This is a genomic window from Nitrospirae bacterium YQR-1, from assembly GCA_039908095.1.
Lineage (GTDB): Bacteria > Nitrospirota > Thermodesulfovibrionia > Thermodesulfovibrionales > Magnetobacteriaceae > Magnetomonas.
This window is the reverse complement of sequence record JAMOBJ010000022.1, coordinates 1-55,058: the sequence shown is the minus strand read 5'-3', so window position 1 is coordinate 55,058 and position 55,058 is coordinate 1. Positions and strand designations below refer to the sequence as shown.

Here is a 55,058-nt window from a genome sequence, read left to right as displayed (position 1 = left end):
TCTGTTGCCCTCCTTGTTGGTCATGGCTACTATTTTAACCAATGAGGCTATCTTTCATGTTTCTATCATAGTATCTCATAAGTGGCCACAACCCCGGAAATTATATCTTTAAGCCTATGCGGTCCGTCCTGTGGCAGTGTATATGGCTGTTTTAAAAAGATGATATGCTCAGTGGTAATCATATTGGGAGCAGCTTTGAGAGCGGCGTTTTTGGCAACGCTCTTTAGCTCTGTGATGTTGCCAGGCCATGTGTGGTTATCAAGAGCTCTGTAGGCCTCATTGGAAACAACGGGAACGTCTATTTTAAGGTCCTTGCAAGTATCCGCTAAAAAGTGGTCAAACAACAGTTTAATGTCACCCTCTCTTTCTTTTAGCGTTGGAGCCGGCAGAAAGAAATCACCAAGGCGATACAGCAGGTCCTCAAGTGTGGAATTACTGCTTATAACGCTTTTAATATCATTGTTAACTGACGTAACAAGGCGGACATTTAAACTTTCCGGTTTATCGCCGCCAACAGGCATGTACTTGTGGCTATCCACGGCGGTAAGGAGTTTTTCCAGCAGCCAGTGGGGCAGATTTAAGATGTCGTTAACAAACAGGGTTCCGTTGTTTACCTGACTCAAAAGGCCTGCTTTTGCAGTCTCATTTTCATATTGAACATGCCCGAATAAAAAGATTTCCATATCAGACGGTGCTATTGCCCTTGTGTTAAACTCTGCAAAAGCGCTGTCTGTACGTTCACTCAGCTGATGCACCATCATTGCCATCAGAGTCTTACCACAGCCGGCAAGGCCATGGATTAATACCTTGTAGCCGGTTTTTGCAACAGATTTTAAGTCATTAAAAATAGAAATCATTTTGTCGTTGCGTGTAAGGAATGCTAAAGAGCTGTAGTTAAGCTGATAAGATACAACCTCTCCATATGTCTTCTGCTTTAAGCTTAACTTTGAGGGAGATTCTGAAACTGATTGGTTATACTGTCCTTCTGTGGATTTTTTCCTGCCTCTTTTTGATTTTGCCGGGTTTAACTCATTAGTTTTCTCTTTCTTGTCCATAAACGAACAAAGCTCCATTTTAGTTAGATTTTTTAAAACATTGACAGATAATATCCCTTTTCTAATACATACATTGTTTTTTTAAGCAACGGCACCTCGTAAAATGTCACTTTACATTGCCTTTGTAATATATCACAAAAAACTTAGTAAAGCAATACATGCAACCCGAAATCCGATATTGAAAATCCGGTACACAGCTCTATCGCTAATACCAAGTAGCAGTCGGAAGTAAACACAGGCGGCTGGGAGAAAGCGACGCTTCCCCGGATTCCCCTTTGGGGAGACGCCCAGGGGCTTTTGACGAAGCCAACGAAGTTAGACGATTGAATGCAACTTGGTATAACGCTTCAGAATATCAATGTGAAAGAAGCCTTACTATTGCAGCTATCACTGCAGCCTGGGCTACCAGCATGGCTGCTACCCATTTAATTACATCAGTTATGCGGTCATTTATTTTCTCAACGTCATATTTTAATTCACTGACATTGGTTTTAAGTGATGCGATTTCACCTGAAAGCTTCTCATCAAGCTTTGCTATTTCGCCTGAAAACTTCTCATCAAGCCTCGCTATTTCGCTGGTAAGCCTTGTTTCCACTAACAACAAACCAGCCTCAGTAGCCAAACCTTTTTTAGACTCTATATCTATTTTGTTGATAACTTCAATAAAGGCATCGGTTCCGTCATCGCCTAATTTCTCTCTTAACGGTCTTGGTATTGTTATTACTGTCATAATTTCAGGATACCATAAAAATAAAATATTTGCAACACGCCGCACCCTTTATACCAATAAAGCCCGTCTTCTACGTTGATTGTTTATAACTGTTTTGCCGATTTCCCGCAATACTTTATTCATTAACACTACAATATTTCAAGTTCTCTCGGTAGTGTAGTTAATGTTTTACCATTATTTGCACCAACACATACCATGTCCTCGATTCTAACGCCGCCCAGGCCGCTTATGTATATCCCCGGCTCTATCGTAAAGACCATCCCCTGCCGTAAGTTAGTCTCAATACCGTAGCTTCTGATGTAGGGGGCCTCATGGACGTCAAGCCCTACACCGTGACCGGTTGAATGCCCAAAGCAGCCGCCATATCCCGCTTTTCCAATAAAGTCCCTTGCTAAAGCATCTGTCTCAGCGGCAGTCATGCCCGGAGCTACTCCGTTTCGGCCCGCCTCATTTGCCCCATGTACCGTCTCATATATTTCACACTTCTTTGATATATCCCCGCCTCTTAATAAAAAAGTCCTCGTCATATCCGAACAATACCCCTCACACTCACCTCCCCAGTCTATCAGCACTAAATCCCCCGCCTCCAGTGTTTTATCCGTGGGTTTAGCATGTACTACCGCTGAGTTGGCACCCGAGGCCACTATCGTGTCAAAGGGCAATTTACGGACTCCGGCTTTTTTCAGATTCTCCTCAAGCCTCAGTGCGATTTCACGCTCAGAAACCCCAACCCTTATGTACGGCCGCACCTCTTTAAAGGCACACTCCGCTCTCTCTATAGCCCTGGCAATTAAGTCCACCTCTGATTCATCCTTTTGTACACGCAGCTCCTCCACCACATCCTGCATCGGGCTGACCTCACAGTCCTTCTTAAACTGCCGATATTGCCTGAACGTGGCCATATCCTCAAAGAAAAAATCCTGTAACCCTAACTTTTCCTTCATAAAACCGGTTATGAAGTTGATACTGTCGTTTTCGGTTATTATAACTTCTGCACCCGACACCTCAGCCTCGCTTTGCTCTTTATACCGGAAATCTGTAAAAAAGAAATCCCCCTGCCGGCTTATCAGCAAAAAACCACTTGAGCCGCTAAAACCCGTAAGATACCGGATGTTTGCAAGAGTAACCACAAGGAGAGCTCCAACATTGCGCTGCCGCAGTGTTTCCTTTAACCGCCCTATGCGCCCTGCATTAGCTGTAAGCAGGTCCGACACTTACCCCCCTCATTTTTTCCTTTAAACGGCCTTTCAAAAAATCAAGCTTTCTGATTAATGCGTTTTCATCTTTATCCAACAACCTGGCGGATGTCCGTAAATTGTCCAGATTCTGCTTTATTTCAGTATTGTTGGGAAACCTTTCGTGCAGTTGATTATATGCCTTTATCGCTGAGAGAAACCTCTCGGTAAGTATATAGTTTTCTATCATTTCGATTTCATCTTTAATCAGAAGCTCCTGCTCCTGAGCTGACATGTCTTCCATGCCAACCAGGCTGTGCTGCTCCACAGTGTCGGAAATCTTATCAATCTCTCCACCTCCGTATATGCCTGCCGCCGCTATGAGCTCTGTTATGTCTGAACTAAAACCAGCAGTGCCGCCGGCATTTTCACTATCCGGCCCGTCCAGGATAAGTTCCTTCATATCTGAATCAAAATCATAAGCAATATCTGCTTGCTCATCACCAGGTATGTCTGAGATAAGGGCTTTCATTTCCGAGTCCGAGATGATGGTAATATCCGGGCTTTCAAGGTCTGAGGCATCCGGCTTTGCAGGGTGCACGGAACTATCCCTGATAATGTTGACACCCGGACTAATCTGCAACAAATCGGCAACGTCAGAGTCGCTTAACTCAGCTTCATCCCCAGAAATATAGTCATCCTCGGTCAGCTCTATAATGTCATTTTTACCTTCTGAGTGCAAGCCGGCTGAGACGTCTTTCACAGCATCTGCACTGTCAACATCCCCCAGATATACAAGCGGTTGGAGACCATAGCCGTTAACAATGCCGGCAACAGACGGTTCTGCAAAAGGATCCCACAATTGTCTTTCCTGTTCATCTTGTAGTAGATTGGATTGTGCACTATCTTTTGCAATTATTGTCTCGGTATCTTCTTCCTCTTCTGAAACAGGCTCATTTGGGCTTAAAATAAAGCTGCCGTCATCAATAAAATCCCCTGCTGCATTTGCTGTTGTATCATCTGTAGAATCCCAGCGGTGTTCACTTAACTGTATTTCATCGCCTGAATCACTTAAGAGCTCCTCAGTAATATCATCTAATACCATTTCCGGCTCTGTTGGGGCAATATCCGGCGTTACATCCCCCTCAAGTGATGCCGCTATCATTTCCTCTATATCCTCAAGTTTTTCAGTATGCTCAATTTCATCGCCTGAATCACTTAAGAGCTCCTCTGTAATATCATCTAATACCACTTCCGGCTCTGTTGGGGCAATGTCGGCAAGGACTTCTGCCGCAATAGCCGCAGTTGCCGTATCGTCCATTTCGTTATATTTTTCAATGTGCTGTGCTTCCGTGCCGAAATCTGACAGTTCATCAGGCTGGTTTTGCTCTGAAAGCGTCTCCGGTGTCTCATCATCACTAATTAATGCCTCAAGCTCGGCATCACTTAACGGTTCGGTATCAGTTTGCAAGGACGCCGGCTTATCATTCCCGGTGAGAGCCTTGATTGACTCTGTAGCTACGGTGTCACCGGGATTTAGGATAAGAACCATTTTATGAGACATTATGGCTTTGCCGATTTGCCCTGTTTGTTCGTAAAGGGTGGCAAGTTTTCGTTGGGAGAGGATGTTATTTGGTATTACATTTATTACCCTTTCAAACTCCTCTATGGCACTTTCAGTGTATCCGTTTTCCATATATATTTTGCCAAGGCTTACGTGTGCACTCATATAGTCAGGATGTTTTTTTACGCAGTACTTCAGAATTGTAACAGCCTCAGCCATATCATATTTTTTAAATTCCTCGGCAAGGGGAACAAGGAGCTTGTAATCGTCTCCCATAAATATCTTTTCCTTTTTTTTAAGAAGATGTCTTTCTATTTTGCCCATTTTTAAGGATTCCTGTTATTGAGTATAGCGTCAAGAATTTTTTCTGCACATTGTTCTTTTTTCATCTTTGGATAGTTAAGAATCCGCTCCTCCGTCACTATGGAGATAATGTTGGTGTCAACATCAAAGCCGGCGCCCTCCTCGGTAACATCATTAAAAACGATGAGGTCTATTCCTTTTTTAATGAGTTTCTCTTTGGCCCTTTGCACGTTTGCACCGGTCTCTGCAGCAAATCCCGCAATAAACGGCGTTTTCCCACCCTCTGCAGACACAACACGTTCTGAAGCGATTTTTGCCAGGATATCATCGGTTTTGGTAAGGGTTAAAGTAAATCCGTCTTGTCTGCTTATTTTCCCAGAGCTAAATGTATCCGGCTTAAAATCGGAAACGGCGGCGGCTTTTACCACTATGTGGGCGTTTTTATACTCAGCAAGCACTGCTGTTTCCATCTCATGGGAGGTTTCCACATTAATAACCCTCCCTGCAGTAAAAGGGGGAAGTGAAACAGGGCCGCTGATTAATGTCACCACAGCGCCACGCATTGCCGCCTCATATGCCAAAGCATAGCCCATTTTACCCGATGACCGGTTAGTTATAAATCTTACAGGGTCTATATACTCTCTGGTGGGGCCGGCTGTAACCAGCACCCTCATTCCCGTCATATCTTTTGGGCGGGAGAGCTGACTCATAACAATTGATACGATAGTATCTATATCGGCCATTTTGCCCACACCGGTATCGCCGCAAGCAAGTGAGCCGCTCATAGGCGGTATCTCAATAACTCCCGTGCTTTTTAGAAACTCCAGCCGACGCTTGAATATCGGGTTTTCATACATTTTTGAGTTCATTGCAGGGGCTATGGCACTGTGCCCGCTGTAGGCCGTAAACATAGTACTAAGGAGGTTGTCGGCAAGCGGCAGGGCATACTTGGTTATGGTGTTTAAAGAGGCGGGAGCAGTTAAAAAAAAAGCGGCATCCCTGCAAAGCTCTATGTGTGACATAGGCTCTGCAAAGGTATCACAAAGAACCGGATTTCCGGAGACAACCTCAAGGCTAAGAGGTGAGACAAAACGCGCCGCCGACTCTGTCAGCACAACACGTACACCTATTGAGGCAGCCTTAAAGGCACGCACAAGCTCCGGCGCCTTATACGCCGCAATACTACCCGTTACGCCTAAGATAATATAGCGGCTCTCTGCACTATTACTCGTCCTCGTATGGCCTATCCCCATCTGAAAACAAGCTCTCTATATCTACTGAAGGCACCTTGCCGATCTCCTCCTTTTCCGTAAGGTAGAACTTGAGGTCTTTTTCGAGTTCCGACAGGTCCTCCTGCTCGGTCTCCCTGCGCTTTTCCTCAAGGAAGCGTTTATAATCAAGCCGTTTGGCTTCCTCATTTGCCTGCTTAGCCTCATCACCCGTTATGAACTCAAGTATGTAGTGCAGAGACTCCTCAAGAGCTATCGTGGTTATTCGTTTGGCTTTGGTTGATATTCGGGGTTTACCCTTGTGGGACAATTCCTTTGCTCTCTGCGCTACAATATTGACAAGCCTGAAGCGCCCGTCTATCTTAGAATCATCAAGCTCAATGGGTAATGATATTAAGTCCATACTTATCTCTCCTCCTCTTTAATGTATGCCAAAATTGTTTTCAAGCCATTGGTAGTCAAGGCCGTCAGCCCTTAGACGGTTTGATATTATTACCGATTTCAGTTGACTTAAAGTCAGGTCAAAAACATCATTTACAATAACATAATCATAAAAAACGCATTCCTTTATCTCCTCCCTTGCCACACGGAGCCTTCTGAGGATATCCTCCTCGGAGTCCTTATTTCTTCCCCGCAGCCGCTTCTCAAGGATTTCCAGAGAGGGCGGTAAGATGAAGATAAAAACGGCGTCTATGTGTTTGGCCTTAATCTGTCTTACACCCTGAGTGTCTATATCAAGCAGTACATCGCAGCCGGTGGAGAGTATATCGTCTATTCTTTTTATAGAAGTGCCGTAGTAGTTGCCAAAGACCTCCGCCCACTCTATAAACATCCCCGCGGCAAGCATGTTTTTAAATTCATCCACTGTTGTAAACGTATAATCTGTGTCTTGTACCTCACCTGCCCTGGGTTTACGGGTTGTGAAGGATACGGATTCCTTTAGCTCCGCCACTTGGCTTAACAATGATGAACACAGCGTGGTCTTTCCTGTCCCCGACGGCGCAGAGAGTATATAAAGCCGTCCTTTATTTGCTTTTGGTCGCATTACCCGCCTGCCGGATTTTATTCAATGTTCTGAACCTGCTCACGAAGTTTTTCTATCTCCAGTTTCAGAGCCACCGCCTGTGCTCCTATGTCATAGTGCCCCGCCTTTGAGGATATCGTATTAGCCTCCCTGCTCAGTTCCTGTAATATAAAATCAAGTCCTTTACCTATTTTATCATTATTTAACAGAGTTTTGTTAAATTGTTTCAGATGGCTTTCCACACGCTCAATCTCCTCCGAAATGTCCATCTTGTCCGAGATGATTGCAACCTCCTGAAGCAACCGGTTTTCATCTATTGCCGAGCCCTTTAGCAGCTCATTGAGTTTGATACGAAGTTTTTCAAAAACCGCCGGCATAGCGGCCCCCTGACACTGTCTGATTTCTCTGATTGTTCTTTCCAGAATATTAAGGCGGCTTTGGACAATATTAAACAGGTATTGTCCCTCCCGGCCTCTCATATCCATAAGGCCGGAGAGTGCCTCACGGAAGGTCTCTTCCAAAGTATCCTCCTGCGGGTCCTCATCTTCCTTTATCACGGAATCTTTAAAAGACAGCACCGTGGCAATGTCAACATCACCGCTGAGTTTAAACTCTTCCCGCAGCTCATTTAACATATTCACAAGAGCACCGACAAACTCCCTGTTAACCATTATCCTTGTGCCTGAAGCCTGTACAGATGTGCTGATATAGACATCAACACGTCCACGGCTTAAGTGTTCTTTAAGAATGTTTCTTAACTTTATTTCATGTTTAAGCATAGTGGCCGGAGCTTTTATAGAAATATCAAGATAACGGTGATTGACCGAGCGGATTTCCACTTTAAGATTATCCCTCTGGGCGCAGCCGTAGCCGGTCATGCTGTGTATCACAACCGCTCTCCACCGTCACTGTTTGCAAAAGCAATAAGAGCCTCTGTATCATTAATGAGGATTTCTCTCTGAAAGGCGTCCGAGAGTCTTTTACACAGAACCCGTGATGTTTTTAGTTCATTGTCTCCAATGATAGCTACACAAGAGGCATGTAACTTATCGGCTTTTTTAAGATGGCTTTTTAGGGAAAGGGCACCGTCTCCCATCTCTGTGGGAGTTGCCCTTTGGCGTAAGGATTGGCAGAGTACTAAGGCTCTTGTCTGAGCCTCCTTACCCAGCGGGGCAATATAAAAAACCGGACCGGGGTGTTTTTCAGTTACTCCCAGAAGTGAAACAAGCCGTTCCATTCCGATAGCAAAACCCACGGCGGCAGTTGCCGGCCCGCCAAAGTCGGCAACAAGGTTATCATAACGTCCTCCGGCGGCAACCGCTTTCTGAGCGCCCAGGTGCTCGGCGGTTATTTCAAATGCCGTCCTGTTGTAGTAATCCAGCCCCCGCACTATATGGGGGTTTTCCTTATAATCTATATCCATTGCACTAAGCAGCTCTTTAAAGCTTTCGTGGTGGGTCTTGCAATCACTGCACAGGAAGTCGAAAATTACAGGGGCGCCGGCTCTTTGCCCTACACAGCGCTCCACCTTACAGTCAAGCAGTCTCAGTGGGTTTTTTACTATGCGTACCTTGCAGTCATCGCAGAGCATTTCTTTTTCGGAAAAAAACTCAACTATCGCATCCCTGTAAGCAACCCTGCAGCCGGCACATCCGATGGAGTTAATTTCTATTGTGAGGCCGGTTAAGTTTAATTTCTTAAGAATCATGTGTGCCATTGCAACAACCTCGGCATCCATAAGCGGGCCGGAGCTGCCCATAGCCTCAACGCCGATTTGGTAAAACTGCCTGAGCCGTCCCTTTTGAGGCCGCTCATACCGAAACATCGGGCCGTAGTAGTAAAACTTTTGGGGCGGCGGTAAAAGATGCAGGTTGTTTTCAACAAAGCTGCGCACCACCGAGGCAGTGCCCTCAGGGCGCAGGGTTATGCTTCTATCCCCCTTATCGGTAAAGGTGTACATCTCCTTTCCGACAATATCCGTAGTTTCACCAATTGAGCGGATGAACAATTCTGTGTGTTCAATAATGGGTATCTTTATCTCAGTAAACCCAAATAATCTGAAAACCTCCTTTGAGGTTTCCTCAATCCTGTTCCATGTATATATTTCAGGGGGAAGGACGTCTGAGACGCCTTTAAGGGTGCTAAGTTTCGTCACTGTCCTGCCCGAAACTTTGCCGGCGGCTTTCGTCCCACTCCTCGCTCTCTCCCTCACGCTCTTTGTCAAACTCGATTTCTCTCATTATTTTCTCGGACAGCCGGCGGATTTCCTCTTTAAAGTGCCGGCGTATTCCTTTTAAGTCAACAATGTCTTCATGGATTTTAACTACCCGCTCCTGCGCCCTTTTTATTATTTCATCAGCCTTAAGCTCTGCCTCACGGGTTATCAGTTCAGCCTCTTTCCTTGCGTTACTCTTATAAGCCTCTATCATCTGCTGAGCCGTTATGAGGGTTTCCCTCAGTGTTGACTCCATGTTCTTATGTTCTTTAAGCTGGCCCTCTATTATGTGGATTTGTTCCTTTAAAGAGGTATTTTCTCTCAGCAGCTCTTCCATCTCCTCACGCAACACTTCTAAAAAAGCATACACTTCTTCCACATCAAATCCTCTGAATTTGACAGGAAATTGTTTCTGCTGAATATCCAGTGGTGTTATCCTCATCTATCTCTCCTTATGTTTAAGGCTGTACTTTTATAATTATAACAAATAATCGCCCAATCAGTTAAGACTTTTTTAACAGAGCCCTAATATTATATCATTATTATTGTAATGTTTCACCAAATTATGTTTAAGAAGAAAAATTTTTTAGTTGCAAGTGTTATTGATTGTTCATTTTTTAATGTTTTGTTTCCTTTCCGTTTTGTGTGGGTAAGAAAATTAATAAAAGGGTTTAAGATTCATTTTATTTTATACCAAGTTGTAGTCAGAAGTATAACGAGGCGGCAAGGAACAAGCGACGCAGGCGTACTGTTTCGTACGTTGCGGGCTACAGGATTTTCGATATCGGATTTCGGGCCACAATTCGTTATTGATTTTAATAAATTGTTTTGGTACAATATGCAGCTAAAGGTTGCCGGAGTATGGAAGCCGATTTTAAGGAGAGACCAGCCATGGATTATACATATGATCTCTGTATAGTGGGAGGCTTAGGGCACATAGGGCTGCCTATGGGAATTACTATGGCAAAAGCGGGTAAAACCGTTTTGTTGATTGATATAAACCCTGAGGCAATTAAGGCGGTCTCCACCGGCATTGTGCCGTTTATGGAATTAGGTGCTGAGGATTCCCTTAAAGAGGTTCTGAATAAAACTCTTTTTATCTCTGACAGCACCGGCGACATCAAGCTTTGCAGATTTATTATTATTGTGATAGGCACTCCGGTTGATGAGCATCTGAACCCGCAATTTACGATTTTCAAAAAGCTGTTCTTAAACTTAATGGAAAATATAACAGATACTCACCACATAGTACTAAGAAGCACAGTGTATCCCGGCACTACCGAAAGAATCAGGGATTTCTTGTTATCACAGGGCAAGCGGGTCTCTTTGACCTTCTGTCCGGAAAGAATAGCCGAGGGTAAGGCTATGGAGGAGTTAAAGAGCCTTCCTCAGATAATAGGAGCTTTTGACGATAAATCGTTTAATGAAGCACGGGAGCTTTTCGGAGTCCTTACTGAAGACATTTTGCGGTTAACCCCCCTTGAGGCGGAGATGACAAAACTTTTCACAAATGTATGGCGTTACATTCTTTTTTCCATTTCAAACCAGTTTTACCAGATTGCGACACAAAATGATGTTGATTTCTATAAAGTGTATAATGCGGCAGTGCACCATTATCCGAGAATGGCCGGATTTGCAAAGGCCGGATTTGCGGCAGGCCCGTGTCTTTTTAAAGACACTATGCAGTTGGCCGCCTTTAGCAACAATAACTTCTTTCTGGGCCATGCCGCCATGCTTATTAACGAGGGGCTGCCCAATTTTATAGTACAACGCCTCAGGGACAGTTATAACCTCAAAGAAAAACGGGTAGGCATTCTTGGGATGGCCTTTAAGGGCGATATAGATGATGAGAGGGAGTCGCTTTCTTATAAGCTTAAGAAAATCCTTGAGTTTGAGGCTAAAGATGTACTCTGCACCGACCCCTACGTCAGTGATGAGAGACTTGTACCGTTAAATGAATGCATAGAGGCATCTGAAATACTAATACTCGGCGCCCCTCACAGCAACTACAGGGGGCTCTCCATAGACAAAACAAAGGTAGTTATAGACATTTGGAATTTCTTTGGAAAGGGAGGCTATTTCTGATATGAAGATACTAGTTACCGGCTCGGCAGGGTTTGTCGGAGGTTATTTGGTTGAGGAGCTGCTTAATCACGGACATGAGGTTACAGGGATAGATAATTATTCCAAATACGGCAGAGTTCAAAAGAGTTATGACAATAATCCCGCCTACCGGTTTGTAGAGGGTGATGTTAAAGATGTGGATTTAATGAAGGAGCTGGCCTCAGATTGCAATCAGGTGGTGGCAATAGCGGCAATAATCGGGGGCATCTCGATGTTTCACGAGCTTGCTTACGACCTGATAGCTGAAAACGAAAGAATCACGGCATCAACATTTGATGCCGCCCTGTGGGCATTTAAAAACAAGAAACTGCGTAAGATAAATGTCCTTTCCTCTTCAATGGTTTTTGAAAGTACCGGCACTTATCCAACCCCGGAGGGTGAGCAGTTGAAGTGTCCGCCACCGCTTTCCACGTACGGGTTTCAAAAACTTGCCTGTGAGTACTTTGCGAAAGGTGCACATGAGCAGTACGGTTTGCCCTACACAATAATAAGACCCTTTAATGCCGTGGGAATAGGTGAAAAAAGGGCAAAGGTGGAAAAAGAAATTCTTTCGGGAAATGTCCGGCTTGCTATGAGCCACGTTGTTCCTGATCTGGTACAAAAAGTATTAAAGGGACAGAACCCTCTTCATATACTGGGAAGCGGAAATCAAATTCGCCACTACACATATGCAGGCGACCTTGCCAGAGGAATCCGTATCTGTATAGAAAGTGAAAAATCCATAAACGATGACTTTAATATATCCACCGCAGAGTCAACCACGGTAATCGAGCTAGCCGAAATGATCTGGAATAAGATAAACGCCGGTATCCCGTTTAAATACATATCTGATGAGCCGTTTCAGTACGACGTGCAAAAACGTGTGCCAAATGTTGAAAAGGCAAAGCGCATTTTAGGATTTGAGGCGGCAACAACTCTGAGTGAGTCTCTCGATGAGGTGATTCCATGGATAGGTGAGCAGATAAAAATCGGCGGTATTTAAGACTGTTACATGAACTATTAAGATGCAAAAAAACAAGCTGGCTATAATAATACCGGTATTTAATGAGGCGGAAAATATATCAGGGACAGTTTCGGAGATTGAGCGTGAAGTTAAAACCCCCCATGTAATTTACATAGTTTATGACGATGAAAGTGACAACACACTTCCTGTGGTTAAAGAGCTGCTGAAGCAGGGAATGCCGCTTGAGTTGTTAAAGAACCCGAAAAAAGGAGCTTGTGAGGCAATCAAATGGGGATTAAAAACAGCGGGTGGTGACTACAAGCTTGTCACAATGGCGGATATGTCTGACGATTATAGTGATGTTGACGCTATGTGTAAGCTCATGGATGACGGCTATGATCTTGTCTGCGGCAGCAGGTACTGCAGGGGCGGCAAACAAATCGGGGGAGGCTTAATAAAGAAAACCATGTCACGCACCGCAGGGCTTACTCTGAAGATATTTTCGGGAATCCCTACGTATGACGCCACAAACAGTTTTAAGCTCTACCGAAGCGCCATGCTCGATACTTTTGAAATACATAGTGACGGAGGGTTTGAGATCGGGCTTGAGATAATATCAAAGGCACACGCCTCCGGATATAAAATAACCGAGGTTCCAACTACATGGAAGGACAGGGAAAAGGGCCGGTCAAGGTTTAAAATCATACAATGGCTGCCTAAATACCTGAAGTGGTACTATTACGCTCTCAGGCATTGACCTGAGAGTGTGTGCACTAAATAATATGTAATACCAAAACAAGTTGTTGAATTAATTTCTTCTATATCAGTCCCCTCCTGAATTCTGGAACTTGCAAATGGCTCAGACTAATAACAATAGTTTGAAAAGAATTTTTCAGGAAATACAAAAAAAAGATAAATAATTGGTGCAAGGTTTACAAAATATTTTCAAATATTATAATATTTCAGAGTGTGGACGTTAGTTTCCCCGCAATAAGCTCTCAACACGGGCGGGCTGTGCAGGCGGCAGAGGCAGTGCATGTGCACGGCGTGTAAGCATAAGACGGCACCGTGGGCCGGAGCGGTAGAGGAGGTCGGTAGATGGGATATGTTTCGGGGTTAAAATGCCGTGAGTGCGGAAGGGAATATCAGATAGACCCCATATACGTCTGTGAGTTTTGCTTTGGGCCTCTTGAGGCTGTTTACGATTATAAGAAAATAAAAAAAGTACTTGACCGTAAAAAAATACTGCAAAGACCTGCAAACCTATGGCGATACAGAGAGCTTCTGCCCATAGATGGAGACCCGCAGGTCGGGCTTGATTCCGGCTTCACCCCCCTTGTTGAGGCGAGGAATCTGGGTAAGGCACTGGGTATTAAATCCCTTTATATAAAAGATGACACGGTAGTACATCCAACGCTTTCTTTTAAAGACAGAGTCGTAGCCGTGGCTCTGACAAAAGCGAAGGAATTTGGTTTTGACACAGTTGCCTGTGCCTCAACAGGTAACCTTGCCCATTCGGTTTCAGCCCATGGCGCAAAGGCCGGATTTAAACGTTTTATATTCATCCCTGCCTCACTTGAGGCAAGTAAGATTGTCGCCTCACTCGTTTATGAACCTAATCTGGTGGCCGTTGACGGCAACTATGACGACGTTAACAGGCTTTGCAGCGAAATAGCCAATAAGTATAAATGGGCTTTCGTCAACATAAACATAAGGCCGTTTTATGCGGAAGGGTCTAAGACTCTGGGCTTTGAAATCATAGAGCAACTGGGATGGTGCGCTCCCGATAACGTGGTGGTGCCGTGTGCCAGCGGCTCTCTCTTAACAAAGGTATGGAAGAGCTTTAAGGAGTTTCACGAAATAGGAATACTGAAAAAACTGGAGACCCGTGTATTTGCAGCACAAGCCGAGGGTTGCAGCCCTATAGTTACAGCACTGAATAACCACACTGACGCTATCAGGCCGGTTAAACCCAACACTATAGCAAAGTCTTTAGCTATAGGTAATCCGGCTGACGGCTACTATGCCCTGAAGATAACGCAAGAGACACACGGAGGAGGAGCCGGTGTGACTGATCAGGAAATCATAGACGGCATTATGCTTTTAGCTAAAACCGAGGGTATCTTTGCCGAGACAGCCGGAGGTGTGACTGTGGCAGCCACAAAAAAACTCATTGAACAGGGTGTTATCGGGAAAAATGAAACCACCGTAATATGTGTAACAGGTAATGGGTTGAAAACCCAGGAGGCGTTAAACGGCCACATGGGTGAGCCCCATCACATAAAGCCAAATATGAATTCTTTTGAAGAAGTATTGAAAAAAATTCAAAAAACATAAATTAGGAGGTCGTATGGCTGTCAAAGTGAGAATACCCACCCCGCTTCAGAGGCTCACAGAGGGGAAAGAGGTTGTGGAAGCCTCAGCCGGCACTATTATTAGCATAGTAAAGGAACTTGATGCCACATATGCGGGGATAGCCGAGAGGATTTCCGAGGGCAGTAAGATTCGCCGCTTTGTTAACGTATATGTTAATGAGGAGGATATCCGGTTTCTGAGTGCCGAGGAGACTCCGGTTAAGGATGGTGATGAGGTCTCCATAGTGCCTGCAATAGCCGGAGGGTGCTGCCGCGGCCACGGAGCTTAACTATGAAAAGGCGTATAAAATTAACATTTCCCCCGGACCTTATAAAGGAGCCGATTGTTTTTACAGTAGCCAAACGCTTTGATATTACACCAAATATACGGAGGGCAAGGATTACCGAGACCGTGGGTGAAATGGTTCTTGAAATAGATGGTGCGGATGAGCTTATAGAGCAGGCGGTTGCCGCTCTGAGGGAAAAGGGTGTTGAGGTTGAGCTTGTGGAAGGAGACATTTTACAGTAAACTCACGGAGGATAAATGTCATTAGATGCAGACGGAGGTACTATGCCTGTAAAATCAACATGGAATGGACTAATTGAAAAATACAGGGAGTATCTGCCGGTTAGCGGGAAAACACCGGTTATCACACTTAATGAGGGAAACACTCCTCTAATACCGGCAAAAAACCTTTGTAAGAAAATAGGCCTTGAGGCTGATTTGTACTTTAAGTTTGACGGCCTTAATCCAACAGGTTCTTTTAAGGACAGGGGTATGACCGTTGCAATATCCAAAGCCGTGGAAGAGGGCTGCCGTGCCGTCATATGTGCTTCAACGGGCAACACATCCGCCTCCGCCGCAGCCTTTGCAGCAAGGGCAGGCATTAGTGCCATAGTGATTATCCCCGAGGGGAAAATAGCTATGGGCAAACTTGCTCAGGCTATTATTCACGGCTCCGTTGTGCTTCAGATTAAGGGAAACTTTGACGATGCACTCACTATAGTTAAAGACGTGGTTACAAAGTATCCTATAACGCTGGTTAATTCCATAAATCCGTACAGGCTGGAGGGCCAAAAAACTGCGGCTTTTGAGGTTTGCGACCAGATGTCGACAGCCCCCATGTATCACATCTTACCGGTAGGTAATGCAGGCAACATTACCGCCTACTGGAGAGGGTATAAGGAGTATAAAGCATCCGGCAAGATTAATTCTCTGCCCAGGATGATAGGGTTTCAGGCGGCAGGCGCCGCCCCTATAGTGCTGGGTAAGCCCATAGCAAAGCCGGAGACTCTGGCCTCAGCAATAAGGATTGGCAATCCGGCCAGTTGGCGGTATGCAATAGAGGCAAGGGACGAATCAGGCGGTCTCATTGACTCCGTCACGGATGAGGAAATACTGGAGGCATATGCGCTTGTGGCCAAAACAGAGGGAGTGTTCTGTGAACCAGCCTCCGCCGCAACCATTGCAGGAGTTATGAAACTAACCAGAGCAGGGTACTTTGAGCAGGGAGCATCCATCGTCTGCACTCTTACGGGAAACGGTCTTAAAGACCCGGATTCGGTATTTAAAGTGGCAAAAGACCCCCTCAAGGTGTGGTCTGATATGGCCTCTGTTGAGGAATATATTGAAAAGCTGTTATAGAGTTTTAACTTTGGAAATTATATCAATATGAAATATATAGTGCTGATAGGAGACGGGATGGCCGACAGGCCGATAGATTCCCTTGGTGGGCTTACGCCGCTTATGAAAGCGCATACGCCAAATATGGATATGCTTGCCGCAAGGGGTACGGTTGGCGGTGTTCAGACAGTGCCGGAGAGTCTGCCTCCAGGCTCTGATGTGGCTAATTTAAGTATTCTGGGTTATGACCCAAAACTCTACTACACGGGCAGGGCTCCGTTTGAGGCCCTCAGCATGGGCATTGACCTTGACCCGACCGATGTTGCCTACCGCTGTAATCTGGTTACATTAAAAACCGTAGAGGGGCAAATCATCATGGAAGACTACAGCTCCGGACACATAACAACTGAAGAGGGAAAGGCTCTCATTGGGGCGATGGCGGCATCCGTCACCTCTAAAGGGGATATCAAATTTTATCCAGGCATAAGCTACCGTCATCTTATGGTCTGGGAAAACGGACAAACTGACATTAACTGCACACCGCCTCATGATATAACCGGCAAACCGGTAGCAGATTTTTTGCCCTCAGGACAAAACGCCGATGTACTGCACAACCTTATGAATGCCTCGGTTGATATATTAAAGGCGCAAGAGGTAAATAAACGCAGAGTGGAAAACGGTAAAAGACCGGCCACAAGCATATGGCTTTGGGGGCAGGGAAAGCGTCCTGCCGTACCGCTTTTTAAGGAAAAATATAAACTAAACGGAGCGCTCATAAGCGCCGTTGACTTAACAAGAGGAATTGGTGTAGCAGCAGGTTTAAAAATAATCCAGGTGCCCGGTATAACCGGCTATCTGGATACCAATTATGAGGGCAAGGCCGCATACGGAGCTGAGGCTCTTAATGAGACCGACTTTGTTTATATCCACGTAGAGGCCCCGGATGAAGCAGGGCACACCGGGAATCTGGAAGATAAAATCCGTGCAATCGAGGATTTTGATAAATACATAGTTGGCGGTGTGTTGGATAAATTAAAAGACAAATTCGATTACAGGATATTAATAATGCCAGACCATGCAACCCCGATAAGCATAAAAACCCACAGCCGCGAGCCGGTGCCTTTTATTATTTATGACTCTACAAAGAAAATAGCCGGTCCGGTTAAAACCTACGATGAAAATATAACCACAACCCCGGGGACTATGTTTATATCCTCCGGGCACACGCTTATGGATTACTTTATCAACGGTTGTGTGTGCTACATTTAATGGAGGTACTGTAAAACCGATGGTGACACAATGTTAATAGTGCAGAAGTACGGAGGAACATCCGTAAAGAATAAGGAAAGAATCATGGCGGTGGCTGAGCGTGCCGTCAGAACAAAGCGTGAGGGTCATGACGTTGTGTTAATTGTCTCCGCCATGTCAGGGGAAACGGACAGACTGATAAACCTGGCACACGAGATAAACTCAGCCCCCTCAAGCCGTGACATGGACATGCTGCTCTCAAGCGGGGAACGCATAAGCGCCGCTCTGACAGCCATTGCTATAGAGTCACTGGGAGAGAGAGCCGTGTCGCTTTCAGGCAGACAGGTTGGCATTGTCACAACCGGTGAGCATACAAGGGCAAAGATAGAAAAAGTGGAGGCAGTGAGGGTTTTGGTGGCTCTTAAGGAAGGGCGAATACCTGTGATAGCGGGCTTTCAGGGCATTACCGACACAGGAGAGGATGTTACAACCCTGGGCCGCGGCGGCTCCGACCTTAGTGCCGTAGCAGTGGCCGCCGCTGTTAAGGCTGACCTTTGCGAAATATATACCGATGTTGACGGCGTTTATACGACTGACCCTAATGTTGTTAAAAATGCAAGGAAACTGGCCAAAATCTCATATGATGAAATGCTGGAACTGGCAAGCCTTGGCGCTAAGGTACTTCAGACAAGGTCCGTGGAATATGCAAAAAAATATGATGTGCCGGTAGTGGTGCGTTCAAGTTTTAATGAGGTGCCAGGCACTTTAGTAATAAAGGAGGACAGTGAGATGGAAAAGGTAGTGGTCTCCGGTGTGGCCTATGACAAAAACCAGGTTAAACTAACCATATGCGGAGTGCCGGAAAGACCGGGTATTGCTTCCACTCTGTTTACTGAAATAGCTGATGCGGGCATTGTAGTTGACATGATAGTGCAAAATATAAGCATAGACGGTAAATCCGCCGATATCTCTTTCACAGTGCCAAAGACGGACGCTAAAGCGGCAAAGATGTTGACGGAAAAGGTGGCCGGAGAGCTAAACGCTGCAGGGGTAGTGTTAAACGACAATATATCTAAGATTTCCATTATTGGCGCAGGGATGAGAACCCACTCGGGAGCTGCGGCAAAAATGTTTCAAACCCTCTCTTCAAACAATATAAACATCATGATGATAAGCACATCGGAGATAAAAATATCCTGTGTGATAGACGCTAAATACACGGAGCTTGCCGTCAGAGAACTCCACGACGCCTTTGAACTAGCTGGTGTATGAGAGATTCTTAAGGTAAGGACTCTGTATCCTGCAAAGGGAGCGCGCCGCCCTCCCTTTGAATTCCTCCCGCAAGGGAGCTCAGCCCTCTTGACCCCTTACGTCACTCTTACATCATAACCACATTTTCAACAAAATAATGAGCCGTTTGCGTATTGCCATACTGCATGACATATGTGGAAAATGCAGCAATGGCGCTTTTATCAGCAAGCTGTGACATTGTGATTTTTGCCCGTCCGCTTGAAATATAATACTCCGACACGGCATGGACATATTCAATTAACAGATTTCTCATATTGCTTTCGTCCAGCTTCCGGTTTAACTCATCCAACACCTGGGCTGTCACCTCCGTTGAGCCGACAATGAGGGCGATAATCTCTTTTAGTATTTTTATCGACTTTGGATCATAAACGGAAAAGTTAATCTCTTTAAGCTGCAACCCGCTCTCAACTATTTCATTTACCAGTATCCCTTTACAGAGGTCTAAAAACATAAGAAGTCCTTCGGATTTAAATATCTCAAAGCCGGTGTTTATATATTTCTCTATAAAGCACAGCCGTGAAGCTGTGTCTTTGTCCGCTATCAAAATTTCCGTAAAATCGCAACTACCCACGGCAGAGTGCCTCTCTATCCTGTTACACTCGTGCATGTTCCACTTGTCAAAAAAATCCTTACTGAGTCTGGCCTCCTGCTCTCCGGTGCTCCGCCCGCTCTCCTTTATGCTGACAACTCCCAAAGTGCTTAACCTGCCTGTTCTGTAATTTAAATCCCTGCCCTCTGCAATATCTGCATACCCGCAGTACTCTGTGATGGTTTCATCGTCAATAAGTATGAAAGTGCCGGTGTAATCGCCTAAAAGATTACTGGAATTGTCATAGAGATAATGCAGTATAACAGCATCAGTCAGGTCTATCTTACCATTTAAACCAAGGGCGTCAAAGATGCCTAAGTTGAGATTAATAGTTATTGTCCTCAGAGAGTGTTCTCAAAGCAAGTGTAACGGCATTTGCTAAAAATTCGGCGGCAACAATCATAGCGGTTTCATCAAAGTCAAACCGGCTGCTGTGGGCGCAACCGGCATGTTCACTGACACTGCTTTTTGCCCCGTAGCGGACAAAACAGCCCGGGATTTTTTCGGTAAAAAAAGCAAAATCCTCACCGCCCATAGAGGGGTTTGGATACTCCTCAATGTTTTCCCTGCCAACGGTCAACGCTGCAGCGGCTTTTGCTATATCATACATGCCGGGGTCATTGACCACAGATGGATACCCGCTGTGAATGTTTACCTGTATGCCGGCATTGTAAAAAGCCGAAAGACTCTCTGCAAGCAAATGTAACTTATTAAAAATCGTCTCACGAGTTGTACTGTCGATGGTTCTGATTGTGCCGTTAATAACAGCACTTTCCGCTATGGCGTTATTAACCGTGCCCCCTGCAATTTTACCTATAGTGACAACAGCAGGCATCAGGGGGTCAATCATTCTTGAAACTATGGTCTGCATCTGCATAACCATTTGGCAGGCTATCAGCACGGAATCAATCGCCTCCTGTGGTCTTGCCGCATGGCCGCCCCTGCCTGTTATTTCAACGCCAAAGCCGTTTGTAAAAGCCGTGTTTATGCCGGGCTTCATGGCGATCTCTCCGGTTTTGTAGTGCAAATCCAGATGGCCGCCAAAGACGGCGCTTACCCCGTTAAGCACTCCCGCCTCAACCATAGGCTTTGCCCCACCTGTGCCCTCCTCATCCGGTTGAAAAATAAACAGCACATTACCCGACGGAGGGTTTTCTTTTAACAGAGCCGCCGCCCCCAGCGCTATTGCTACATGCCCGTCATGCCCGCAGGCGTGCATTACCCCAGGCACACATGATGCAAACTCAAGTCCGGTTTCCTCAAATACCGGTAAGGCGTCCATGTCGGCTCTAACTGCTACAGTTTTAGCGCCCAGCTGTGTTGAGAGCCTTCCCAGCACACCGGTTATGGCCACACCACCGGTGTAATCAAGCCCCAGCTCCCGCAGCTTACTGCAAATAAGTGCGCTGGTTTCATATTCCTTAAAGCCCAGCTCAGGGGTTCTGTGAATTGTGCGCCTGATTGCCCGCATCCACTCAAACAGCTCTGTGCTTACTTTCATTTTTTTCTCAGCCTGCGTTTCAATGTTTTTAAAAAATATCTGATTTCATCGCTTCTAAACAAAAGTGCCGAACCAAAATAAACCGCCGAGCATATGGCTATAGCAGTAAAGAGAACCCCTGCTTTAATCATAGTGCCCTTTACAGTAAATCCTTCACACGCAGCCGTCAGAAAGTACCCAAACACCCCCATTATAACTGATGCTGCAAGGGTTTTTCCAAATGAAACCGCTATCCCTTTAAAGTCAACATCTGAAAGGCGTCTCTTCAACAAAAAAAACAACATTGAGAAATTAAACACTGAGGCCCCGGCATTTGCCAGTGCAAGCCCTGCATAACTAAAAGGTCCCATTAAAATCACACTCAGCAACACATTAAGACTCAGGGAAAAGGCGGCGGACTTAACCGGAGTTTTAGTATCCTGAAGGGAGTAAAAAGATGAGGTAAGCACCCTGACTCCCACCATTGCCCATATCCCCAGGGAGTAGCAAATGAGTGCCGTTGAGGTTCCTTTTACAGCCTCCCTGCCAAACTGTCCGTGTTCAAATAAAACCGACACTATCGGTCCGGAGAGGGCTATCAGGCCAATCATGGCAGGAACGGTTACGGCAAACAGGAGTTTAAGGGAAAAAGCAAAATCGCCGGCAAGCGCTGTAAAATCTTTTTTCACCGCATGTTCGGAAAGCGCCGGAAGGGCAGCCATGCCCACTGCCACACCAAACACCCCTACCGGAAACTGAATAAGTCTCATTGAATAGTATAAATAGGTTATGCTGCCCACAGGCAGAAACGAGGCCAAAATGGTGCTTATAAAAATGTTTACCTGTGAGACGGCGGTTCCCACTGTTGCCGGTAAGATCAGTTTGCCCATGTGTTTTAACCCGGGATGGTTAAAACCAAAGCTCGGTTTAAGGCTATACCGGCATTTAAAAAATGCCGGCAGCTGCCACAGCAATTGTACTACACCTCCAAGGGTAACACCGATGGCCACCGCCACGGCAGGTGATATTTTGATGGCCGCAAGGACTACAATTGCGGCTATTATTGCTATGTTAAACCAGGCTGAGGCAAGGGCGGGAATAAAAAAAACCTTTTTAGTGTTAAGTGCTCCCATCACAAGGGCGGCAAGACTTACACAGAGTAAAAAGGGAAACATTATCCGTGTAAGCATAACCGTGGCCTTAAACTTTTCCGTATTTTGCAAAAACCCGGGTGCTATGGCAGTCACAATCTGAGGTGCAAAGAAAGTTCCCAGAGCACAGAAAAGACCTATAAATATAATTACAAATGTAAAAGCCTTTCTAACCACCAGGGCGGCTTCAGCGTCTCCTTCCTTAGTCCTGATTTCAGTAAGAACCGGAATCAACCCTGAGGACATGGAGCCCTCGGCAAAGAGTTCACGAAGCAGGTTGGGGATTCTAAAGGCGACAAAAAAGGAGTCGGAAAGGTCTGTAGCTCCAAGCACTCTGGCAACAAGCATATCACGCACAAAGCCCAACACTCTGCTGATTAAGGTAGCCGCCGACATCGAAAATGCACTGCGGGCTATTTTACCTGATGATGAGAGCTCCGTAACTGCTGTTGTAATACCCTTGTCAGAGTGCTCTGGCAAAACCTATTACCGGCTGGAGGGCACTTTGTGTCTGTTGCACTGTTGTACCTGATTTGATGCTGTTAACTGTAAAATCAGCAAGAAGAGCCCTTAGCATATCTATCAGGTTTTCATTGTCCTGTTTCATAGACTCCAGAAAGTTCATATCCGTAAGAGACGGTTTAACGGGGGAGTCCTCCGGCAGACTTTGCTCTATGAGTTTCTTATATGAAAGTATGCTCTGGTTTGTAGCCATCCAGTAAAAAAACACAAAAACAAAATTATTATAGAACTTCATACTTTCCTCATCAAGCTGCAATGTTGACAGAGTTTCAGCTACATCCTCCCTGAGGTCTTTTTTGTATTGCTCCAAAGAGTATTTCACTTTACCCGAAAACACATCAAACGGTGTAAAATCCCAGTCCATAGCTGCTCTAATCTCCTCTTTCCTGTAAGTAGTAAAATTATCGGCTTAAATAGAGTATCTTTATTAAATTTAACATGTCAAGGGATTAATAATATCCCCAAATAAGGAATAATTTCTCTAAATAAGTAATAGAAAAAACAAATACTGATACTGTACAATACCACAGCTTTTAGATAGACATATTTTGGCACAGCAAATGCAAATAAAACACGGATGTTGCCGGGCATTACAGGGCAGCCGGAGAGATACCCTATATTAATATTATTTAGACGAAAGGAGGTGAAAAGGAAATGAAGAAAGCAATAGTGTTAGCACTCATCGTAGTTTTTGCTTTTGCAACAGTAGCAATGGCGGGATATGAAGACAAGTGCGCAAAATGCCACAATGGCAAAACAGCGGGCGACAAGGCAAAAATGTTGGAGAAGTTTAAAACAGCCGATGATTTTGTAAAGGCTGCTCAGGCCTCAGCAAGCCCTATGATGAAGTCTTTTAAAGACAAGGCTGACGAGCTTAAGGCAGCGGCGGCGGAAATGGGACTTAAATAAACAGTGTTAGTTGGCGGACCCTTGCACATGTACACATGAGGGATGACACCCCATCCCTTAGAATATTTGGGGAGTTTGAAAAAACTCCCCATTTTTTTTACGACTTTTACTTATCCCAGCAAGTAATGTATAATAGAGCTTCTTGTTATACATAGTTGCAAGTCGGAAGTAAACTAAGGCGGCTGTGAGAAAGCGGCGCCTACCCTTACAGGGGATTCCCCTTTAGGGGAGAGTACGCCCAGGGGCTTTTGACCAAGCCAACGAAGTTAGACGATTAAATGCAACTTGGCATTAAAAATTGAAGCGCACTGGAGGCCTGATGGAAAAAAGTAATTTCAGTTATTTGCTCAGGCGTCTGTATGAGGAGATTAAATCATCAGACGTGGATGAGGCGTATGAGACGTTTATGCTTATATTGGACCTAGTGTTTATAGATAAAAACGTTCCGAGATTTTTTCAGGAATTGCTTGATAAAAACACACTAAGGATGTTTGATGATATAAGTTTGGTTAAATTTAATCCCAAAACTACAATATGCAAAGAGGGTGACCATGACGACAAGATGTTTATAATAGTCAACGGGAAGGTACGCATATCCAAAAAGAAGGTTAAATCAAAGGGCCCTGTAATTCCTATACCTCCTGTTTTACTAAACCATCTGATTACCTCTATGCTTGCCGGCAGCACTAAGACGTTGTCCACTCTTTCTGTCGGTGATTTTTTTGGTGAGTCGGCGTTGTTTTCAGCAAAGCCTATGGCGGTCAGCGCCATTGCAGAGACTGAGGTAGAGGTTATGGTAATAACCGGTAAATCGCTCCAAAAGGCAATGAGTATAAAGCCTAATCTGCGCTCTTTGCTCAGGGAATATTACGTGTCAAGACTTGATTCCATGTTGGATTCCCTGCAAAAAGAACAGAGTATGGTTCAGTCGTGTGCCTTTGGGGCACTGATGGGGACGGTAATACCTGAAGAAGAAAGTACCTTTTCAGGCACTTCATCGATGTTAAAGGCTGATACAGGGACGGTGATGGATAATTTTCAGGGACAGTACTGTTTTACTCTGACACACAGCAGTCCTGTAGAGACAGGGCTGGAGAAAGTAAAAAAGCTCTATGCCGAGAACCGGAAAGCAGATGCCGCCTTGTTATATCTAACACTCTCACGTCTGTTTTTTGAAGACTTTGCAGCCATTGCCGCCAACTCATTTATCTTAAGAGTATTAAATAATCCTAAAATTAAAAATATAAAATTACTCTCTCCTGTCCTGGATAAAGCTCAGCTCTTATTGCAGATGAAATCCACTGAGACACAAAAAACTGATGAGACCGAATATCACATGAATTTCCTTGCGCTTTTTAATGATTTGCTGCAAAGAAAACTCGATAAGGCAAAACAGTTGAACTATGAGCGGGGCAAAACAATTGTAAAATACGGGGATAAGTCCGACTCCATATTTGTAATCAAAACCGGATCGGTTAAGGTTTATCCTTTGGGGGTTATGTCTGATGGTGAACAACAGCAAAGTAAGGTTATCACTATCGGTAAAGGGGAAATATTCGGGGAGTTTGCCTTTTTTACCAGAAAGCCCCGCTCCGCCACCATTATAGCTGACGAGGATACGTCACTTTATGAGTTAAAGAGGCCCCTTGTTATGGAAATGGTTAAAGAGTATCCTGAAGTCCTTTCATTTTTTCAGAAAACATATCAGACAGGAATCAAGAATCTGATTAAAGAGGCCGATGCCATTAAGGAGTATTACAAGAGTGATCTGTCTTTATAGCTATGGGCTGTGAGTTTTCCGGCGGATGAATTTCTATTAAAAGGGGTTTGGCAGGATGAAGTTAAAAGGTAAAAAAATAGCTTTTTTTAATGCACTTCCTCATCACGGCAGGTTTTTATTTCCGGTAGCGGAGTCGGCTCAGCGAGAAGGTGCAGAGATTTTGTTTTTTACTACCCTGGTTGATTATCCCTATGAGCTTGATGTTTTAAAGAGACATTTCAAGTGCAAATTTCTTGTTGAATATATCACTGAGGAGACTAAAGAGAAAATTACAAAAGCAAACAACCGTCTTCTTAGCGAGTGGATGAAGATTAATTTTACGTGGCATGGGTTTCGCCATTGGTCATTATTTCAACAGCACAGGTCGTTAACCAGAAATGTGGAGGATTATTTCTGTCTTGAGCAATTGATAATAAAGGAAAAACCAGATTTATTTATAACTTTGCATGAGATGAATCCCTGGGGTAAACAAATAGGGCATCTTGCAAAAAATTATGATATTCCATTTATAACCCTGCAGGAGGGTGATTACTACAATCCCATGATTAATTTTACAACCCACTCGGAGTACTCCATGATTAACCTTCTGTGGGGGCCGCATACGAGAAACACTCTTATCGGCCACAACTGCAGCTTTAATAAGCTTGCCATAATCGGCAATACCCACATAGATGAGGCTGTGAAAACATACACGACTCCGTCTTATGTGCGCAGAATAAAGGAGGAGCTGTCTATCCCCAAAGGAAAAAAGATTGTATCATTTCTTTTGAATATTTTCTGGGGGGCAACTGCAGAGAGAGCCGTGTGGGAGTCACTTATTACAGGTTTAAAGGATAGGGGGATATTTTGCATCTTTAAGTGGCACCCCCAGGTGACTTATGCCGCTTATGAGGATATCAAGGCAACAATATTGTCAATAATGCCTGATGCCGCCGTGATTTTCTCCTATGACCCTTATAAGGTGCTTGCCGTATCGGATTATTGTATTGTGATGGGTAAGACCACCCTTGGTGTGGAAGCACTGGCCTTTGGCAAGCCGCTGTTTGACCTCTATAACATAATTGACGGCGAGGAGTATTACAAAAACCTGGGTGTAGCTCAGACAGTATCTCCGGCCGGCAATTGGGAGGCATTGTTTAACACCATGAAAGACGGTGTGCCGGAGCAGATAAAAGAAACTGCCCAAAAGTACGTTGAAAATGTATTTTACCGCCTTGACGGTAAATCAACACACAGGGCGCTGCAGGTTGTTTCTTATATCTTTGAAGTACGTAAGGGTAGAGATGAAAAAAACAAAAAATTCACCACTTTTCAACATCAGTTTATCCCTGAAAAGGTATCCTTCATTGTGCCCTCGGGAAAGGAGCTTTTCCCGCTTCTTGCCTCTGTTAAATCCATAGTGGAAAATACCTCTTTTGCCAACTACGAAATAATCATTGCAGCAAATGATGTTGATATTAAAAACAGCATGGAAGGCGCCTTTGAAGGACTTAAGACGGTTCTAACCGAGTCAAACAATATTGCAGCGCTGTATAATAGCGGAGCAGGGCTAAGTGACGGGGAGTATCTTGTTTTTCTTATGCCCGGGGTGATTTACATAAAAGACGGCTCTTTGGTTAATTGTATTAAAAAGGCGGGCATAGCCGGTTTTTCTCTTTACAACCCTGACCTTACACCTTATAATCTGGGAACAGGCATAGATTTTAATTTCACTCCGTATTCGGTTACAAAGCAGGGGGAGCAGGTGTCCTTTATAAGTTCCATGCTCTTTGGGATAAGCCGCAGGGCGGTGGATACAATAGGAGGGTTTGATGAGGAGATCAGTTATTTTATTGTGGATGCCTGCTTGAGAGCAAATGAGCAGGGTTTTTCTTTTGAATATCTTACGGATTCGCTGGCTCTTGTGCTAAAGAGCCCCTCATTTATAACCCTCACCGACTTACGTTTTGATGCAGGACAGTGGAAAAGCCCCCTGAAATTCTTTGTTAAATGGTATAACAAGCTGCAAAAAAACGACGATTACCTTGAGTTTGCTAAAGAAATGCTAAACGCTTAGGGACATTATTCCAATTCTAATACCAAGTTGTATTCAAAAGTAAACACAGGCGGCAACTTTGTATTAGGTGATATTACTGCTTTGGCGGCGCAGGGGCGTTTGCCCGTTGTTTGGCTATAATCATCTTTTTACATTTATTTAAATCTTCAATAAAACTCTTACCGCTCTGATAACGTTCTTCTGGTTTTTTGCCAAGTGTTTTATTAATAATCTGTGCAATGCAGTTAGGTATTCTTGGGTCTAATTCCTTAACAGATGCGGGTGCGGTGGTTGTAATATTATACATAAGTGTGGCAATGCTGTCGCCCTTAAAGGGTCTGTCACCGGTAAGGAGCTCGTAGAACACAACGCCTAAGGAGAATAAATCCGATCTACCATCCACCTTGCGGCCTGCTATCTGCTCCGGAGACATATAACTGGGAGTTCCCATGACCATTCCGGTCTGTGTGTTTGATGATTGCATAACACGGGCTATACCAAAGTCGGTTACACGTATCTCCTTATTTTCGAGCAGCATTATATTTGCCGGTTTTATATCCCTGTGGACAACACCATATGTGTGGGCATAATCGAGGGCATCGGCAACACCGGCCACTATTCTTAATACCTCACCAAAGGGCAGACGTGTAGCCGGTTGGCAAAAACCTGTGAGGTCCCCCCCGGACAGAAGCTCCATAGCCATATATGCTATGCCGTTGTCATCTCCTACATCATAGATTTTCACAATGTTAGGATGTGAAAGTTTGCCGGCGGCTTCCGCTTCTTTAAAAAACCGCTGCTTTATTTCATCTATCTGATCCTCATCTATCTCCTCGTACTTTAGAGTTTTTATTGCCATATCTCTGTTAATCTTAGGGTCTTTGCCCAGATACACAATCCCCATAGCGCCACGTCCAAGCTCTTTCAAAACCTCATACCGCCCCAGTGTTGGTTTTGTCTCGGCGCTTTCTATCATAAGTGTGGCATCTTTGCGCGTCGAGCCCAGTATGACCGTTTCGCTGGCTGTCTTAAGCCTTTTTATTTTCTCCTCTAAATCCTTATACTCCCCATCTCCCAGAATATGTTCATACACTGCAATAGCCTTATTAAACATCCGCTTTCTCTCAAAATCAAGGCCAAGATTATACAACAGCTCCTTTACCGATTCATCCTCCACCGGAGTCTTTCTGAACTTCTCAAATGCCATGTCCAGCATCCCCTGCCCCTGAAATGACAGTCCCAGCATCTTATTGGTCTCGATACTGTCTGCCGCCATCTCCTCGGTCTTCCGTTCGGTTAACAGAAACCGCTTTGACACTATCACGGCATAGCCGATAAAAAGCAGTATCATGGGATATGATACCTTAAGCCAATACCCATAGTATGAAAATAAAAATATCCCCGCTGCGCTTATTATTATAAATATAGCAATCGTTATCGCTGCACTTAAGCCGGCTCTTACATGGGGAATAACTACAGAAATGAAAATACCAAAAAGTACCAGTAACACTATCTCAAGATATTTAAACCACCCCGGCCTCACTATATGGTTGTTGTTTAGAATATTTTCAACCATATTTGCCGTTATCTCAACAGCAGGGAAATTGCTTTGAACAGGGGTTGATACTAAAGAACCGATACCGGGAGCTACCACACCTATTATCACTATTTTGTCCCTGAAATTGGCAGCGGTAACTTTATCGTTCATGAGATCTAAAAATGAGTAATACGGGAAAGTTTTATATTTTCCATTATAACTGATGAATACCTCGTTTTTGGCATCAATAGGAATTTTAATCTTATTAATCTGAAGTGACTTGCCAACTTTTGCATCCCTGATGTCGTAGTCCATGTATTTAAGGGCTAATTGCAGTGCAAATGATGGAAATAGCCGTTCTTTATAGTAAATAAGTATTGGTTCCTTTCTGACAACACCATCTCCTGAGGTCAGAACATTAATGTGCCCAAGAGCAGTGGCCTTAAAGGCAAACTCCTCAATAGGAGGCAGCACGCTAAGAGCAGAGTGATAGGTGTCCTTAAAGGATGCTTTGAAGGAGTTGGTTTCAAGAAATTCGGGGATTTTACCCTTTGACTCCGCTATGGTCTTCTCTAAGGAGAACATCATCGGCAGTACCACGTTTTTTGCTGCCCCTATGGCGTCGGAAAGAATGCCGTCGTTGTTAAGGTACTGTTCCGCATCAAGAAGGGAATTGTGGATGTCTATAATTTTCTTATCCTCAAGGGCTTTAGGGTCAGCCTCTATTTTTTGTCTTATCTCCCGTATGGCAACCAGGCCATCACTTGATTCACTTTCAGAATACAGCACGCTAAGCCCTGTCACCTTTACCCCATATTCACGGAGTTTAGTAACAGCCTCTGAAATAAAGGTCCTGGGCCACGGCCAGCGCCCCAGTCTCTCTATGCTGTCCTGGTCTATGCCGACTATTATTACCTTAGCGGAGTTTAACTTCTTTTGCCTAAATGTGCTCCTGAAATCGTAGGATTTAAACTCTGCGGCCATGAAAGGACTCCACTCCGTTAGATAAATCACAATGAAGATAAAAGTTATAATAATACCGATTACCCAATCCGGGATTTTAGACGGAGATATTTTAAGCTGCCTGCCCATAATGCACAGTATTATACACAATTTTTATTAACTATATCAAGTACCCGAAAACCGTTACTTATTCCAATTCTAATTCAAAAGTAACCGCAGGCGGCAAGGAATAAGCGACTCCTGTGTTTACTTCTGACTGCAACTTGGCATGAGATACAAAGTAGAGTGGATGGCTTATAGTGTCAGAGATTTGTTATTATATATTAATTAGCAGGCGATGTCCTATTTCCGGCGGCAGATATTTGTTGAAAATGAAGCAATAGTTATGACAACGACAACACTATAATATAAGGATTAGTTCTAATGGTAACAGTAGAGCAGTTTTTCAGAGACAGCATGGACCACGTGTTTCTCGTCTATGGGTTAGCATTTGTAGGTATGGGTATTGCTATATCAGTACAGCCCAAAAGTAATGGGCAGTTTAAGCTGACACAAGTTCTCCGGCTTTTGTCTTTATTTGCTTTACTGCACGGCCTCAACGAGTGGGTTGATATGTTGCTGCTGACACATTCTTATACGGCTTTAAAATTAGCGGGTATTGTTTTATTGGCTTCTTCATTTTGTTTTTTATTTGAGTTTGGCCGAAAGACGCTGAGAATATGTAGAAATGAATCTGTAGCAAAATATTCACAGTATTTGAAATGGTGGTTAATGCCGGTACTGTTGACAATAATCATAATTGTCTCATTTAAATCAGAGGCTCCTATCAAAACTGGAGCTGCATTGTCGAGATACTTTTTAGCTCTTCCAGGTTCTGTGTTAACTGCTGTTGCCTTAAGAATGTACTCTAAAGAGACTGATATAATAAAAAAAGCAAATGTTGAGATATATTTTCTAATTGCTGCAATCTCTTTTGTAATGTATGGTGTTTTAGCAGGAATAATTGTCCCAAAGGGTGCTTTCTTTCCCGCTGACATCCTTAATACCGATAGTTTTTTATCTTATGTCAAAATCCCTGTTCAACTATTCAGAGCTGTTGTTGCCATTGTTATAGCTTTTTCAATGGTAGGTGTAATTAAACTGTTTAATTATGAATCAAGAACAAAGCTGCAAGAAATCATACAGCAATTACGCCGGAAAGAGGAGGAAATAAGCACAATAAACATGAACTTACAAAGGAGAGTTGAGGAGGAGGTTGCTAAAAACCGCGCCATGGACCAGCTAATGTATGAGCAATCCCGCCATCTGTCAATGGCTGAATTACTTGTGAATATATCTCACCACTGGAGGCAGCCACTATGTGCAGCCGGACTATTAATTCAGGACATTAAAGAAGCATGCCTGCAAAATGAATTAGACGAGATATGTATAGAAAGTAATATAGAAAATGCCATGTCTGAACTAAATAAGTTATCAGAGACGATAGATAATTTCAGAAGTTTTTATGTATGCGAGAAAGAGCGCACTGAATTTAACATAGCAGATAAGATAAACAAAGCGGTAGAGCTTATTTTAGGGAACATAGAGAATAAAGGTGTTATTATTGACAAAGAGCTGGACTATGGTTTGACGGTAAACGGTTCTCCGGCTGAGTTTGCCAATGTGATTTTAAATGTTTTGACAAACGCAAAGGATAAGTTTGAAAAAAATGATATTGCAGATGGAACTATCAGGATAAAGTTATACAAGGAAGATACTACCGGCAGGATAATAATAACAATTGCAGACAACGGAAACCCAATTCCTGAAAATATAATAAACAAAGTATTTGAACCATACTTTACAACTAAAGACATGCAGCGTGGCACAGGGATGGGGTTATATATGGCAAAGATAATAATAGAGAAAAACATGAAAGGCAGTATATCGTTGACAAACATAGATGGTTGGTGTGTGTTAAGAATAGAGATATGACACAGCTGCCGGAAAACTGTTATTTTTTTAGAAAAAAACTATTAAGCGGCTGTATTTCAGAAAGATACAGGATTGGGAAAAACATAATTATAGTGTTATAAGTACTGGTTTTTTTTATAAATGAGACTGTATAATTTGCATAATCAGCAAAAGAACTTACATGGAGGGAAAACATATGACTTTATTCAGGGATTTACTGAGGATATCGTCCCAATTTGTGGAAAAGCAGAAGGGGTATTGGGATAATAATGCATGGCTTAACCTTCTAAAAGACGCTCAGGAAAAGGGAGTGCAGTTAACCGGTGATATGCAGGCATATCTTGGCACCATAGTGGAAGCGATGAAGAGGATTTATGAGACGGCTTCAATTAAGCAGGGGCTGGGGAAAAGCTTGGCCGAGGTTACAAAAGTAACTTATGAACAGACAGTAAGCTTTATAGAACAGACAAAGGGCAAGTGGGACCATGCGGGCTGGGAAAAATTTGTAAAAGATGTACAACAAAAGGGAATAGCTTTAACGGAAGAGAGCAGAGCCTATTTAGGCGAGCTGTTAGAGGCGGCCAGGAAGTTTTATATTACTTTACCGGCTAAAGGAGTGCCGGAGATGACCGAAATTACCCCTGCAGCTGAGAAAAAAGCAACGGAAAGCGCTCCGGCGTCAGTTGAAGAACCAACGACGGTTGAAAACCCTAAAACGGCGGAGACTGTATCGAAACCGGATATGGAGGTGGCGGTTAAAAAGACGGCAGCAGCTGATAAGCCAAAAAAAGCGGCGATAGATAAACCTAAAAGGGCAGCTAAAACAACTACCACCAAATCCACAGGCAGAAAGAAAACAGAAAAGTAAACTGCTCTGAAAAAGAGACTTGATGTATTAGTTGTTGAAAGGGGCCTTGTAAGTTCAAGGACCGAGGCGCAGGCACTTATAATGTCAGGGGCGGTTGTTGTAAACTCTGTAGTGGTTAATAAAGCCGGTACACTTGTGGAGGAAACCGCTGGTATTGCCATAAAAGTGGATATCTGTCCTTTTATAAGCCGTGGTGGTTTAAAACTTGATTACGCACTTTCAAACTTTGGCATTGACGTTTTCGGCAAAACTGCTCTTGACATCGGGGCCTCCACAGGGGGCTTTACAGACTGTCTGTTGCAAAGAGGGGCCGGACGTGTGTATGCAGTGGATGTTGGGTATGGGCAGTTTGACTGGAAACTGCGCTCTGATGAGCGGGTTGTTGTTTTTGAGCGAACCAATATAAGATATTTTGACAGGGATTCCATAAAAGACGATATTGACATTGTGGTGATAGACGTCTCCTTTATTTCACTTAAACTTGTAATAGGTAAGGCGCTGGAGTTTTTGGCGCCTTTGGGCTCTGAGCCTCCTCCGGCCTCAGGGCAGATTGTAGCGCTGATAAAACCCCAGTTTGAGGTAGGCAAGGGGGAGGTTGAAAAGGGCGGCGTTATCAGGACGGCGGAAAAAAGAGACAGGGTTGTCGCAGAAATTAGTGAATTCTTTCAAAGTTTAAATTTAACGGTTTGCGGCATATGCGCAAGCCCAATTAAGGGCAATAAGGGAAATATTGAGTACTTTATTTACGCTACAGCCAAGCATTAATAACTCTCTACTCTACAATAACCATACTTTACTGGAACATCCGTTAAAACCCAAACTTAAATTAAATTTGTTTCTTTTTTTTCAAAAAGTAAAGGGATATCGCTTTCTTTGATACGAATTGCCGTCCCATGATTTCTAATATGATTACTTTCCTTAAGGTGCATTCTTATGTCAATGCACACGGTAGAATCCTCAAGTGCTTTTATAAAGCTCTTAGCAGTTGGTTCTATAAGAAGATAGGCCTCATTAAAGTGAAACTCCTCGATTTTGCTTTCACCGGCTCTTGAATCGGCTGTAACAAATAACACTTTGCCCAATTTACTTATTAGTTTGCTTATTAGATTATAAATATCCCAGGTGGCAATTATATTATTGCTGTTATGTACTAAATTTAGTTGATGGTTATTTCTATCAATTTGAATTGACAAACCCTGAGAATTTTGTGTTTTCGACCATACAGTACAATAAAGCGACTTCCTTCCGGTTTCATCTATGTAACCATAATTTTCAACAACCAACTTTTGAGGTATTTGCCATACCCCCTTATTAAACGTAAATAGTGTTATTAACGACGATGAATTTCGTCTTGTTGCTTTCAGTTCAACCCTTCCGCCAAGGTCTGGAACTGAAATGTTTGTTTCACTTAATCCTAACCTCGTTTCTAATGTATAACCTATACCGGTAGAACCACCTCTTAATGAAGGGATAAAACCCTGGTCTTTAAGATTTTTCAATCTACTTATTATTTCTACAAGCGTCATTTAATTCGTTTGCAAACCACGATATACTCGTATTTCATCGTAGGTGCTTTTACTCCGGTCACATTTGTAGGCGAATTTTGAGAAGGCATTCTTTTATTTCCAATTAAACGTGCACGTGTCTCTATATGGTTAAACCCAAGCGACCCTAACATTTCTGCACATATGACGTCAGTTGGCAATTGAGTGCCCTTAACTGTTCTATTGCCAACTACAAATACAATGTAACCGCCTTTTTTTATTTTTAGAGTAAGTTTTTTCATACATTGAAACAAATCGTAATAAAACGAAAAAACGTGCATTGCTCTTTTTGAATCTTTCTGTGAAATAACATTTATTAAGGTGTACAGTGTGTGAGAAGAAACTTCGTTATTTATGGCAATTGGTTTGCTTCCCAAAGATCTTTTATCTGAATCATATGGAAGATTTAGCCATTGAAGAGACAGCCTTGAGAACTGTCCGTAAGCCACTGTGGTTTGAGAATCGCCGTAGGGCGGGGAGGTAATTAGAAGTGAAATACTGTTATCGTCTAAAGGAATATCATCTATAAGAGTATTTACTAATTGAATATTTGGTTTATGATTAATTCTGTTTAATATATAATAATCATTAAGAGATTTTATATTTTTTAATGATTTAGTTGAAAATAATTCAAGGGTTTCAATGTTACAGGGATTTTTGCGTCTAACCAGTTTAAATTCATTAGGTTTTGTTTGTGACACAGCCCTGATAGTTTCAGATAATGTTATCTTATAAAATCGTTGAATATCTTCATTGCCGATATTCTCGATGGAAGTTATTATTTTAGAAATAGAGACAATTCTCTCTTTTGAAAACCAAAAATCAATATTGGGAAATACAGGTGGGTTTGGGGTAATGTTATCGTATTGCCTGATAATTCGCAGAAGCACATTCATTAAAATTTCTTTTTTTATAGGGGTGGTTCTAACCATCGCTATTAAAGTTGCAAGGGGATTGATATCGAAACCTGTAAACTTACGATCTAAAGAGCAGGCTTCAACAGCAGAGACACCGGAGCCCATAAATGGATCTAATACGTAATCATCCACTTTGGAGTAGCTTTCAATCAGTTGCCTTACCAGATGAGGATGAAACATTGCAGGGTACGCATGGATTGCATTTACCCCCTCGCTTGCCCTGATACCACTAAAATCCAATGCTTCATCCCTAACAAAGTCGTTGTCTATAGTGCTGTACAGCTCCGGTAGATAGTTCATATTATAATAATATAACACGTACAGATAATTTATACCAAATTCATCCGCCGGTAAGGGCTTGCTAAAAAGAAATCTGTAATCTCTTTAGTAAGAAACTTTAAGCCGATACTGTCACAATCACAGACAAAAACGGGGGTCGAGGGGAATCATTCCCCTTGCAAGCAGGGGTTTAAGGGGAAGGACGGAGTCCGTCCCCTTATTAATTTCCCTTTTTGATTGCTGCTTTGTTCTACTCCACGTATAACTCCATACAAACTCCGTTTTCCGAATATGCCTGGGTGCCTGCCGGCACTACCTCTTTAACCCACAGGGCTGCCTTTGACGGGTGTGTTTTAAATTGAAGGGTGTCGTTTGTTGCCCACGTGCCGCTCCAGGCATTAGAGGGTACTGAAAAGTACTTCTTGCCGACGTTTGCATTATTTGGCGTAAACGTACTGTTTATGCTGCCGCTGCCTACACTTCCGGTGTATGTTCCCGAGCACGTAAAGGCTGTGGAGGAGGTGAAAGTAAAAGTCCAGGTATCTTCAATCGTTCCCTCGTTATCGAGAGTCACCTTGGTTTCATCAAATGCACCGGAGCCGCTTATTGATTTATTATCGAGAGATGTTTTTATATCCCCCGGAGAAAGCGCCACGGCACAGTACGTGCCCGATGTGCTATAACTGTTAGCTGTCTGTTCTTTGGTTTTAACTGTAAGCACATTTGCGCCCCAGCTCCAGCTCTGCTCAGTATAATTCATGGTTACTGATGTGCCGTTGTCCGGTGCCGTCGAAAATGTTAACGACAATGCCCCGGCATTTGTGATACTCCCTGAGCTTATATATGTCCCCGTGATAGTCCCTGAGCTATTGGCGGTGGCCGTGTACTGCACAGAGCCGACATAATACTTTATCTGTACGGTAGATTGCTTAACAGGGGTATGAGTCGCCGTGTTGGTAAACACAGTTGTTGAACCATCACCGGTGCCAACGACTTCATCTGTATAGCTGTTATTTTGAGATGTTACATACTCAAGATTACCGTTGCTGTTGTAACTAAAAACTTTACTGCCGCCCAGGTATGTGCCATAGGGGTACATGTCCTCATCCTCGGAGCTTGACGGTGTTTGTTTTATCCACTTGGAGCCGTTGTAATAGACGGAGTCAAAGGCTTTAACACCTGAGTCCATTGTCTGAGAGGTTAAAAAGTGGCTGTTTATCACGATTACCTGATTGTTGTCAATATAGAAATCGTTATTTTCAAATAGTATAGAAATCTGACTGTCACCGGCGGTTATGGCTGAGTTAAGAGCCCCTCCCCCTGCCCAGTTGTAGGTGGAGTCCAGGTCGTTTTGTGTGTCGGTTTGAGTACCTGCCGCTATATAAAATCTGTCTCCGGCCGGTGAGGGGAAAATTAAGTAAGAAAGTACAGAGGCCGCCGTCTCTCCACTGCTGTTTTTGTTCCACAAAAACAGTTTTCTGTACCTGGTTTTTCCGTTAATCCGCTCCGGTCTTGTCACACGAGGAAACAGGTTGTGCTTTAACCGGTTTGTTATGCTGCTGTATCCGGCACGTCCCCCATTGCCCGATGTGTCGGTTACAGTTGCCGATTTAACGTATGATATGTCACTTCTTGTTACGCTCATTTATCCCTCCTGATACTAAGCCGCATTCTATCGCCTAACTTTGTTGGCATCGTCAAAAGCTCCTCACCGTACTAAAAGTACGCCTACGTCTCTTTCTCCTTGCCGCCTCGTTATCCTTCAGACTGCAACTTAGTATGATCTGTCATTCCCAACTTGATTGGGAATCCAGCCTTTTATTTATTTGTTGTCATTATATTTTCCAAACTCAAAGAACCCTTACCGCAGCCTCCGCAACCCTTTTTTGCTGCCGGAGGTCTTCCCTCAAACTCCCTTATCGGTACACCGTAAAATCCTCGCGGCATCCCAATAAAAGTCTTCTTTTCAATGTTGAAAATGCTTGAGAGCGACACCGGATGAAGTTCTGCAACGCCGGGGGCCGCCGGCCCCAATACGCCGGGGGTCGCTGACCCCTCAAATAATATTTGAAGCGCTATTACCGGTTTAAAATTGACATCATCATTATAAACTATGCTTATTGTTGCCATACGTCTTGCATCATAGTACTCAAGCACACCGATAGCATTTATTTCTGTATCTATCGGCATAAGCTGCAATCTCTGGCGTGGCGGAAATAGCGCATCCCCTATGCTGAGCATTTCAGAAAATGGAAATGGCCCTTCTTTAAAACAAAAGGATATGCTCTCAACCACATCTGTTAATACACCCTCTGTTTCCTTTCTTACGATAGTTACCTGTGCAGCTTTATGCGTGTCATAATAGGTGATTACTTTGCTTTCGTCATCATTATTCGTTTTTTGTTTCCTCATTCCTGCTCAACCTCCATAAGCTTAATCGTACCGTAGAAGTAGTCATAGTCATCATAGCCGGACATGTTTGTAACAGGCGTGAAGTCCAAAACAGGGGCATCTTCCTGACGAAACCGCACAGTATAGGTATCATTGTTAAATTGCAGCTCATAAGTCTCCCCTGAGGCGCCCGCCATAGCAACAAGGGTTCTTAAATCCTCATAAGTGATCCAGCCGTAATCAGTATCACCGGTTAAGTCTATACTACGTCCTGTTACCTCACCTCCGTAGATGACCAATCCTCCGCTTAGAGTTTTCTCAACAGTCTCAGACACCCCTGACCATTCAAAGCGGTTTGGCCATGTAAGATCGTTTGATAGAACAACATCACCTAATTTTATCATTGATATTAAACCTCTCTTATTATGTTTATACAATTATCAACATTTATGATTCGTTTTTATGTAAAATCTGATAAAACCATGAAGCAGTAAATGAAAATTCATGAAATAATTTTATTGCCGGAGTAAATTAAAGTTTTAGATGTAATGTGCCGATACAACAACTAAGTGCTTTTAATGAGATTTACAATTGAACAAGGGGGTATAGCGCAATGGAGATAAGCGGAGGGAATAATTTAGGTTCACTGGATACACAGCAAGGGGTACTGATGGCTAAAAAGGCATTAGATCAGATGAAAATTCAGGGGGAAATGGCCATAAAATTAGTGCAAAGTGCCGGAGAGGCAGGGCAAAGCGGAGCACAAAGCCCACAGAATCCGGCAGGTACCGGTACAAGGATTGATTTAAGCGTTTAGCGATAAGCCGGTTTCCGTATATTACTGCAATATAGCCTCCTCACTGGGCAAACAGGCAATAAAACACCTAAGGGCCGGGACAGACACTGCTCCGGCCTGATGTTTTCGTGTTGTTGACACCTTGCCGCAATTTTTGTTAGATTATATATACTGTGTAAATATATGCAGGGGGAGAGTGTATTTTGGTAACAATATGCCTTGCCAACCATAAGGGTGGTACAGGGAAGACGTCATTGTGTATAAATCTGGGGACTTATTTTGCAAGGAAAAAGCTGAAGGTCCTCCTTGTTGATATGGACCCGCAGGGGCACGTTGCCCCGGGCATAGGTGTAGATGTGGGATATAATGACCGTTCAATGGCGGATATTCTCTCATTTCAGGAAGACATTGCAACCGTAATACAGAGGACACCGATAAAGAATCTCGATATTGCTCCTGCCAACATACGGTTAAGCCTTGTCAATGAGACACTCTACAATTCTTTTAAACGGGAACGCCGTCTTATGAAATCCATGGAATCCCTTTACAAAAACAAAACCTACAACCTGATTATTATAGACTGCCCGCCATCACTGGGGCCTCTTGTTGAAAACACCCTGATGGTGGTGGATTATTGCCTTATTCCGTGTGAGCCCTCAAGCCGCTCCATAGACGGGCTGGCCGATTTTATACTAAAAATGAAAGAGGTACGGGAAGGTGCTCTTGACGATAACTGGAACATAGTGTTATCAAGAGTAAAGAAGGCGGCAAGGCTGACAAATGAGGTTATAGAGGAAAAACTCTCAGATTATAAGGATAGGATATTGAAAACAAAAATATATGAGCGGGAATCAATCAATCAGGCTCAGATAGCCGGAATTCCGGTATTTGATTTTCCACGCGGAGCACAGGCCTCAGAGAATTTCACTAAATTTGGGAAGGAAGTTTCAATTCAGTGCCGAATAAAATAAAAGAGCTCATGATCGAAGGCAGTTCACGCCTTAAAAAACAAAAGAAAAAAACAGAACATTTTAAAGCTGCAAAATCCGGCGGGAAAAAGCCGGAGGTTTTTTCAGATGCGCCCGCTAAAAAAGAACCACTCAGTAGTAAAAGTCTCACCGGTGAAAATGCAGACACGGTCAAAAAGGCTGTTACTGAGGAAAATGAGGAACTGCCGGTAAATGTGATTACTGATTCTGCAAGTTTGGATGAACTGAATGATTTTTTCCGTTACACTAAACCGGATGAGCCTCTGGTAACAGATTTTATTTCCGCCGCAGAGCAGGAGCACTCTGATGAGTTTATAGCAAGAAACATAACTCCTCAGATGAGGGAAAGCCTTGATTTTATCCTGAAATCAAATATAAGCCTTGAGTGTCTTAAAGTTATCGAACAGATATCCAGTGAGAACAAAAACTTTGTTCCTTTTTTAAAAAAAATGGACAAGTACGGCCTTACCAAAATTTGTGAAATAACAGATGATGATGATTATGTAATAACTACAAAAATGAGAATAATCGCACTTTTAAATAAAATAAGTAAAAACGAAATAATCCACAAACTCCTAAGAAGAACCGGAGCCCTCATAGAAGCCCTGAAACGGCTGAAAGAACTTCTCTTTGTCAATATGTAAAGTGGTTGCATTTAAGTTCAATGCAGTATAACTTCACAATCGATGCGGGGGATACAGGACGCAGGGTTGATCTTTTTTTAGTAGAGAAAACAGGGCTGACCCGCTCAAAAATCAGTAAACTTACCTCACAGGAGGCTGTCAGAGTAAACGGGGCAGCGGTAAAGTGTGGATACCGGTTGATGGCTGCGGAGTGTGTGACGGTTATCGATGAGGAGTGCGCAGAATGTGACAAGCTGACTGCTGAAGAGACAGATATAAAAATTCTTTGGCAGGATGCTTATCTCGTTGTAGTGGACAAACCGCCTGGTATGCCTATGTATCCCGGGGCCGGGCACAGTGGCGGGACGCTTATGAATGCTCTTGCAGCAGGGGTTCAGAGCCGGGCAACGGTGGGTGCTCCACTTAGGCCCGGCGTGGTGCACAGGATAGATAAGGACACCTCAGGGCTGGTTGTCGTTGCTCTGGATGACCCCACATATTACATCCTGGTGGAGCAATTTAAAAACAAAGAAGTCAAGCGTTCCTATAAGGCTTTGATTTATGGCAAATTCAAGGAAAATTCCGGTGTTGTGACACTCCCTGTGGGGCGCTCAACAACAGACAGAAAGAAGATGTCAACAAAGTCGAGGTGGCCTAAGGAGGCGGTAACAAACTGGAAAGTTCTGCGGGAATTTGCAGGGGCTACACTTATAGAGGCACGTCTTCAGACCGGAAGAACGCACCAGATTCGGGTACACTTTTCAGCACTGGGGCATCCGGTTATGGGAGACGGCTGTTACGGCAAAAAGGACTCTATTGAGATACGAGGGGTAAGAGTTAAGATACCACGGCAGATGCTTCACGCAGCAGAGCTTGGGTTTATTCACCCTGCCACGGGTAAACTGCTTGAGTTTGAAAGTGAAGTACCAGAGGATATGGCCGGGATACTGGACTTGCTTGGGAGGTGAGTTTAAAATGTTACGGTTTGAAATTTAAAAAATTTTTACCGTATAATTAGAGATAAAGATGGCGATAACTAATTTTAATACATCAAACCAGACGTTTCGGAAACTAATGGGAAACGGGCTCAGCTATAGCGTGCCGATGTTTCAGAGGGACTATTCATGGACGGAAGTGGAGTGGGATGATCTGTGGCAGGATATAGTGGGAATGATAGAACCAGGAGGGGAGCAAGGCCACTACATGGGCTACCTTGTGCTACAATCTGAGGATGAAAGAAACTACAACATAATAGACGGCCAGCAACGGATGACCACATTGAGCTTAATTGTTCTGGCAGTGCTCAATAATCTAAAGAAACTCATTAATAAAAATATCAATGCCGATGATAATGGCCGCAGAATTGAGGAATTAAGAAAAACCTATATTGGATACTTAGACCCTGTAACACTGGTTGCGAAATCTAAATTGAAACTCAATCGCCACAATGATACGTTTTATCAAACCTATCTTGTGCCTCTTGATAAAATGCCAAGACGTGGCATAAAGACATCTGAACATTTACTTCGTAAAGGTTTCGAGTGGTTTGACAAACAAATTAGCGACCGGTTCGACAAGATTATAGACGGTGCAGAACTTGCCCGTTTTATAGATGTAATAGCAGACCGTCTTTTTTTTACAGTCATTTCAGTAAATGATGAGTTAAATGCGTTCAAAGTTTTTGAAACACTAAATGCACGAGGTGTGCGTTTATCTGCTACCGATTTGCTGAAAAACTATCTTTTTTCAGTGGTTTTCAATGCTGGCAGCCATGACAACGAAATGAAGAGCATGGAAGATCGTTGGGAGATTATTACAGAAAAACTTGGTAGCGAAAGCATTCCAGACTTTCTCCGGACTTTCTGGAACAGCCATAACCCCCTAACCCGCCATTCAGAACTTTTTAAAACTATTAGAAAAAGCGTCAACAATAAAGCGGATGCATTCAATTTAGTACGAGCAATGGATCAGAAATCAGATGTTTACATTGCCCTAAGTGATCCAAACAATTCCATATGGACAGAGCAGCAAAGCCGATATATTAACCTGCTGAGAATGTTTAATATCAAACAGCCCTATTCCCTGCTGTTAGCCTCAAAAGAAGTTTTAAACGATGATGAGTTTACCGGAGTTCTCAGAGCGTGCGTGATAGCCTCATTTCGTTATAATGTAATAGGCAACCTTGCCGCTAATGAACAGGAACGAGTGTATAATGCTATGGCGGAAAAGATTGCAAAAGGACAGTTGCAAAACATTAACGACATTATCCGCTCGCTGCGCTCCGTTTACCCTTCAGACGAGCAATTTATAGCGGCTTTTTCAGAAAAACAATTTCGCACGACAAACTCCCGAAATCTGCAGGTAATTCGCTACATCCTGTTTCAAATTGAGCAGCACGTCTCAAACATTGCTTATGATTACAACAGCGATAAGTATAACATCGAGCATGTTCTTCCTCAAAATCCTGAGGCAAACTGGCCTGATTTCAACGACAAGCAAGTTGACAGTTACCTCTACAGGATTGGTAATATGACTATTTTGGCAGCAGGGTCAAATCGTGATCTCGGCAATAAATCATACCAACAAAAGAGGATAACCTACGAGCAGAGCGAATTTGAAATTACCAAAGGAATTGCTTCAGAGCATCAACAGTGGTCGCCTGAACGCATAATTTCCCGGCAAAAATGGCTTGCAAAGCAGGCAACGGCAATTTGGCGGATTGAAGAGCTATCCCACAGGTAGTGTACAGAGTTATCCCAAGTTGCAGTGGAGGCTTCTACCCCGACTGTGCGGACTCTTCCCTTTCCTCTTCCATTGTTCTGAAAATTTCAACAAGTGACACAAACAGCACAAGCACAAGCGGGCCCATAATTATTCCAACCATTCCAAAAACCTTTAGCCCGCCGATAACAGTAAAAAACACAATCAAAAATGGTACATTCGTCCTACCGCTCACTATCACAGGTCTTACAATGTTGTCAATCATACTAATGCCAAATACACCCGCAAGCAAAAGTATAAACCCGGCAGTGTAAGAGCCGTCTATGAAAAGTACAATATCCACCGCTCCCCACACTACTACCGCACCGCCCGGGATAAATGACATTAACACCGTAAATGCCCCTAGCAACACAGGGGCCTTAACACCAAGAAAATAAAAAACAAACCCTGCAACAAGCCCCTGGGAAAATGACACAGCCACGCCGCCGTATATGGCCGATATCACCATGTCCTTTATTTCCTTTGCCAGCTTTGCCCTGTGGTTTTCAGAAAAAGGCAGCAGCTTCATCAGCTTATTTATAAATTTCTGCCCGTCTATGAAAAAGAAAAATAACGTAAATACCATTATTATAAAATTCAAAATACCAATAAAAACATTCTTAACCCCATAGGTCAGATGCGGCATTATATTCTGTCCTATCCGTACTACGTTTTCATTAATCAGGGTTTTAATATCTAAATCACCGTTAGGGGGCTTTGCATGTAAATGACTCAGAAACCATGTCACAGCCCTGTAGGAAAATATGCGGGTTATGCTCTCGTAGTTAGTTTCGTTCAGATACTCAATAAGATGTTTAACTTCTTTTCCCATAAGCATAAACATGTAAAAAAACGGGCCTGCTATTATAAACACAATTATAAAAAGTGTTATCAGTGACGCCCCGGCTCTCCACTTAACAAATCTGCCGATTAGTAAAAAAAGCGGATAAAAAACTATTCCCAGCACCAGTGCCCAGGCAATGGCGGTAAGAAACGGCTCCATTATCTGGTAGCTCAAAAACCCAAAAACTAAAATCAGAGTAACAAGGGAAACTATGTAAAATCTGTTTGCCGGCACAAGGTTATAATATCATACCTGCCCTCTTTCCTGTAAAGACACCGTCTTTGACCGCCATCTCGCCGTTGACAAACACATAAGCAATTCCCGAGGGCGGTGTGTGCGGCGACTCATACGTAGCACCATCTTGTATTTCTTCAAGAGAGAAAACTACTAAATCGGCATATGCCCCCTCTTTGATAATCCCGCGTCCGGGAAGGTTGAACGTCCTTGCAGGCAGCAACGTCATCTTTCTTATTCCGTCCTCAAGCGGCATCAGAGCCTCATCCAAAACATACTTTTTAATGTATCTGGGGAAACTCCCAAAACCCCTTGGATGGGGCTTTCCCCCTCCGGTACTATCCAGTGATTTTAACGAGCTGTCTGAGCCGACCATACAGTTGGGAAGCTTAAGTATCTCCCTTAAGTTGTCCTCACTTAACGAAAAATATATCGCATCCACCTTTAACTGTTCCTCTATAAGGAGTGCTATAGTGAAATCAAGCGGTTGTTCCTGTTTTGACCGGGAAAGTTCCCCGATTGTCTTTCCTTCCATGTATTTGTTTTTTTCACTCTTTACGGAAGATACCATGACACTGTCCCAGTAAGACACATCAGATATCTGAGGGGATAAATCATCTCTTAAACGCTCTATATGCTGCCGGTTTTTAAGTCTTTTCAGTTCCGCCTCATCCCCGCCCTCATAAATCCATGGTGAAAGCACAGCATCCAGTGAAGTCTGAGAGGCGCTGTAGGGATAGCGGTCACAGGTGACTTTCAACCCTGCACTATTTGCCTTTCTTACAGTTGAGACAACCTCCCTGATTTTATGCCAATTGCGTTTTCCTGCGGTTTTAAGATGCGAGATGTGGATTTTTATCCCGGTGCGCCTTCCCACTTCAAGGGTTTCCTCTATTGACTCAACAACTCTGTCACCCTCGCTTCTCATGTGTGAGGTATAAACTATGTCTTTTAACCCGGAGCGTTTTATAATTTCGATAATCTCCCTGTTTTCAGAAAAAGCCCCTGGAAGGTAAATAAGCCCGGTTGACATCCCGCGGCTTCCAAAGGCGACCTGTTCTTTTAAACTTAGTGCCATAAGGTTAAGGTCATGGTCTTGTGGTTGACGGTTTTCATAACCCATCACGGAGGCCCTTATGTTACCATGCCCGGTAAGTGTGGCAAGATTAAGGCCGCGGGTAATCCCGGAAAGGGCAATATCATACTGAGCTTTAGTCTCCCAGCGTTTCTCTATCCCATTGGATACAAACTCTTTCTCCAGTTGCTTCTTAGCATCATTTAAAATAGGGGTGGCGGAAAAACCGCAGTTGCCGTTTACCTCTGTTGTGACACCCTGCAGGAGCTTGGACTGTGCTTCAGGGCAATGAAAAATACTGAAGTCCGAGTGGCTGTGGACGTCAATGAAACCTGGAGTCAGCACAAGATTTTCCGCCTCTATTGTGCTTACCCCGTTATCTGTAAAACTATCTGATATAAATGTTATCTTACCGTTTTCAACTCCAACTGACGCCTTAACGGCGGCAGCCCCCGTGCCGTCATAAACAACTGCATTTTTAATCACAAAACGGTCCATAGCCTTTCGTGTTTCCTCACTTTTCATTGTTGGTGAAATCCCTAAAGGGCTTTTGTGTCTCTGAAGATTCTCTCCGGTGTTGTTATAATCAGGATTAGTGTTGGAAGCAATAACGAGGCAGCCACACGGGTTTTATCCATCAGGCCGCCGTTTGTATTATGGCTGTTTTTTTCCTTAAATGATTTGACAAGGTGGTTTTTCAAAAGCGGTACCGCCTGCAGGGTAAGAGCCAGGATTTCCATAAAGTCATCAACAGGGATTTTAAGTTTCCTAAGCGGCAACAGTACTTTACACAATGTCTGCTGCAGTTGCACAGGTGTTACATAAATCATAAATAACTTAGCCCCGAATATCAGAAGAAACAGCCGTGAGGTTCTCAGGGCTGCAAGCTTAAGCCCCTCATCAGATATGTATATTCCTATAAAAGACGCCACAACACGGCCATCCGAAAACAGTGCATTACTAAGAAACGTTGCAGCAAGGAACAACCCTATCGGCAAAGCACCGGCTCTGATACTTTTTTGCCGGTGAAGCACACAGACTACAGCGGCAATTGCTGTTAACAGTGTAAAAACCATGAGGCCGGAAAATATAAAAAGGAACACTGTAAATGACAAATATAAAAAGAGTTTAAGAGAAGTGTTCATTTTAGTTATATCTCTTTTTGTTGAAGTTTATCTTTGCAAACTCAGGCGCTCCCGGCAGTGAGGTCAAATACTTGTTTATTCCGGCAGCCACGGATGCAGCTATTTCCTTTTTGTACTGGCCGGTTTTTAAGCGCTTTTCATCTTCTGAGTTTGTAAGGTATGAAATCTCAACAAGAGCTGAGGGCATGTTGGCCCCGACAAGCACATAAAACAACGCCTGCCGCACTCCGTTGTCCACAATATCCTTATGCTTTTTCTTCAGTTGCAAGTACATGGTTTTCTGTATGTAGTGGGCAAGCCTGAGGGACTCATCGCGTTTAGTTTCACGTGCCAGGGAGGCTAGGATAAGGCCCAGCTCGGATTGTACTTCCTTCATCCTTTTTACAGATATGGCGTTTTCACGTGCCGCTACTTTCATAGCCTCATCACTATTGGAAAAATTAAGAAAGTACGTTTCCAGACCGCGAACATTGGGCGAGTTGTTTGCATTACCATGGAGTGAGACAAACAAGTCAGCATTTTTACCATTAGCTATAGCGGCTCTTTCATCAAGGGATATGAAGGTATCGTCGTCACGTGTAAGGTAAACATCGTATAAATATTTATCTTTTAAAATGGCTGCCACCAGTTGCGATACCTCTAACACCACATCCTTTTCTTTAAGGCCGGTTAAACCTATTGCACCTGTGTCATGCCCTCCGTGTCCTGGATCTATTACTATCTTTTTACGGGCAAATAACTCACTCTCCACCTTTTTCTCTATCTCCCGCACTATTATATCGCCGTCTTTACCCTTGTGCCCCTTATCCTTTCCGGCTGTCTTTGATTTATCCTTATCCTGGTGTTTATTTCCAGCAGTCTTGTCTTTATTGCTGTCTTTGCGCCTCTCCACCACCTTTGCCTTCTCTTCCGCTTTGGCCTTTTCTTCAGCCTTTGCCTTTTCCTCGGCTTTTGCTTTCTCTTCCGCTTTAGCCTTTTCCTCAGCCTTTGCCTTTTCTTCCTCTTTAGCTTTTTCCTCAGCTTTTGCTTTCTCTTCCGCTTTAGCCTTTTCCTCGGCTTTTGCTTTCTCTTCCGCTTTAGCCTTTTCCTCAACCTTTGCCTTTTCTTCCTCTTTTGCTTTTTCCTCAGCTTTGGCTTTTTCCTTAATTAACTGCTGATTTTTCTCTTCACTGTCTGGTTTTGACTCAGCCGTCGGCGGTTCGGTTTTTTCAGTGGAAGCAAATATGTCAACTACTATTCTGTTTGGGTCAGTTAATATAAACGTCCTGTGGGTTCCATAGTTGTCAAGATCAAAGACGATTCTTACCGTGGTTGGCGCAAACTGCCCTATTCGAACCTTCCTCAGGACGGTGTTAAATACATCTTTAGATTTTGTTGATGATGCTCTTACGACGGCCTCCTGGAGGTCAAAATAAATCTTCTTAGACTCAGGTATTGCTCCCTCTTTAAAAACAGGATTGCCGGTAAGGTCTATAACTATACGAGTGTAGTCTTTTGAGGAAAAAACCCTGATATCTTTAATTTCATTTTTAACCTTAGCAGATGCTTCAGTAAGAAACTGTACCAACAGTAAACAAATAATAATTAATGGTACGACCTTTAAATGCCGCATCCTCAAATAGCCTTTACCCCTTTTAATCCCTGTAGTCCCTCTAAAAGTGTTTTTTCGACCCAGTTTTTCATGGTTAACCCCGACATAGGACAGCTTTCACATGTGCCGGTTAACCGCACATACAGTACCCCGTCCTTTTCGTTTATCACCTCAATGTCGCCGCCCTCCGGTTTTAGCCCCAGCCGTACTTTCTCTATAACTTTCTCAATGACATCTTTGTCCATTTTCATTCCTCTACACTCTATTTTAACACAAAACCCATCATCAGGCAACTATTCCCTTATCGGCCGGCTGCGGGGTTTTCTTTATTATAACAGGTTTCGTTGCATTCAATCCCTTGATTGCCTCTGTCCTCTATTTTATCAAAATTAAAACTAATTTTAAATATATAATATATACGTTATTTACGGAGGTTTTGATATACTATACCGGCTGGATAAACATAAAGCGGATTTTAAACATACGATTGAGAAGGGAAATTACAAACAGGCTCATTTTTTCTAATAAAAGGTTGGCTGTTTAATTGATAAAAAGAATATCCGTGGAAGACTTGACATTGGGAATGTATCTTGAGAGATGTGATACATCATGGGAGAGAACTCCATTTGTAAAAAACCGGTTTGAAATAACCACACTGAAGCAAATTGAGAAAATTAAATATGCTAAAATTGATTTTGTGTTTATAGACACAGATAAAGGCCTTGACATTATCAAAGGTAATGAAACAGCAGTAGCTGCAACAAAGCTATCTAAAAATGAGGTTGATTTAACTTTGGCAGAAGAGCCGGAGTCAGTAGATGAGTCTAAAGTTGAGGAGTACCTTAAAAAGAAGGAAGAACTATTCCAGGTCGAACTAACAAGTATCTTTCCAGGTAGTTATGTGAATTTCACTGTTTTTGGTAAATCCGGCATGGATATAAAACCTGTAATTGAGTATATAGGTAAGGATGTCCAGATAAATGAAAACAGTTTTAAGGGTTTCAGGGAACTAATGATAAAGTGTGATGACATCCCCAGATACCGTACTTATATTCAGGGGGCGGTGACAGCACATGGGAGTACCCTGCATTTAAAAAATATGGCAGTAAAAGAAAATGCCAAAATGTGTGTTAAAGAGCTTTTTGTTAATCCTCGAAACGCTAAGGTTTTGAAAGAAACAAGGGATACAATTGTTGACATTATATCAGCAATATCTGAGAGCAAGGGGTTAATATCAAATCTGCTTACTATCAGCAAACAAGATTTCTATACATACTCACACTCTGTCAACGTAGGGGTAACGTCACTGGCTGTTGCCCTATCTTCAGGGATAACCGCAGAGAGCAAACTGTTTGCCATCGGAATGGGATGCCTGCTTCACGACATAGGTAAAGCAACCATCCCGCGGGGAATTGTGACAAAACCCGATCATAAGTTGACTTCTTTTGAGCTGAGAATTTTTAAAGAGCATGTGTTGGAGGGATATAATATAATAAAACTCTATAAAGGAATACCTGCGGAAGTGTCATATCCCCTTTTAGAGCACCATGAGAAACTCTCTGGAACCGGTTACCCCAACAGGCTTACCGGTGATAAAATGCACACATCAGGAACAATAGCATCAATAACTGATTTCTATGATATTTTAACAACGTCACAACCAGGGATAAATAAGGGTATAAGTCCTTCTGAGGCTTTTTCTCAAATCCGCTCTATGAGTAATGATTATGATAGAGATATTTTAGAGGAGTTAATTAAAATCTGGGGCTTATTTAATGTATCATCTGAGACTTAGCTGCATTAAGAAGTAAACACAGGCGGCTGGGAGAAAGCTGCACCTCCCCTTACAGGGATTCCCCTTTAAGGGAGAGTACGCCACGGAGCTTTCGACGAAGCCAAGGAAGTTAGACAATTGAATGCAACTTGATATAAGGGAAGGGATAAACACGGGAGGGATTGATATGAGATATAAAGTGGGGCTAAAACAGACTGACGAAGGTTATTCCGTATGGGTGCCCGGTTTGCCGGGATGTTGGTCGCAGGGAGCAACTGAGAATGAGGCTCTGGAAAATATAAAAGACGCCATAGAAGCATATCTTGAGACGGTTGATGAGTTGAGTAAAGACAAAGAAACCCGTTATGTAGAAATAACGTATGCCTAAATTGTCAGGCATCAACCACCGGCGTGCAGTAAAAGTTTTCGAGAAATCAGGTTTCTGGATTGTGAGGCAGAGCAAACACATAACAATGACAAATGGTAAAAGGATTATTACCATACCACGAGCTGATCCGATTAATGCTTTTACAATGGCGGGAATCATAAATGATGCCGGTCTTACTATTGAAAAATTCAAAGACTTATTTTAATACCGAGTTGCAGTCAGAAGTAAACGCAGGCGTACTTCTTCAGTACGTTAAGGAGCTTTTGACAAAGCCAACGAAGTTAGACGGTTGAATGCAACTTGGTATCAGACCGGATGTTGTAAGCATTCTGTATTGCGTGTCTCACCGGCTATTTTAACAACTCCGCCTTCAATAGAAACAGCGCCCTCTGCAAAAAGTTTAATTGCCCGCGGGTATATCTCGTGTTCTGCGTTAAGAATACGCTCAGATAAACTGTCCTCTGTATCATCGGAAAACACGGGCACCGCCGCCTGTATTATCACAGGGCCCGTATCCAGCCCCTCATCCACAAAATGGACGCTGCAGCCGGATATTTTCACCCCATGTTGAAGTGCCTGTCTCTGGGCATGGAGCCCTTTAAAGGCCGGCAAAAGGGAGGGATGAATATTCATAATCCTCATCGGAAAGGCATCTAAAAGGGGTTTACCCACAAGTCTCATGAAGCCGGCTAAAACAACAAGATTCACTCCCGTAATTTTAAGCTCAGAAACTATCTTTTTATAATAATCGTCTTTTGTGGGAAAGTCTTTTTCTAAAAGCACAATTGCGGGGATGCCGTGTGCCTTAGCCCTTTTAATTGCAAAAGCATCGGCATTATTTGTAAGCAGACACTCAAGCGAGACATTCAGACCACCGTTTTCAACAGCCTCTATTATGGATTGAAAATTTGAACCTCGCCCTGAGGCCAACACTCCTAATCTTATCATATACTCCCTGCTGCGGATTCGATACTTTCCTTATATAACAGTTTCTTGCTTATTCCGGTTGCTGCGGAGACCTCCTCTACCGCCTCTTTTCTCTTTGCTCCGGCACTGATAAGCTCCTTAACCTCTCTGAGAGCATCCTCAAACGAAACACTGACAGGTTCAATGCCTGCAACAACGGCAACATATTCACCTGCTATTTTCCGCTCCTTAATTTCCTCAAGCACCTCGGCAACCGTACCCCTGATGGTTTCCTCATACATCTTTGTTATCTCTCTGGAAAGGGACATTTCCCTGTTACCCAAGACGTCAAGTAAATCATCAAGAAACTCTAAAATCCTGTGCGGCGCCTCGTAAAACACTATCGTGTGCTCAATGCCCCTGAGCTGCTCCAGCTGCTTCTTTCTGTGTGTGGGTTTGCTTGAGAGAAAACCGGCAAATGTGAATCTGACTGTGGGCAGTCCCGATATGGAAAGAGCCGCCGTGTGGGCGGTTGCCCCAGGTATAGGTATTACGCTTATCCCGGCTGCTATAGCGTCTCTGACAAGAACCTCCCCCGGGTCGGATATCCCCGGAGTGCCGGCATCGGTGACAAGAGCTGCGCTAAACCCGTCGTTTAATTTATCTATCACCTCCTGAGACCGTACTCGCTCCTTTTCCCTGTAGTAGCTGATCATCGGCTTTGAAATCTCAAAGTGGTTTAAGAGCTTTATCGTGCGTCTTGTGTCCTCTACCGCTATAATATCCACCTCTTTTAATACTCTGAGAGCTCTCAGGGTAATATCTTCCAGGTTTCCTATCGGAGTGGAGACCACATAAAGGTAACCTTTCATTTTATAATCTTACCATTTGATACTACTTGTTTGCATAGTGTTCTTTGAGTTTAGAAAGCCACAGGATATGTTTTTTCTCCTCGGCTATTACCTCATCGATGATGTTTTTTTCAACAATGGCATCTCTGAGAGCATGGAAAAAAAGGAGAGTTTCCTTTTCAAACCCCATAGCAAGCAGCAGTGCGCCCATAGGTTCAGTTGCATTACGCATGTGCAGCATTGCCTTGTCTTTGCCAAGGAAAAAAGCCGACTCAACATAGGCCCGCATATACTCTGAGACCTCCTGCCAGTGCTCAGGCTCGGAGTGTCCCAGCTTTTCCCTCAATGCCGTAAAAGTCACTATGTGTGATTTCTCAGCCTCTGCAAGGCGTGTAAAAAGTTCGTTGAATTCCTTATCGTTTTTAAATTTCCCTGCCAGCTCCGTGTAGTATGAGTTGCCCAGCATCTCAGTCCTCACTGCCATCTCCAGTACTTCTCTTATCGAGTAACTTTCCATCTCTGCCTCCCTTTGCCGATTCTTCAGGAAACGCTCTTCGCATCTCCCTGTCCAGTTTTATTATATCCTTTATGTCATCTCCGCTGAATTCCCAGCTGTAGTAACCCTTAGCGTCCTTTTTTACCTTTATGTGAGTGGGTTTCCTCTGTGGCGGTATGGCAGCCAGTTGAGAGTCCTTTTTAAGTTCAAATGCAGCACTCTGTACTGTGATATTTTCAGATATTACCTTTGTTTCCTTTGGCACCTCAGTACTCTTGTTGTCGGAATTAACCGCTGCAACACCACCGCCTTTACTGCAAGAGGCAAAGGTCGTCAAAAAACCGAGTAAAAATAAAATTAATAATCTCACTTTAATTAGCCCTTAATCTCACTTTAATTGCCCGTGGCCGTTGACCAATAGTTGACTCCCAGTGCCTTAATCACCTGGAGCCGCCGACTCCCCCCTGTAACCGTTAGTGATGGGGAAACGCCTGTCTTTACCAAATGCCCGTCCGGTTATCTTAACCCCCGGGGGTGACTGTCTCCTCTTGTACTCACTTCTGTCTATAAGGTTGATTGCCCTGCTTACTGAATCGGCCTCCATACCAAGCGCTATCATCTCCTCGTAACTCATATCATTTTCTATATATGCCTCTATGATGGGGTCAAGTATTTCATAGGGCGGCAGGCTGTCTGTGTCTTTTTGGCCGGGTCTCAGTTCTGCAGTAGGGGCTTTGGTTAGCACTGTTTCAGGGATGACTTTCGATTTGCCGTTTCTCCATTTACATAACCGATATACCAGCACTTTAGGTACATCTTTAATGACGGCAAATCCGCCTGCCATATCCCCATACAGGGTGGCGTAGCCCATGGACATTTCGGACTTATTACCGGTTGTCAAAACCATGCAGCCAAACTTGTTTGAAAAAGCCATAAGCAGATTGCCTCGTACTCGTGCCTGTAAGTTTTCCTCGGTAATATCTCTGAGTTTGTCTTTAAAAAAACTCTCCAACTCAGCCATGTATGAGTTAAATATGCCGTTTATAGGAATCTCGCTAACCCTTATATCAAGCCTCCGCCTCAGCTCATAGACATCCTGCCTTGACTCATCGGAGGTAAACATTGAGGGCATAAAGATTCCCCTTACCTGTTCCTTACCAAGTGAATCAACTGCAACCGCCGCCACTAAAGAAGAATCCACCCCGCCGCTTAATCCTATTACTACAGATTTAAAACCGTTTTTCAGCACATAGTCACGTGTGCCTGTAACGAGGGCGCTATAGACCTCTTCTTCAATATCGGTCTGTTGTGTAAGCCGCTGTTTTTTAGGCAGAGCAGGTTTTGAATCCTCAGGTGCACCGGATATAAAAACATTTCTGATTTCGACGTCATTTCCTCTGTCTGAAAAAGTGTTTTTCCGTCTATTTCCGGGGCTCTGGAGTCTTAAAAGAAAGACGCTTTCCACATCGAGATCAGCTATAATTAAATCTTCTGAAAATACCGGTCCCATAGTTAGTATGTCCCCTGAGGGGCCGACGATGAGGCTTCTGCCGTCAAAGACCAGCTCATCCTGCCCCCCAACCATGTTTAGATATGCCACAATTGAGCGGCAGTCAAAGGCACGGGTTTTAAGCATCGCCTCTTTCATTCTAAACTTATTAAGGCCATACGGTGAGGCGTTTATATTGATTAAGACTTCAGCCCCGTTTAGTGCCGCTATGTAGGGTGGGCCGTCGGGGTACCATATATCCTCACATATGCTGAGCCCCACCTTACAACCTGCAATTTCATAAATCGGAACCTTATGCCCCTGTTTAAAGTACCGCAGCTCGTCAAACACTCCATAATTGGGCAGATAGAGTTTATGATAGATGTCGCATAGGTTGTAGTTATAAAAGACAGCGGCTGAATTATAGATGTCCTCCTTCATATCAACGAAACCAACTATTACGGTTATTCCCTGAGTGTGTTTTTGGATTTCTTGAAGTGCCTTTACATTATCTCTTATGAAGGCAGGCTTTAGAAGTAAATCCTCCGGGGGGTAGCCGGTTACAGAGAGCTCAGGGAAAGCAACAATATCGGCGGAGAGGGTCTTTGACCTCTCTATATAGTCAATGAGTTTTTCCGTATTACCTTTTATATCACCGACTTTTGGGTTAATCTGGGCAAGTGCCAGCCTCAGCGTTTTCATACGCTAATTATACATTATCGCAGGCTAATTTTGCATGATGGATAAAGGTTTTGTAGAAAGGAGGATGGACTTTCTTTAATACCAAGCAGCCTTCAATCGTCTGACTTTGTTGGCGTCGTCACAAGTATAACGCCATCCCTCATTATTTACACACTCTTTGTCAAAAACTCATTCAACTCATCCACCGAACCGGCTTTCTTGATAAAGTTTTTAAAATCTTCTAATTTGTCTATAGTACTTATAGCCTTAACTATATTCATCAACTCAAGTCCGGCTAAACCAAATTTGAGTTCAAGTCCTAACTCAATACCTTCAAGCAATCCAGCCGTTTTACCTCTCAGTTCACCTTCAAGTAACCCATCACGCTTACCTTTTTGTTCACCTTCAAGTAACCCCTCTTCCCTACCTAACTCTTTACCATCTAAATAAAGTTCATCTTTTGTTATGTCTATAGTTACCGGCATCTTCTTAACCTCCCTTTTAACCGTTTTTGTCAACCCTCTTAATCTTGATAGGGTTAATAATTTTAGAATGTAGTCTTCTCTTTCATCAGGTGGTAATTCGTATAATTTTGCAAG

General features: G+C 43.5%; 54 protein-coding genes. 23 read left to right on the top strand and 31 right to left on the bottom strand.

Annotated elements, in window-relative coordinates; genetic code table 11:
- Positions 1-65: 65 nt before the first annotated feature.
- The 10 genes from H7844_11055 to H7844_11010 form a co-directional block, all read right to left on the bottom strand.
- On the bottom strand, positions 66-1,055 hold the full coding sequence (locus H7844_11055; protein ID MEO5357823.1) for a sigma 54-interacting transcriptional regulator: 990 nt from the start codon (positions 1,053-1,055) through the stop codon (positions 66-68).
- A 355-nt stretch (positions 1,056-1,410) separates the two neighbouring features.
- On the bottom strand, positions 1,411-1,785 hold the full coding sequence (locus H7844_11050) for a hypothetical protein (protein MEO5357822.1): 375 nt from the start codon (positions 1,783-1,785) through the stop codon (positions 1,411-1,413).
- 128 nt (positions 1,786-1,913) lie between these two features.
- Positions 1,914-2,999, bottom strand: a complete 1,086-nt coding sequence (locus H7844_11045) for a Xaa-Pro peptidase family protein (GenBank protein ID MEO5357821.1) — start codon at positions 2,997-2,999, stop codon at positions 1,914-1,916.
- Entirely contained in the window at positions 2,977-4,848 is a 1,872-nt protein-coding gene (locus H7844_11040) for a hypothetical protein (GenBank protein MEO5357820.1), read from the bottom strand. Before H7844_11040 ends, H7844_11045 begins: the two co-directional genes overlap by 23 nt.
- Before the next feature lie 2 nt (positions 4,849-4,850).
- Positions 4,851-6,080, bottom strand: a complete 1,230-nt coding sequence (coaBC, locus tag H7844_11035; GenBank protein ID MEO5357819.1) for a bifunctional phosphopantothenoylcysteine decarboxylase/phosphopantothenate--cysteine ligase CoaBC — start codon at positions 6,078-6,080, stop codon at positions 4,851-4,853.
- A complete protein-coding gene (locus tag H7844_11030) occupies positions 6,052-6,459 on the bottom strand; it encodes a DNA-directed RNA polymerase subunit omega (GenBank protein ID MEO5357818.1) in 408 nt (135 codons plus the stop codon). The genes coaBC and H7844_11030 overlap by 29 nt, the downstream gene beginning before the upstream one ends.
- Positions 6,460-6,477: 18 nt before the next feature.
- A complete protein-coding gene (gene gmk / locus H7844_11025) occupies positions 6,478-7,101 on the bottom strand; it encodes a guanylate kinase (protein MEO5357817.1) in 624 nt (207 codons plus the stop codon).
- A 17-nt stretch (positions 7,102-7,118) separates the two neighbouring features.
- On the bottom strand, positions 7,119-7,970 hold the full coding sequence (locus H7844_11020; protein MEO5357816.1) for a YicC family protein: 852 nt from the start codon (positions 7,968-7,970) through the stop codon (positions 7,119-7,121).
- Complete coding sequence (hisS, locus tag H7844_11015) at positions 7,967-9,235, bottom strand: histidine--tRNA ligase (GenBank protein MEO5357815.1); 1,269 nt, start codon at positions 9,233-9,235, stop codon at positions 7,967-7,969. Before hisS ends, H7844_11020 begins: the two co-directional genes overlap by 4 nt.
- On the bottom strand, positions 9,222-9,737 hold the full coding sequence (locus H7844_11010; GenBank protein ID MEO5357814.1) for a DivIVA domain-containing protein: 516 nt from the start codon (positions 9,735-9,737) through the stop codon (positions 9,222-9,224). The genes hisS and H7844_11010 overlap by 14 nt, the downstream gene beginning before the upstream one ends.
- Positions 9,738-10,186: 449 nt before the next feature.
- On the opposite strand from H7844_11010, the gene H7844_11005 reads away from it, so the two are divergent.
- The 9 genes from H7844_11005 to H7844_10965 all read left to right on the top strand — a co-directional run bounded on the left by H7844_11005 (position 10,187) and on the right by H7844_10965 (position 18,860).
- Positions 10,187-11,380 (top strand): nucleotide sugar dehydrogenase, encoded by a 1,194-nt coding sequence (locus H7844_11005; protein MEO5357813.1) that lies wholly within the window; start codon positions 10,187-10,189, stop codon positions 11,378-11,380.
- A gap of 1 nt (position 11,381) precedes the next feature.
- Entirely contained in the window at positions 11,382-12,401 is a 1,020-nt protein-coding gene (locus tag H7844_11000; protein MEO5357812.1) for an NAD(P)-dependent oxidoreductase, read from the top strand.
- Positions 12,402-12,423: 22 nt separating this feature from the next.
- Complete coding sequence (locus H7844_10995; GenBank protein MEO5357811.1) at positions 12,424-13,119, top strand: glycosyltransferase; 696 nt, start codon at positions 12,424-12,426, stop codon at positions 13,117-13,119.
- 341 nt (positions 13,120-13,460) lie between these two features.
- Entirely contained in the window at positions 13,461-14,699 is a 1,239-nt protein-coding gene (thrC, locus tag H7844_10990) for a threonine synthase (GenBank protein MEO5357810.1), read from the top strand.
- A gap of 13 nt (positions 14,700-14,712) precedes the next feature.
- Positions 14,713-15,006 carry a MoaD/ThiS family protein gene (locus H7844_10985; GenBank protein ID MEO5357809.1) on the top strand — a complete coding sequence of 98 codons (294 nt, stop codon included), beginning with the start codon at positions 14,713-14,715 and terminating at the stop codon, positions 15,004-15,006.
- A 2-nt stretch (positions 15,007-15,008) separates the two neighbouring features.
- Entirely contained in the window at positions 15,009-15,245 is a 237-nt protein-coding gene (locus H7844_10980) for an NIL domain-containing protein (GenBank protein ID MEO5357808.1), read from the top strand.
- A 15-nt stretch (positions 15,246-15,260) separates the two neighbouring features.
- Positions 15,261-16,361, top strand: a complete 1,101-nt coding sequence (gene thrC / locus H7844_10975) for a threonine synthase (GenBank protein MEO5357807.1) — start codon at positions 15,261-15,263, stop codon at positions 16,359-16,361.
- Between the two features lie 27 nt (positions 16,362-16,388).
- The gene (locus H7844_10970) at positions 16,389-17,609 is read left to right on the top strand and encodes a cofactor-independent phosphoglycerate mutase (protein MEO5357806.1); all 1,221 of its coding nucleotides are present in this window, start codon (positions 16,389-16,391) and stop codon (positions 17,607-17,609) included.
- Positions 17,610-17,639: 30 nt separating this feature from the next.
- The gene (locus H7844_10965) at positions 17,640-18,860 is read left to right on the top strand and encodes an aspartate kinase (protein MEO5357805.1); all 1,221 of its coding nucleotides are present in this window, start codon (positions 17,640-17,642) and stop codon (positions 18,858-18,860) included.
- 106 nt (positions 18,861-18,966) lie between these two features.
- Here H7844_10965 and H7844_10960 read toward each other — a convergent pair whose 3' ends face one another.
- From H7844_10960 to H7844_10945, 4 genes are all read right to left on the bottom strand, one after another.
- Positions 18,967-19,593, bottom strand: a complete 627-nt coding sequence (locus tag H7844_10960; GenBank protein ID MEO5357804.1) for a hypothetical protein — start codon at positions 19,591-19,593, stop codon at positions 18,967-18,969.
- A gap of 220 nt (positions 19,594-19,813) precedes the next feature.
- The gene (locus tag H7844_10955; GenBank protein ID MEO5357803.1) at positions 19,814-20,989 is read right to left on the bottom strand and encodes a M20 family metallopeptidase; all 1,176 of its coding nucleotides are present in this window, start codon (positions 20,987-20,989) and stop codon (positions 19,814-19,816) included.
- Complete coding sequence (gene murJ / locus H7844_10950; GenBank protein MEO5357802.1) at positions 20,986-22,599, bottom strand: murein biosynthesis integral membrane protein MurJ; 1,614 nt, start codon at positions 22,597-22,599, stop codon at positions 20,986-20,988. The genes H7844_10955 and murJ overlap by 4 nt, the downstream gene beginning before the upstream one ends.
- A complete protein-coding gene (locus H7844_10945) occupies positions 22,583-23,005 on the bottom strand; it encodes a hypothetical protein (protein ID MEO5357801.1) in 423 nt (140 codons plus the stop codon). The genes murJ and H7844_10945 overlap by 17 nt, the downstream gene beginning before the upstream one ends.
- Before the next feature lie 290 nt (positions 23,006-23,295).
- Between H7844_10945 and H7844_10940 the strand changes: the two genes are divergently transcribed.
- The 3 genes from H7844_10940 to H7844_10930 all read left to right on the top strand — a co-directional run bounded on the left by H7844_10940 (position 23,296) and on the right by H7844_10930 (position 27,386).
- On the top strand, positions 23,296-23,550 hold the full coding sequence (locus tag H7844_10940; protein MEO5357800.1) for a hypothetical protein: 255 nt from the start codon (positions 23,296-23,298) through the stop codon (positions 23,548-23,550).
- A gap of 319 nt (positions 23,551-23,869) precedes the next feature.
- Positions 23,870-25,330: a cyclic nucleotide-binding domain-containing protein gene (locus H7844_10935; GenBank protein MEO5357799.1), complete on the top strand. Its 1,461-nt coding sequence runs from the start codon at positions 23,870-23,872 to the stop codon at positions 25,328-25,330.
- Between the two features lie 55 nt (positions 25,331-25,385).
- Positions 25,386-27,386 carry a hypothetical protein gene (locus tag H7844_10930; GenBank protein ID MEO5357798.1) on the top strand — a complete coding sequence of 667 codons (2,001 nt, stop codon included), beginning with the start codon at positions 25,386-25,388 and terminating at the stop codon, positions 27,384-27,386.
- 73 nt (positions 27,387-27,459) lie between these two features.
- Here H7844_10930 and H7844_10925 read toward each other — a convergent pair whose 3' ends face one another.
- A complete protein-coding gene (locus H7844_10925) occupies positions 27,460-29,886 on the bottom strand; it encodes a serine/threonine-protein kinase (GenBank protein MEO5357797.1) in 2,427 nt (808 codons plus the stop codon).
- A gap of 402 nt (positions 29,887-30,288) precedes the next feature.
- On the opposite strand from H7844_10925, the gene H7844_10920 reads away from it, so the two are divergent.
- The 3 genes from H7844_10920 (at position 30,289) to H7844_10910 (ending at position 33,451) form a co-directional block, all read left to right on the top strand.
- Positions 30,289-31,839: a HAMP domain-containing histidine kinase gene (locus H7844_10920; GenBank protein MEO5357796.1), complete on the top strand. Its 1,551-nt coding sequence runs from the start codon at positions 30,289-30,291 to the stop codon at positions 31,837-31,839.
- A gap of 175 nt (positions 31,840-32,014) precedes the next feature.
- Positions 32,015-32,686: a hypothetical protein gene (locus H7844_10915; protein ID MEO5357795.1), complete on the top strand. Its 672-nt coding sequence runs from the start codon at positions 32,015-32,017 to the stop codon at positions 32,684-32,686.
- 6 nt (positions 32,687-32,692) lie between these two features.
- The gene (locus H7844_10910; GenBank protein ID MEO5357794.1) at positions 32,693-33,451 is read left to right on the top strand and encodes a TlyA family RNA methyltransferase; all 759 of its coding nucleotides are present in this window, start codon (positions 32,693-32,695) and stop codon (positions 33,449-33,451) included.
- A 56-nt stretch (positions 33,452-33,507) separates the two neighbouring features.
- Here H7844_10910 and H7844_10905 read toward each other — a convergent pair whose 3' ends face one another.
- The 5 genes from H7844_10905 to H7844_10885 form a co-directional block, all read right to left on the bottom strand.
- Positions 33,508-34,212 carry an MvaI/BcnI family restriction endonuclease gene (locus H7844_10905; protein MEO5357793.1) on the bottom strand — a complete coding sequence of 235 codons (705 nt, stop codon included), beginning with the start codon at positions 34,210-34,212 and terminating at the stop codon, positions 33,508-33,510.
- Entirely contained in the window at positions 34,209-35,447 is a 1,239-nt protein-coding gene (locus H7844_10900) for a site-specific DNA-methyltransferase (protein ID MEO5357792.1), read from the bottom strand. Before H7844_10900 ends, H7844_10905 begins: the two co-directional genes overlap by 4 nt.
- A gap of 229 nt (positions 35,448-35,676) precedes the next feature.
- Positions 35,677-37,071, bottom strand: coding sequence for a hypothetical protein (locus H7844_10895; GenBank protein MEO5357791.1), 1,395 nt, complete (start codon positions 37,069-37,071; stop codon positions 35,677-35,679).
- A 173-nt stretch (positions 37,072-37,244) separates the two neighbouring features.
- Positions 37,245-37,838 (bottom strand): hypothetical protein, encoded by a 594-nt coding sequence (locus H7844_10890; GenBank protein MEO5357790.1) that lies wholly within the window; start codon positions 37,836-37,838, stop codon positions 37,245-37,247.
- Positions 37,835-38,221, bottom strand: coding sequence for a hypothetical protein (locus H7844_10885; GenBank protein MEO5357789.1), 387 nt, complete (start codon positions 38,219-38,221; stop codon positions 37,835-37,837). Before H7844_10885 ends, H7844_10890 begins: the two co-directional genes overlap by 4 nt.
- Before the next feature lie 209 nt (positions 38,222-38,430).
- Between H7844_10885 and H7844_10880 the strand changes: the two genes are divergently transcribed.
- From H7844_10880 to H7844_10860, 5 genes are all read left to right on the top strand, one after another.
- Positions 38,431-38,634 carry a hypothetical protein gene (locus H7844_10880; GenBank protein MEO5357788.1) on the top strand — a complete coding sequence of 68 codons (204 nt, stop codon included), beginning with the start codon at positions 38,431-38,433 and terminating at the stop codon, positions 38,632-38,634.
- A 182-nt stretch (positions 38,635-38,816) separates the two neighbouring features.
- Complete coding sequence (locus tag H7844_10875; protein ID MEO5357787.1) at positions 38,817-39,584, top strand: ParA family protein; 768 nt, start codon at positions 38,817-38,819, stop codon at positions 39,582-39,584.
- Positions 39,569-40,246, top strand: a complete 678-nt coding sequence (locus H7844_10870; GenBank protein MEO5357786.1) for a hypothetical protein — start codon at positions 39,569-39,571, stop codon at positions 40,244-40,246. The genes H7844_10875 and H7844_10870 overlap by 16 nt, the downstream gene beginning before the upstream one ends.
- A 20-nt stretch (positions 40,247-40,266) precedes the next feature.
- On the top strand, positions 40,267-41,193 hold the full coding sequence (locus H7844_10865; protein MEO5357785.1) for an RluA family pseudouridine synthase: 927 nt from the start codon (positions 40,267-40,269) through the stop codon (positions 41,191-41,193).
- A 58-nt stretch (positions 41,194-41,251) separates the two neighbouring features.
- Positions 41,252-42,967: a DUF262 domain-containing HNH endonuclease family protein gene (locus H7844_10860; GenBank protein ID MEO5357784.1), complete on the top strand. Its 1,716-nt coding sequence runs from the start codon at positions 41,252-41,254 to the stop codon at positions 42,965-42,967.
- Between the two features lie 34 nt (positions 42,968-43,001).
- Here H7844_10860 and H7844_10855 read toward each other — a convergent pair whose 3' ends face one another.
- Genes H7844_10855 through H7844_10835 form a run of 5 tightly spaced genes read right to left on the bottom strand, consistent with a single transcriptional unit; the run spans position 43,002 to position 48,119 of the window.
- Positions 43,002-44,063, bottom strand: a complete 1,062-nt coding sequence (locus H7844_10855) for an AI-2E family transporter (GenBank protein MEO5357783.1) — start codon at positions 44,061-44,063, stop codon at positions 43,002-43,004.
- A 4-nt stretch (positions 44,064-44,067) separates the two neighbouring features.
- The gene (locus H7844_10850; protein ID MEO5357782.1) at positions 44,068-45,663 is read right to left on the bottom strand and encodes a D-aminoacylase; all 1,596 of its coding nucleotides are present in this window, start codon (positions 45,661-45,663) and stop codon (positions 44,068-44,070) included.
- 14 nt (positions 45,664-45,677) lie between these two features.
- Positions 45,678-46,283: an energy-coupling factor transporter transmembrane protein EcfT gene (locus H7844_10845; protein MEO5357781.1), complete on the bottom strand. Its 606-nt coding sequence runs from the start codon at positions 46,281-46,283 to the stop codon at positions 45,678-45,680.
- A 1-nt stretch (position 46,284) separates the two neighbouring features.
- Positions 46,285-47,895 (bottom strand): N-acetylmuramoyl-L-alanine amidase, encoded by a 1,611-nt coding sequence (locus H7844_10840; protein MEO5357780.1) that lies wholly within the window; start codon positions 47,893-47,895, stop codon positions 46,285-46,287.
- Positions 47,896-47,897: 2 nt separating this feature from the next.
- Complete coding sequence (locus H7844_10835) at positions 47,898-48,119, bottom strand: NifU family protein (GenBank protein MEO5357779.1); 222 nt, start codon at positions 48,117-48,119, stop codon at positions 47,898-47,900.
- 299 nt (positions 48,120-48,418) lie between these two features.
- Here H7844_10835 and H7844_10830 point away from each other — a divergent pair, with 299 nt between their 5' ends.
- From H7844_10830 to H7844_10820, 3 genes are all read left to right on the top strand, one after another.
- Positions 48,419-49,669 (top strand): DUF3391 domain-containing protein, encoded by a 1,251-nt coding sequence (locus H7844_10830; GenBank protein MEO5357778.1) that lies wholly within the window; start codon positions 48,419-48,421, stop codon positions 49,667-49,669.
- A gap of 166 nt (positions 49,670-49,835) precedes the next feature.
- Complete coding sequence (locus H7844_10825) at positions 49,836-50,036, top strand: type II toxin-antitoxin system HicB family antitoxin (GenBank protein MEO5357777.1); 201 nt, start codon at positions 49,836-49,838, stop codon at positions 50,034-50,036.
- The gene (locus H7844_10820) at positions 50,029-50,241 is read left to right on the top strand and encodes a type II toxin-antitoxin system HicA family toxin (protein ID MEO5357776.1); all 213 of its coding nucleotides are present in this window, start codon (positions 50,029-50,031) and stop codon (positions 50,239-50,241) included. The genes H7844_10825 and H7844_10820 overlap by 8 nt, the downstream gene beginning before the upstream one ends.
- A gap of 101 nt (positions 50,242-50,342) precedes the next feature.
- Here H7844_10820 and purN read toward each other — a convergent pair whose 3' ends face one another.
- The 6 genes from purN to H7844_10790 all read right to left on the bottom strand — a co-directional run.
- Positions 50,343-50,984: a phosphoribosylglycinamide formyltransferase gene (gene purN / locus H7844_10815; GenBank protein MEO5357775.1), complete on the bottom strand. Its 642-nt coding sequence runs from the start codon at positions 50,982-50,984 to the stop codon at positions 50,343-50,345.
- Positions 50,981-51,814 carry a 16S rRNA (cytidine(1402)-2'-O)-methyltransferase gene (gene rsmI / locus H7844_10810; protein ID MEO5357774.1) on the bottom strand — a complete coding sequence of 278 codons (834 nt, stop codon included), beginning with the start codon at positions 51,812-51,814 and terminating at the stop codon, positions 50,981-50,983. Before rsmI ends, purN begins: the two co-directional genes overlap by 4 nt.
- 22 nt (positions 51,815-51,836) lie before the next feature.
- A complete protein-coding gene (locus H7844_10805) occupies positions 51,837-52,310 on the bottom strand; it encodes a hypothetical protein (protein ID MEO5357773.1) in 474 nt (157 codons plus the stop codon).
- Entirely contained in the window at positions 52,261-52,659 is a 399-nt protein-coding gene (locus H7844_10800; GenBank protein ID MEO5357772.1) for a hypothetical protein, read from the bottom strand. The genes H7844_10805 and H7844_10800 overlap by 50 nt, the downstream gene beginning before the upstream one ends.
- A gap of 66 nt (positions 52,660-52,725) precedes the next feature.
- Complete coding sequence (locus H7844_10795; protein MEO5357771.1) at positions 52,726-54,480, bottom strand: NAD+ synthase; 1,755 nt, start codon at positions 54,478-54,480, stop codon at positions 52,726-52,728.
- Between the two features lie 146 nt (positions 54,481-54,626).
- Positions 54,627-55,058 (bottom strand): hypothetical protein (locus H7844_10790; GenBank protein ID MEO5357770.1); only part of this gene is annotated, 432 nt, incomplete at its 5' end.

Excerpts from the sequence above, each read along its gene's own strand:
- H7844_11055 (MEO5357823.1), bottom strand. The coding sequence starts at position 1,055 with ATGGACAAGAAAGAGAAAACTAATGAGTTAAACCCGGCAAAATCAAAA.
- H7844_11050 (MEO5357822.1), bottom strand. The coding sequence starts at position 1,785 with ATGACAGTAATAACAATACCAAGACCGTTAAGAGAGAAATTAGGCGAT.
- H7844_11040 (MEO5357820.1), bottom strand. The coding sequence starts at position 4,848 with ATGGGCAAAATAGAAAGACATCTTCTTAAAAAAAAGGAAAAGATATTT.
- coaBC (MEO5357819.1), bottom strand. The coding sequence starts at position 6,080 with ATGGGGATAGGCCATACGAGGACGAGTAATAGTGCAGAGAGCCGCTAT.
- H7844_11030 (MEO5357818.1), bottom strand. The coding sequence starts at position 6,459 with ATGGACTTAATATCATTACCCATTGAGCTTGATGATTCTAAGATAGAC.
- gmk (MEO5357817.1), bottom strand. The coding sequence starts at position 7,101 with ATGCGACCAAAAGCAAATAAAGGACGGCTTTATATACTCTCTGCGCCG.
- H7844_11010 (MEO5357814.1), bottom strand. The coding sequence starts at position 9,737 with ATGAGGATAACACCACTGGATATTCAGCAGAAACAATTTCCTGTCAAA.
- H7844_11005 (MEO5357813.1), top strand. The coding sequence starts at position 10,187 with ATGGATTATACATATGATCTCTGTATAGTGGGAGGCTTAGGGCACATA.
- H7844_11000 (MEO5357812.1), top strand. The coding sequence starts at position 11,382 with ATGAAGATACTAGTTACCGGCTCGGCAGGGTTTGTCGGAGGTTATTTG.
- H7844_10995 (MEO5357811.1), top strand. The coding sequence starts at position 12,424 with ATGCAAAAAAACAAGCTGGCTATAATAATACCGGTATTTAATGAGGCG.
- thrC (MEO5357810.1), top strand. The coding sequence starts at position 13,461 with ATGGGATATGTTTCGGGGTTAAAATGCCGTGAGTGCGGAAGGGAATAT.
- H7844_10985 (MEO5357809.1), top strand. The coding sequence starts at position 14,713 with ATGGCTGTCAAAGTGAGAATACCCACCCCGCTTCAGAGGCTCACAGAG.
- H7844_10980 (MEO5357808.1), top strand. The coding sequence starts at position 15,009 with ATGAAAAGGCGTATAAAATTAACATTTCCCCCGGACCTTATAAAGGAG.
- thrC (MEO5357807.1), top strand. The coding sequence starts at position 15,261 with ATGTCATTAGATGCAGACGGAGGTACTATGCCTGTAAAATCAACATGG.
- H7844_10970 (MEO5357806.1), top strand. The coding sequence starts at position 16,389 with ATGAAATATATAGTGCTGATAGGAGACGGGATGGCCGACAGGCCGATA.
- H7844_10965 (MEO5357805.1), top strand. The coding sequence starts at position 17,640 with ATGTTAATAGTGCAGAAGTACGGAGGAACATCCGTAAAGAATAAGGAA.
- H7844_10955 (MEO5357803.1), bottom strand. The coding sequence starts at position 20,989 with ATGAAAGTAAGCACAGAGCTGTTTGAGTGGATGCGGGCAATCAGGCGC.
- H7844_10945 (MEO5357801.1), bottom strand. The coding sequence starts at position 23,005 with ATGGACTGGGATTTTACACCGTTTGATGTGTTTTCGGGTAAAGTGAAA.
- H7844_10940 (MEO5357800.1), top strand. The coding sequence starts at position 23,296 with ATGAAGAAAGCAATAGTGTTAGCACTCATCGTAGTTTTTGCTTTTGCA.
- H7844_10935 (MEO5357799.1), top strand. The coding sequence starts at position 23,870 with ATGGAAAAAAGTAATTTCAGTTATTTGCTCAGGCGTCTGTATGAGGAG.
- H7844_10930 (MEO5357798.1), top strand. The coding sequence starts at position 25,386 with ATGAAGTTAAAAGGTAAAAAAATAGCTTTTTTTAATGCACTTCCTCAT.
- H7844_10925 (MEO5357797.1), bottom strand. The coding sequence starts at position 29,886 with ATGGCCGCAGAGTTTAAATCCTACGATTTCAGGAGCACATTTAGGCAA.
- H7844_10920 (MEO5357796.1), top strand. The coding sequence starts at position 30,289 with ATGGTAACAGTAGAGCAGTTTTTCAGAGACAGCATGGACCACGTGTTT.
- H7844_10915 (MEO5357795.1), top strand. The coding sequence starts at position 32,015 with ATGACTTTATTCAGGGATTTACTGAGGATATCGTCCCAATTTGTGGAA.
- H7844_10905 (MEO5357793.1), bottom strand. The coding sequence starts at position 34,212 with ATGACGCTTGTAGAAATAATAAGTAGATTGAAAAATCTTAAAGACCAG.
- H7844_10900 (MEO5357792.1), bottom strand. The coding sequence starts at position 35,447 with ATGAACTATCTACCGGAGCTGTACAGCACTATAGACAACGACTTTGTT.
- H7844_10895 (MEO5357791.1), bottom strand. The coding sequence starts at position 37,071 with ATGAGCGTAACAAGAAGTGACATATCATACGTTAAATCGGCAACTGTA.
- H7844_10890 (MEO5357790.1), bottom strand. The coding sequence starts at position 37,838 with ATGAGGAAACAAAAAACGAATAATGATGACGAAAGCAAAGTAATCACC.
- H7844_10885 (MEO5357789.1), bottom strand. The coding sequence starts at position 38,221 with ATGATAAAATTAGGTGATGTTGTTCTATCAAACGATCTTACATGGCCA.
- H7844_10880 (MEO5357788.1), top strand. The coding sequence starts at position 38,431 with ATGGAGATAAGCGGAGGGAATAATTTAGGTTCACTGGATACACAGCAA.
- H7844_10865 (MEO5357785.1), top strand. The coding sequence starts at position 40,267 with ATGCAGTATAACTTCACAATCGATGCGGGGGATACAGGACGCAGGGTT.
- H7844_10860 (MEO5357784.1), top strand. The coding sequence starts at position 41,252 with ATGGCGATAACTAATTTTAATACATCAAACCAGACGTTTCGGAAACTA.
- H7844_10850 (MEO5357782.1), bottom strand. The coding sequence starts at position 45,663 with ATGAAAAGTGAGGAAACACGAAAGGCTATGGACCGTTTTGTGATTAAA.
- H7844_10845 (MEO5357781.1), bottom strand. The coding sequence starts at position 46,283 with ATGAACACTTCTCTTAAACTCTTTTTATATTTGTCATTTACAGTGTTC.
- H7844_10840 (MEO5357780.1), bottom strand. The coding sequence starts at position 47,895 with ATGCGGCATTTAAAGGTCGTACCATTAATTATTATTTGTTTACTGTTG.
- H7844_10835 (MEO5357779.1), bottom strand. The coding sequence starts at position 48,119 with ATGGACAAAGATGTCATTGAGAAAGTTATAGAGAAAGTACGGCTGGGG.
- H7844_10825 (MEO5357777.1), top strand. The coding sequence starts at position 49,836 with ATGAGATATAAAGTGGGGCTAAAACAGACTGACGAAGGTTATTCCGTA.
- H7844_10820 (MEO5357776.1), top strand. The coding sequence starts at position 50,029 with ATGCCTAAATTGTCAGGCATCAACCACCGGCGTGCAGTAAAAGTTTTC.
- purN (MEO5357775.1), bottom strand. The coding sequence starts at position 50,984 with ATGATAAGATTAGGAGTGTTGGCCTCAGGGCGAGGTTCAAATTTTCAA.
- rsmI (MEO5357774.1), bottom strand. The coding sequence starts at position 51,814 with ATGAAAGGTTACCTTTATGTGGTCTCCACTCCGATAGGAAACCTGGAA.
- H7844_10805 (MEO5357773.1), bottom strand. The coding sequence starts at position 52,310 with ATGGAAAGTTACTCGATAAGAGAAGTACTGGAGATGGCAGTGAGGACT.
- H7844_10795 (MEO5357771.1), bottom strand. The coding sequence starts at position 54,480 with ATGAAAACGCTGAGGCTGGCACTTGCCCAGATTAACCCAAAAGTCGGT.